A 55,637-nucleotide genomic window follows, 5' to 3' on the forward strand; every position below is an offset into this window, starting at 1 on the left:
GACCACACCGCGGCCGGCGTCGGCCGCCTTGGTGGCAGCGAGCACCTGCAGGGCGGTGGGGCTGGCGAACACGGCGCCGGAGACGGCCACGTCCAGCATGCCGGTGCCCACGAAGCCGGAGTGCAGGGGCTCGTGGCCGGCGCCTCCGCCGGAGACCAGGCCCACCTTGTCGCGGGCCTTCTGCTTGCGGGTCACGTAGCGGTGCTCGGCGTTCAGCTCCAGCAGGGTGGGGTGGGTGAGGACGAGACCTTCGAGGGCCTCGGCCACCAGGTCGTCGGGGTCGTTCACGATGCTGCGTCGCATGGGGTTCCTTCCGGCGCGAGTGCGGTCCCTGCCGAGGCTACGCCCGGAACCGGGACCCTGGCTGGGCGATCCCGGCTTCCGATGGGTCCCCAGCACTGTCCCGGTGCTGGTCACCGCCCTATCCTGGGCGCATGACGACGACAGCGCCGATGACGGCACGAGGCAGGATCGAGAGCGCCCGGCATCGGGTGCGGATGCTCCTGGTGCTGGTCGCCGCCGTGCTGATGTTCTCCCTGGTGGGCGCCCCGTACGCGCGGGCCTGCGACTGCAAGGTGCTCAGCTTCGAGGAAGCGGTGGAGCAGGCCGATCTGATCGCCGAGATCACCATCCGCGCGGGGGAAGGAACGGACCAGAGCACCGAGCCGGTCGTCTACCGCGCTGCCGTCGAGCGGGTGTGGAAGGGCGAGGAGACCCGCGAGATCCAGTTCTCGACGTCCGCGCATGTCGCCTCGTGCGGGCTGGGAGCGATCCCGATCGGGGAGACGCTGCTGGTGTGGGCCTCCGGCTCCGACGGCAGCTACAGCTCCACCTGGTGCGCTCTCCCCTCCGACGCCGAGGACGACGTGCGTGCCCAGCTCACCCGGGAGATCGGCGAGCCCGCCGACCTCACCGACATCCCTCTGGAGCCGATCGAGGAGCCGATGAGCCCGGTCGTCACTGTCGGCCTCGTGCTCGGGGGCCTGGCGGCGCTCGGGATCGGGCTGACCGTGCTGGCGGCGATCGTGGTGGTCACGGTGGTGCTGCTGCGTCGGCCGCGGGGCGGGCCGGGGGCAGGTCACGGGCACGGTCAGTAGGCCCGCTCGGGCTCACTCCGGGATGCGGTCCCAGTCCACGAATCCGTCGAGGTTCCCGATCTGCTGGTTGGGTGATCCCGCCTGCGGCGTCGGGTCCAGTTGCCACTTCTCACCGTCCCAGATGAGCTTGATGCGGGTGTAGCTCAGCTCGGGGCGTTCCTCGGTCTCGGGCATGTGGGTGGCGATGTCCACCACGGCCTGGTCATCGGTGTAGATGACGTTACGGAAACCGGCGATGACCATGCCCGGGACCGGGACCGGGACCGGGACCGGATCCTCCTGCTCGTGCGCGAGGACGTCGTCGCGCTTCTCCCCCTCGGGGATCCACTGCTCCGCGTAGCCGGGCACGTTGCCCTGTGCCGCGAACACGTAGTGCGCGGCGAGCACCGCCCCTTCGGCGGAGTGCTCGTAGCCGGTCCACAGCGCGCCGTCCTGCTGCTGCGGGCCGTGCTCGGTGGAGACGGGGACCTCCAGGCCCACCACGTCCTCCCAGCCCTCGATCGTCGGGGCCTCGTCCAGCAGGGCCGCGGGATCCTGCCCCGGGGTCTCCTCCGGAGCCGAGGTCACCCAGGGATCGGTGGGCTCCTCGCTCGGTTCGTCCGTGGCCTCCTCACTGGCCGGGGCAGCCTCGGCGCTGGTGGTGGCCTCAGGATCTGCGGGCTGGGTCTGTTCGTCGGTGCCGGTGCAGCCGGCGATGCCGAGGGTGAGCGCGATGCCCGCCGCGACAAAGGCGGAACGGGTGCGGATGGAGGCGCGTCCGAGCGGCCGCATGAGGTCCTTCCGTAGGGTGCACGTACCCTCAGGTTATGAGATCTGAGCAGGTCAGCACCATCCGGGTGGTCGGTGCGATCATCCGGCGCGGGCAGAGCGTGTTCGCTGCCCGGCGCAATGCGGACCGCAGCGCGGGCGGTCTGTGGGAGTTCCCCGGCGGCAAGATCGAACCCGGCGAGACCCCCGAGCAGGCCCTGGTGCGCGAGGTGCATGAGGAGCTCGGCGTCCAGATCGAGGTGGGCGCGCTGGCCGGCCGCAGCCAGGTCCCCGTCGGGGACGTGATCGTGGACCTGGCCTGCTACGAGACAGTGCTCCTCGGGCCGGAGCCGGAGCGCAGCACCGACCACGACGAGCTGGCCTGGGTGCCGCTGGCCGAGCTGGGGAGCCTGGAGTGGGCGCCGGGAGATGTGCCGATCATCGCCCGGATGGGCTGAGCCGGGAGGCGACGCCTACTTCTTCTTCACCGGGGCCTTCTTCTTCGCGGCGGCCCGGGGCTTGCGCTCCAGTTCCTTCGCCACGTCCTCGGCGTAGACGAACTGGTCACGGGGCGGGCGCTCGTAGCGGGTGTCCCGCTCGGCGGGGCGCTTGGGGATCTCGATGCGCTGCGGCTCCACGTAGTTCCAAGGGATGCGCTGGAGGATGTCGTGGATGACGTTGATGCGTGAGCGCTTCTTGTCCTCGCTCTCGATGGTCACCCAGCGGGCGCCGGGCAGGTCGGTCGCGGCGAACATGGCGTCCTTGGCGCGGGAGTAGTCCTCCCAGCGGGTGATGGACTCGACGTCCATCGGCGACAGCTTCCAGCGGCGCATCGGATCCTCCGCGCGGGAGCGGAAGCGGGCCTCCTGCTCCTCGTCGGAGACGGAGAACCAGTACTTGATCAGCCGGATCCCGTCCTCCACCAGCATCCGCTCGAAGTCCGGGGCCTGCCGCAGGAACCGGTGGTACTCCTGCTCGGTGCAGAACCCCATCACCCGCTCCACCCCGGCGCGGTTGTACCAGGAGCGGTCCATGATCACGATCTCGCCGGCCGCCGGCAGGTGCTGGATGTAGCGCTGGAAGTACCACTGGGTCTTCTCACGCTCCGTGGGCGCCGGAAGTGCCACCACCCGGGTGTGACGGGGGTTGAGGTACTGGGTGATCCGTTTGATCGCCGAGCCCTTCCCTGCCGCGTCGCGGCCCTCGAAGATCAGGATGATCCGCTCCCCGGTCTCGATGACCCACTGCTGCATGGCCACCAGCTCCGACTGGAGGCGCTGGAGCTCCTTCTCGTAGGCGGCCTTGTCGAGCTTCGGGGGCGTCTCGGGGCTGGCGAGGTGATCTGTCTTCGACATGCACAGATAGTACGGATCGGGCAGGGCGTCCGTCCGGCAGATCGGGGAATCGTGACCCTCACGTGCCTTCACTGCCCGGCGGGGTGGTCCCGCTGGTCCGGTCCCCGTAGCGCGAACCGACCGACCGATCGGTGCCTGTGGGGCGCTGGCCTGACTGGAGGCCTGGTCTAGTGTCGGCCTATGAACGCGCCCTCTCCCCTGCTCGGCCTGTCCACTCCCGACGGCTCCGGTCGGTCCGTCCTGGTCACCGGGGCCACCGGCTATGTGGGTGGGAGGCTGATCCCCGAACTGCTGGCCGCCGGCTTCGAGGTCCGGGCGGGTGCTCGCAAGCCCGAGGCGCTCCGTAACCGCCCGTGGGCCGACCAGGTGGACCTGGTGCGCTGCGATCTCAGCGAGCCCGACGAGGTGCGCGCCGCGATGGACGGCGTCCACACGGTGCTGTACCTGGTGCACTCCATGGGCAGCGGCGGGGACTTCGTCGAGCGCGAGCAGGGCATCGCCGACGTCGTCGCCGTGGCTGCGGAGCAGGCCGGGGTGCAGCAGCTGGTGTACCTCTCCGGGCTCCACCCCGACCGGCCCGTCGACGAGCTCTCGGACCACATGCGCTCCCGCGAACTGGTCGCGCGTCGTCTGGACGCCTGCTCCGTGCCCACCCTCACCTTCGAGGCAGGAGTGGTGATCGGCACCGGATCGATCTCCTTCGAGATGATCCGGCACCTGTCCGAACGGCTCCCCGTGATGCCCGGCCCGAAGTGGCTGGCCAACCGGGTGGAGCCGATCGCGATCCGCGACGTCCTCTACTACCTCCTGCACGCGTGCGCGCTCGAGGAGCCGGTGCAGGCACGAGCGCAGATCGGCTGCGGGCGCGCCCAGACCTTCGCTTCCATGCTCACCGACTTCGCCGCCGAGGCCGGGCTCGGCAGGCGCCGGGTGGTGCCCCTGCCCCTTCCGGCGCAGAAGCTGTCCGGGGTCTGGATCGGGCTGGTGACCCCGATCCCTATGGGCATCGCCATTCAGCTGGCCGCCTCGCTGGCGGAGGACGCGGTCACCGATGACCATGAGGTGGCGCGGCTGATCCCGGACCCGCCCGGTGGTCTCACCTCGTACCGGTCAGCGGTGCGCCAGGCGCTCGCCCGACAGGCCGAAGGGCCACTGGAGGTGACGTGGGACGCGGACCTGACGGCCTCGGCCGAACCCGCCGACCCGATCCCCGCTGACCCGGACTGGGCAGGGCAGACGGTCTACACGGACACGCGGGAGAAGACCTCGACGCTGTCCCCCGCCACGGTGTGGTCCGTGATCGAATCGATCGGCGGCCAGAACGGCTGGTACTCCACACCAGGCCTGTGGAGGATCCGCGGCTGGATGGACAAGCTCTTGGGCGGGCCGGGCCTGACCCGCGGTCGCCGCGATCCGCGCACCCTACGCGTGGGTGATCCGGTGGACTGGTGGCGCGTGGAGTCCATGGAGCGCGGGCGCAGCCTCACACTCCGCGCCGAGATGCGGGCCGGTGGACGGGCCTGGCTGCAGCTGGGGGTGGAGGGTACCCCCGAGGGGTGCGTCTACCGCCAGCGGGCGGTGTTCATGCCCTCGGGCATCGTGGGCCGCGCGTACTGGACGGCGATCCTCCCCTTCCACGCCGTGGTGTTCCCGTCGATGGCCTCGAACATCCTGGAAGAAGCCGAGCGACGGGTTGACGGCGCCACCGTGGCGGACTGATATCACGGCTCGCCCGAACGGGCTGGCCCAGCGGGCTGACCGGGGTCAGCTCCACCAGTTCTGGCTGATCGAGGTGGAGACGAAGCTGACCGCCACGTAGACGACGGTGATGACCCAGGTCAGGACCTTGTGCTTGTCGTAGCCCTCCAGCGGTCGCTGCTCGCTGTCCTCCCCGCCGGTGGTCAGCAGGAGCAGCAGGTCGACCAGGTACCAGATGCCCAGGCCGCCCAGGGTGAACAGCTTGGCGATGTCGAGCCCGGTGAAGCCGCGGTAGAAGCGGTCCACCCCGAGGGTGCCCAGGAACAGGGCCAGCGCCCAGGAGACGACGTAGCTCTTGTCGGAGGCGCCGTGGGCGCTGCCGCCCGGGGCGGTGCTCGCGGTGGACGGTGCAGGCCCTGCATGGTTCGTCGTGTGCAGATCGGTCATCGCTGGACCTCCTTGCTCGTCGTGCGACGGCCGGGCGGGCAGTCGCCTGCTCGCAGGCTCCCTACTCCCCGATCTGCTGCACCACCGCGGTCTCGGACCCGGAGGGCTGGGCCTCCGGGGTGGGCTCGCCGAGGCCGAGCATCGCGGTCGCCGCACCGACGACGATCAGCGCGAAGGTGGCCACGCCGCCGCAGCCGCAGCAGCCGGGCAGGATGATCGGGAACGGGATGAAGCCGCGCCGGCGGGGGCGCTGGGGGTACTGGGTCATCGGGGGCCTTCCTGCGGTGGGCGGTGCGCCGGTGGGCGCCACAGTCGGGCCCAGTATCCCGCCCCGGGGCGGGCCCGTCGGCCCCGGGAGTGCAGCACAGTGCACTGCAGGGGACGGGTTCGCCGAAAGCCCTCCCGCACCCCTCCCCCACCTGGCACGATGCGAGCATGCCGCAGCTGATCCCGCCCCAGCCCGCTTTCGCATCCGATGCCGAACGAGTGGTCTGGGAGGTTCTCGCGGGCGCGCTGCCGGACGATGCGACGCTGATCGCCGGACAGCGCATCACCGATGAGGCGCACGAGGTGGAGATGGACCTGCTGCTGCTGTGGCCCGGCATCGGCACCGCGGTGATCGAGGTGAAGGGCGGGCGCGTGAGCGTCACGGACGGCACCTGGTACCAGGCCGATAGCACGGCCCGACGGCCACTGCGCACCTCTCCGATCGAGCAGGCGCAGCGCGCCCGGCACGTGCTGCTGCGGCACGTGAACGAGCGCAGCTCCCGGCCGCTGGGTCGCAGCGTCCACATGGTGGCCCTGCCGTGGACCGAGCTGCCATCGGACTGGGATGTGCCGGATGCGCCCCGTGCGCTGCTGCTGGACGGGACGGACCTGCGGGACGACGGTGCCCGGGCCGTGGAGCGGATCATCACTGCGCTGCGCACCCACGGTGGCAACCACCTGCCGCCACTGGAGCCGTTCCAGCGCGACCACGCGGTGAAGACCCTGCGCCGCACCCACGAGGCGATCGAGAACCATCAGCTGCTCTCGCGCGAGATCGAGGACGCAGGCAACCAGCTCACCCGGGAGCAGGAGCGGATGCTCGCCCTGCTGCGCTTCCAGCGTCGTGCGCAGGTGGTGGGCGGGGCCGGCTCCGGCAAGACCCATCTGGCGCTGATGAAGGCCCGCGCCCTCACCCAGGAGGGGAAGCACACCGCCCTGCTGTGCTACTCGCGGGGCCTGGCCCGGCACTTCCAGCTGCTGACCGCCACCTGGCCGGCGCGGGATCGCCCGGCGTACGTGGGGCTGTTCCACGACCTGCCCGTCAGCTGGGGTGCACCCCCGGAGGGTGAGTACGAGGGCGAGGTCGCGCAGTACTACGAGGAGTTCCTGCCCGCCCAGCTGCGGGAGCTGGCCGCCACCCGCCCGGCGGACGACCTGTTCGACGCGATCGTGGTGGACGAGGCGCAGGACTTCGCCGACCTGTGGTGGGAGGGCCTGCGGCCCTGCTTGGTGGACCCCGACGACTCCGGCGCCTCGGTGCTGTTCGTGTTCACCGACGAGCACCAATCGGTGTTCGACCGCGACGGCCGCGCACCCATCACCCTGAGCCCCTTCCCGCTGGACGACAACCTGCGCAACACCCGCACCATCGCCCGCACCTTCGCACCGCTCACCCCGGTGGAGCAGAACGCCCGGATGGACGAAGGGGTGCCGGTGCGGTTCGTCCCCTGCGCCACCGAGGACGCGGTCACCATGGCCGACGACCAGGTGGAGGCCCTGATGGACGAGGGCTGGGACCCCGGTGACATCGCGCTGCTGACCACGGGCCGACGCCACCCCGAGCAGCGCGAGCGCATCGACCACTTCGGGTACGACGGGTACTGGGACGAGTTCTTCGCCGCGGAGGACGTGTTCTACGGGCACGTACTGAACTTCAAGGGTCTGGAGCGCCGGGCGGTGGTGCTGTCGGTCAACGGCTTCCAGCACTGGGACCGGTCCCCGCACCTGCTGTATGTGGGGCTGTCCCGGGCCCGGTCGCTGCTGGTGGTCGTCGGCGACCCGGAGCTGATCCGCGATTCGGTGGGCGATGCGGTGGTGGAGCAGGTCACAGGGTCCGCGCAGCGATAGTCTCGGGAGGGTCACCCGCTGCGAGAGGACCGTGCGATGTCCCTGCTCACCCCCGCCATGAACGAGACCCTGGACCGGATCCAGGAGTGGCAGGAGCCCCTGCTGAAGGACCTCCACCAGAATCCCGAGCTGTCGATGATGGAGGAGCGCACCTGCGGGATCGTCACCGAGCGCCTCACCGACCTCGGCTACGAGGTGCACCAGATCGGCGGCGGCGTGGTGGGCGTGCTGGCCAACGGTGAGGGCCGTGTGGTGCTGCACCGGGCCGACATGGACGCCCTGCCGATCCGTGAGGACTCGGGCCTGGACTACGCCTCCACCGCCACCGGGACGGACCTCGCCGGTGCGCAGCAGCCGGTGATGCACGCCTGCGGGCACGACTTCCACGTCGCCACCGGCCTGGGTGCGGCGGCGGTCCTGGCGGAGAACCGCAAGGACTGGTCGGGTACCGCGGTGATGCTGTTCCAGCCCGGCGAGGAGTTCGGCGACGGCGCCCGCAGGTGTTCGGCAGTGGCTCCCACGGCTCCATGCCCCACCTGGGTGTGGACCCGGTGGTGCTGGCCGCGAAGATCATCGTCAGCATCCAGACCCTGGTCTCCCGCGAGATAGCCCCGGGAGAGTTCGGAGTGGTGACCGTGGGGTCGATGCACGCCGGCAGTTCCGCCAACGTGATCCCGGACAGCGCCACGCTGAAGCTGAACTTCCGTGCCTACAGCGAGGAGGTGCTGCAGCTCCTGGTCGAGGGGATGGAGCGGATCGTCCGGGCCGAGTGCGAAGCCGCGCAGTCCCCCCGCGAGCCGCACTTCGAGACCATCGCCGAGTACCCCGTCACCGACAACGACCCGGCCGCCACCGCGGCGGTGCGCTCGGCCCTGGTCGATCACTTCGGTGAGGACCGGGTGGAGGAGATGGACCCGGCCACCGCCTCAGAGGACTTCTCGATCATCCCGGACGCGTTCGGGGTCCCCTACTGCTACTGGGGCTTCGGCGGCTACGCGGAGGGCAGCGAGGTGCTCCCCAACCACAGCCCGAAGTGGGCCCCGGACCTGCAGCCCACCCTGCGCACCGGCACCGAGGCCGCTGCGGCCGCGATCCTGGGCTGCTGGCCAGCGGGATCTGATCCGGGAGTTCGGGGCCCGGCAGTCCGTGCGCCGGGCCCGCCCACGGGCATACATCTGCTGCCGCGAAGGTCACGAAGCGGTCACGGAGTCCTGCCGCACCCTGTTGACAGATATCGGATAACCGCTAGGTTGGGTGCATGTCATCGCCGACATTGTCGAGCACTGCAGCCATCGGTCGCGCCGGGACGCGCGGCCGCAAGGAGCTGCTGGGCACACAGGTCGAGAACCGGATCCGCGCCTACATCGCGGAACGCGGCCTGATCGAGGGGGACGACCTGCCCTCGGAGGGCCAGATCGCCACCGACCTCGGAGTCTCCAAGAGCACCGTGCGGGAGTCGGTACGACGCCTGGAAGCACTGGGGCACATCCGGGTGGTGCACGGCGTGGGCCTGCGCGTGGGGAAGTTCAGCATCCGCCCCGTGGTGCGGGCACTCCCCTACGACCTGCTGGACCGCACCCGAGGCCTGACCGACATCCTCGAGGTGCGCACCGTGATCGAGGAGAACTTCCTGGTGCGCTCCGCCGCGCATATGACCGAGGCCCACCTCGCGGCGCTCGAGAGCATCGTGGCGCAGATGGAGGCCACCAGCAGCGGCGGTGAGGTGGACCCGCACCTGGATGCCGCCTTCCACCGTGCGCTGTACGAGCCCATCGACAACCGCCTGGTAATGGACCTGATCAGCACCTTCTGGGAGCTGTTCGACTCCGCTCGCCACGCCGTCGAGTTCACCAGCAACTTCCGCGCCGTCCAGGAGCACCGCGAGATCGTCGAGGCGCTCCGCGAGGGCGACGAGCAGCGCATCCGCACCGCAATACGCGACCACTTCCGCCAACTCGAGGACGAGCTGGCCCGCTTCACCCTCGAGCACCCCCGGCCCGACCTCCTCCACCCAGCCGAGCACCGCACCGACGAACCGAACCAGGAGCAGTCATGAGCCTCACCGGGATCTTCCCCGCCCTCATCACGCCGTACGACGCCGACGGCGCGGTCTCACCGACGATCAACCGGCGCCTGGTGGCCACGCTGAACGCCGAGGGGGCCGACGGCTACTTCGTCTCCGGCAGCTCCGCGGAGTGCTACCTGCTGGACACCCGCGAGCGCATGGAGATCCTCGAGGCCACCGTCGAGGCCGCCGAGGGCCGACCGGTGATCTTCCACGTGGCCGCCACCGACCACCGCTCCACCCTGGAGCACGCCCGCCGCGCCACCGATGCCGGCGCGAGCGCCGTGTGCGCCAACATCCCCACCTTCTTCACCTACTCCGACCAGTCCCTGGCCGCGTACTACCGGGACATCCGCGAGCACACCGAGCTGCCCCTGCTGGCCTACTACATCCCCTCCCAGACCGGCCGCCTGCTCACCGCCGACTTCTTCCTGGACCTCGCCGCCGACAACACCCTGCAGGGCATGAAGTACACCAGCAGTGACCTGGGGATCCTCTCCCGCATCCGCGCCGCCCGGCCGGACTCCTTCACGATCCTCGCCGGTTCCGACGACACCCTGCTGGGCTCTCTGGCCCATGGCGCGAACGGCGGCATCGGCTCCAGCTACAACCTGATCTGCGGGGTGTACGCGGGCATCTACCGTGCCTTCGGCGCCGGTGACCTGGAGGAGGCGCGCCGCCTGCAGTCCGTCTCCATCGCGGTGCTGGAGGAGATGGGCGGCTGGGAGTTCATCTCGTTCCTGAAGTCCGTGCTGCGCTCCCGAGGCCTGGACACCGGCCAGGCCCGCACCCCCATGAGCCCGATCCCCACCGAGCTCGACGACCAGCTGGCCGGGAAGCTCGCGGCCAAGACCCAGCTCGAGCCGTACCTGATCAGTCCCGTCTGACCCCTCTCGCTCCCGACCCCGCCCTTCCGACCCCATCGACCGCCCTCCCGCCATCCCCGACCCGCCATCCCCGACCCCACCGTCGTTCCCGCCGTACTCAACGAGGAGATCACCATGAACACCATCGCCCGCCGTCGTCTGCTCCAACTCGCAGGCCTCTCCGGCCTGACCGCCGCTGCTGCCGCCTGCACCCCCGATGAGGACTCCGGTTCCGGCTCTGGCGGAGGCGGCTCCGACGGGGGCGGCTCCGGTGCCGGCCTCGAGTTCATCTGGCCCGGCACCTCGGATCCCGAGACCGCCGTGGCCAACGACCTCAAGACCGCCATGTCCGAGCAGGGCATCACCATCGAGTACAACTTCCTGTCCTGGAACGACATGCAGCAGCAGCTGTCGGTGCGCATCCAGGCCAACGACGCCCCCGACCTCACCATGACCCAGGACGTCACCGACTGGGTGGCGATGGGTGCGCTGGCCTCGCTGGACGAGCGCACGGCCGAGGTGGACACCTCCCTGTTCCGCCCCGGCACCCTGGAGTACTCCACCGTGGACGGCTCCCTGTACGCCCTGCCGTACTCGGCGCAGTCCTGGACCCTGGTGGTTAACCGGGAACTGGCCGAGGCCGCCGGCATCGACCCCGAGGGCATCGCCACCTATGAGGACATGCAGGCGGCCGCCACCGAGCTCACCGGGGACGGGAAGTACGGCTTCTGCATCCCGATGCAGAACCCCCGCTTCGCGTTCCGCACCTTCATGACCGCCGCCTACGCCAACGGCTTCAACCCCGGTGACTACGCCGAGCCGGAGACCGAGAAGTGGATCCAGACCCTGGAGCACCTGCTGGCCTTCAACGACCTGCGGCCCGACGCCGACAAGGCCTGGGCCTACCCGGAGATGTTCCGCTCCTTCGCCAACGGGGAGACGGCCATGATCGCGGCCGGTTCGTTCTTCACCGCCAACGTGTACGAGCTGAACCCCGAGATCGTGGGCAACTCCGTGCAGATCCCCTACCCGCAGGGCCCCTCCGGCAGTGACAAGTCGGTGCCGATCTCCAACGCCGGGTTCGCCCTGTTCGAGGGCTCGGAGAACCAGGACGCCGGGTGGACGGTGATGGAGGAGCTGCTCAAGCCCGAGTGGCAGGCGCGCCTGACGGCGGTGGCCCACGCCCCCGCCACCACCGACATCACCATCGACGACCTGCGGCCGTGGATCGAGCAGTACTACCCCGATGCCGTCGAGGGCCACGTGGCGCACTGCGAGGCGCAGATGAGCATCGCGGACGAGCGCGGCACCGAGCTGCAGAAGATCCCCGGCCAGCCGGCCATCGAACCGGAGTTCCAGATCATCTTCAACGAGTTCATCGCCGGGTCGATCGACGCCGCCGGGGCCGTGGAGAAGATGAGCGAGCGCTTCGCCTCCGTCGCGGGTTGAGCCATGGCGGCCCCGACCCTGGACAAGGCTGACCCGCGCCCTCCCCGCCAGCGCACGGGGAAGGTGCGGCTGCGCAGCTGGTACGACAAGACCGGCTTCTGGCTGCTGCTCCTGCTGCCGGTGCTGATCACGCTCGCGGTGTTCCAGTTCTACCCGCTGCTGGAGACGCTGCGCATGGGCTGGACCAACGAGGGTGCTCGCACCGTGGACCCCGGCTTCGTGGGCGCCCAGAACTTCGAGCGGCTGCTCACCGAGGACCCCCACTTCTGGGGCATCGTGCGCAACAGCTTCATCTGGGTGTTCACCTCGGTGATCCTGCAGCTGGTGATCGGCACCCTCGCCGCCCTGGTGCTGAACTCGAGGATCAGGCTGCGCTCGGTGTGGCGCGGGCTGCTGATGGTGCCGTGGGTGACGCCCACCGTGGTGGTGGGCGTGATCTGGCGGTGGATCTTCGAGGGATCCAACTCGGGCCTGGCGAACTTCTTCCTGACCAGGCTGGGGGTGTTCGACCAGCCCACCGTGTTCCTGGCCTCGGACTTCTGGGTGTGGCCGGTGCTGCTGTTCGCCTCCACCTGGAAGGGCGTGCCGTTCGTGACGCTGCTGGTGCTGGCCGCACTGCAGGGCGTCCCGAAGGACCTGCACGAGTCCGCGGCGGTGGACGGTGCCGGGCCGGTCAAGCGGTTCTTCCACGTCACGATCCCGTCGATCCGCGGCACCCTGTTCACCACCGGGATGATCTCCCTGGTGACCACCTGGTTCAAGTTCGAGCTGATCTGGGCACTGACCAACGGTGGCCCCGGCTTCGCCACCTCCATCCTGCCCACCTACGTGTACACCTGGGCGTTCAACCGCCTGGAGTACGGGATGGCGGGCGCGGTGGCCACGCTGGCGCTGGTGATCATCTTCGTGGTCGCCGCGATGTACGCCCTGCTGTTCCGCGAGAAGGAGTCCTGAGATGACCACGTCCCAGGTCACCGGTGAGGTGATCACCCCGCGCAAGCAGAAGGTGCGGCCACTGGAGGTGCTGGGCCGGTACACGGCCCTGTTCGTGCTGATGGCGTTCCTGCTGCTGCCGGCGGCATGGATGGCGTTCTCCTCACTGAAGCCCAACTCGATGCTGTTCGGCGCCACCCCCGACTTCTCACTAGAGGGGGTGAGCCTGGACAACTACCGCTGGGCGCTGCGCCCCGACGGCATGGACATGGGCCAGCTGCTGATCAACACCTTTTCCACCAACCTGATGTCGGCCCTGCTCACCACCGCATTCTGCGCGGTCGCCGGGTACGGGCTGGCCCGCTACAAGGGCGGACTGGCCCGGGCGCTGGTGGCGTTCCTGGTGATCTCCCAGATGATCCAGGGCCCGATGATCATGGTGCCCTGGTACCAGATCGCCGCCACCCTGGACCTGATCAACACCCGCGAGGTGCTGGTGCTGATCTACCAGACCCTCACCATCCCCGCCGCGATCTGGCTGATGGCCGGGTTCTACCGGGCGATCCCGGTGGAGCTGGAGGAGGCCGCCGCGATGGACGGCTGCTCGAAGCTGGGCACCTTCTGGCGGATCATCCTGCCGCTGTCCCTGCCGGGGCTGGCGGCGATCTCCCTGTACGCCTTCATCCTGGGCTGGAACGACTACCAGTACGCGCTGATCCTCACCAGCTCCGAGTACTCCAAGACCCTGCAGATCGGCATCGCGCAGGTGATGAACTCTATCGGCGCCACCAACTGGGGCGGCATCCTCGCCGCGGGCACCATCGCGGTGATCCCCGCGGTGATCCTGTTCTCCCTGGTGCAGAAGACCCTCATCTCCGGCCTGACAGCGGGGTCGGTGAAGGGCTGATGTCCTCCCGAGTCCGGCTGGAGGAGATGGCCTCCCGCACCCGTGCTCTGCTGGAGGCGGTGCCGGAAGGCGCAGCTCCCTATGTCGCGGTCGACGGGGATGTGGCCGCCGGTGCCGTGCGAGGCTCCCGCACTCCCCCGTGGACCCTGGGGTTCTGGCTGGGGCAGCTGCACCTGACCGAGGCCGTGCTACCGGATCCGGCAGTGCGGCATCGGCTGGATGCAGAGCAGGAGCAGCTATGCTCCCTGGTGCTCGACCGTGGCCCCGAGTTCGACCACGACCTGGGCTTCCTGATGATCCTGGGGCCGCTGGCAGACGAACAGGCAGGTCGCGGGCAGGGAGAGCCCTTCGGGGCCAGCAGCCGGTACCGTCGGCCGCTCCAGACGGCCTGCGAGGCACTCGCCGGGCGCTACAACGAGCGCGGCCATTTCCTGCGGGCCCACGGCTGGGAGGGCTCCGGCGGTGAGCACATCGACCAGCCGGGCGACAACGACGGACCCGCCGGCAGGTTCATCGCCGACACCTGGATGAACCTGCCGCTGCTTCTGTGGGGAGCGCGCGCGTTCGACCGGCCCGCCTGGGCACAGGTGGCGCTGGGCCATGCGCGCACGGCGCGGGAACTGCTCACCGGGGCCGATGGCTGGGTGCTGCACGGGTTCGAGATCGACCCCGCTACCGGCGAGCGCCGCGGGCCCTCCACCATTCAGGGCGCCTCCCCCACCAGCCCCTGGTCACGCGCCCAGGCGTGGACGGTGTACGGGATGGAGCTGTCGGCACGGATGCTCGGGGCCGATGGGCACCTTCCCCGCGGCGGGGCCGAGCTGTGGCGGGCGGAGGCGGCTCAGCTCGCGGCGCAGTTCCTCGCGCACTCCCTTCCCTCCGGGGTAGCGCCGTGGGACTTCTCGATGCCGCAGGGAGATCGCACGGTGCCGGACACGTCGGCTTCGGCGATCGTGCTGGCGGCCCTCGAGGGCTGGGCCGCCGTGGGGTCGGGTGCAGCGACGGCCGCAGAAGGCATGACGGACCGGGCTGCGTCGCTCGATGCCGCTCTGCGGCCGTGGTCCTCTCCGGGGCGTGCCGGGACGGGCCTGCTGGGCGGTGGGTGCTACTACTTCCCGGCCGGCCGGGGCATCGACGAGCCCTGCGCGTGGGGCGACTACTTCTGGATGGAAGCGGCTGCGCGCCGCTGCGGCCTGACGGTGCCGTACGACCTCTGACCGGGCGCACGAGACCGAGAGGGCAGGGACGCAAGAGCCCGCGGACCGGGGCACGCGGCCGCGAGCTGCGTCCCCTGGTGATGCGTGGGTCCCCCGACCACCGCATCGACCACGCTCGCGACCTCGTACCGGTCCTTCCTGCTGCAACAGGGCTCTCCCGCACCCGGTATCGGTAATCTACGCGGCCCTCCGCTGCCGTGCGATGGGTTGAACTGCACGGGGAGTTCTCCCCATGGCGACCCCTGCGCGGGCATATCGCCGTCGGTACCAGGTACCGGCCCGGGGTGATCTGTGACGCTCCGTGTCATCGCGATGTTCCCGACCATGCCGAGCAGTGCCATACTGCCCATAGTTTCCCTTTGCATAGCCGAAAGCACTGATGATGACGACGAGCGATGCTCTCCCGGTCGAGGCCGCGGTCTCGCTGGACGACCGCACCGCCCGGACCCCCCTCTGGCGCGCGTTCCTGCGGCCCGTCCCGGCGGCCGCTGCCGTGGTCGTCGCGGTGAGCCTGCTCGCTGCGGTGTTCGCCCCGCAGCTCAGCGCCCTGTCCGGCAACGACCCGTTCACCTACCACCCCGAGGCCCTCGGCCCCGACACCGCTCCGCTGGGCGCATTCGGCGGTGTCAGCACCGATCACTGGTTCGGGGTGGAGCCCGGCACCGGCCGCGACCTGTTCTCCCTGGTGGTCCACGGCGCCCGGGTGTCCCTGCTGGTGGGCATCGCCTCCACCTTGCTGGCCACCGTCATCGGCGTGGTCCTCGGGATCGTGGCCGGCGCCGTCGGCGGGTTCGTCGAGAAGCTCGTGGAGGTGGCCACAGACGTCACCCTGGGCTTCCCCTTCCTGATCTTCGCGATCGCCCTCAGCGCCCTGTTCCCGCTCCAGGCCCCCCGCGCCCTTCTGCTCACCCTGGTCATCGGCATGTTCGGCTGGCCGGGCATCGCCCGCGTGGTCGCCGCCGAGACCCGGGTGATCGTGCGTCAGCCGTACGTGGTGGCCTCCCGCGTGATGGGGGCACGCCTGGCCCACGTGCTGCGGCACCAGGTGCTGCCCAACGTCGCCTCCACCGTGATCGTCTACTCCTGCATCTCCCTGCCCGGCCGCATCAGCGCCGAAGCCACCCTGTCGTTCCTCGGCGTCGGCGTGCTGCCGCCCACCCCCTCCTGGGGCCGGTCGATCGGTGACGCCATCAGCTGGCTGCTGGTGGACCCCGCCTTCCTGCTGTTCCCCGCAGCGGCCCTGTTCCTGGTGACCTTCTCCTTCAACATCTTGGGCGACACCCTGCGCGACGCCCTCGACCCCCGGGGGGCACAGCGATGATCCCCGCCCTGCAGCGTGTGGCCCGCAGCGTGTTGGTGCTGCTGGTGGTCATGACACTCACCTTCGCGATCTTCTACCTCGCCCCCATCGACCCTGCCCTGCAGATGTGCGGCAAGCCCTGCTCCCCGGAGGACCTCGAGGCCGCCCGCGGCTTCATGGGCTTCGACCAGCCGTGGTTCGTCCAGCTGGGCACCTTCCTGGTGGCGATCTTCACCGGGCGCACCTTCGGCTCGGCCGAGGTGGCCGTCCAGTGCGCCGCCCCCTGCCTGGGGTACTCCTTCCAGCTGCACCAGTCGGTGACCGAGCTGATCGTGGACCGCTTCCCGGTCACGTTCTCGATCGCCCTGGGTGCCGTCGCGCTGCAGGCACTGTTCGGGATCGCCGCCGGGGCGCTGGCCGCCCGCCGCCAGGGAGGCATCCTGGACCGCACCGTGACCGGGGTGTCCGTGGTCGCGGCCTCCGCCCCCGCCTTTGTGGTGGGCCTGCTGGCGGTGGTGGTGTTCGCCCTGCAGCTGGACCTGCTGCCCAGCGGCGGCTACGAGCCCTTCACCGAGAGCCCCCTGCAGTGGGCCCGCCACCTGGTTCTGCCCTGGATCACCCTGGCCTTCCTCAACGGCGCCGTGTACGCACGCCTGGTGCGCTCCTCGATGATCGAGCAACTGGGCCTGGACTACGCGCGCACCGCACGGGCCGCCGGCCTGCCCGAACGGCGCATCGACCGGTACGCGCTGCGGAACCTCGCACTGCCCCTGACCACCCTGATCGCCCTGGACATCGGGGCACTGCTGGGCGGCTCCGTCATCACCGAGCGGATCTTCGGCCTGCCGGGCCTGGGCGCGCTGCTGCTGGACGCGACCTCCACCGCCGACCTGCCGGTGATCGTGGGCACCACCCTGGTGGGCTCCCTGCTGATCGTCCTGGCGAACCTCTGCGCGGACCTCGCCCGCCCCCTGCTGGACCGGCGCCTCGCCGCCACCGGCAGGCGCACCTCCGCCCTGTCGGACCCGACCGATCCCACCGACCCCGACAGCCTGGCCGACCCCGTCGACCCCACCGAAGCCTCGAGCCCCGTCGACCCCACCGAAGCCTCGAGCCCCGTCGATCCCACGCATCGGACCACCCCGTCCGATCCGAAAGCCCCCACCCCTCAGGAGACATCCTCATGACCTCGTCGCCCCGCCCCGGTTCGTCCTTCTCCCGCTCTCGCTTCACCCGCCGGAACATGCTGCTGGCCACCCCTGTCGTGCTGGGCACCGGGGCCCTCGCCGCCTGCTCCAGCGGCGGCTCCGAGGGCTCCGGCAGCTCCGGTTCCGACGGCGGCGTAGCCACCGGCGGCGGAGCCACCGGCGGCACCCTGACCATCTACACCACCGGTGAGGAGATGAGCTTCGACCCGGCCACCAGCCAGAGCCTCGCGATCACCTCCCTGGGCCTGACCGCACGCCGGCTCACCGCCTGGAAGACCTCCCCGGACGCCCCCACCGAGCTGATCCCCGACCTCGCCACCGACACCGGCACCCCCTCCGAGGACGGGAAGACCTGGACCTTCACCCTGCAGGAGGGACTGAAGTTCGAGGACGGCACCCCCATCACCGCCGCGGCCGTGAAATACGGACTGGAGCGGTCCTTCGCCCCCGAGCTCACCGGTGGCCTCTCCTACCACAAGGTGCTGCTGGAGGGCGGCGAGGACTACGCGGGGCCGTTCTCCGGTGAGCACCTGGACTCCATCGAGGCCGTCGACGACCTCACCCTGGTGCTGCACCTGAACCGCCCCTACGGCGACTTCGGATGGGTGGCCTCCAACCCCGCCTTCGCCCCGGTCCCGGAGGACTCCGGCCAGCCGGAGACCTACGCCACCCAGCCCGTCACCAGCGGCCCCTACCGCGTGGAGTCCTACTCCCCCGGCGCCCAGGCCGTGCTGGTGCGCAACGAGCACTGGGACGCAGGCACCGACCAGGCCCGCGCCGGCGGACCCGACACCATCGAGTTCGCGCTGGCCCAGGATGCGAGCGTGGTGGCGCAGTCGATCATCGCCGACCGCTCCGACGCTCAGGACTCGTTCCTGGCCAGCTTCGTGCCCACCGCCCAGCTGGTCCAGGCCCGCAACGACCCGAAGGTGGGCGATCGCCTGGTCACCTCCGGTCCGGGTGCCCTGGAGTACCTGGTGCTGAACACCGAATCGGAGGCCCTGAAGGACGTCAACATCCGCAAGGCGCTGCAGTACGCCGTGGACAAGGAGGCGTACCGCACCGCGAAGGGCGGGGAGATCTCCGGTGACTTCGCCACCACCCTGATCACCCCGGGCATCGCCGGGCGCGAGGAGTACAACCTGTACGCCGAGGCCCCCTCCGGTGACGCCGAGGAGGCGAAGCGCCTGCTGGCCGAGGCCGGGGCACAGGACCTGTCGCTGCGCCTGGTCATCAGGGACGACCAGACCGCGGCCGCCGAGTCGATCCAGCAGGCCCTCACCCGGGTCGGGATCAGCGTGACCATCCAGCCGTTGGATGCGAACGCCTACCAGTCCGAGGTGACCGCGGGCGACGGCAGCGCCTACGACATGGTGCTCAGCTCCTGGCAGCCCGACATGCCCTCCCCCAACGCCAACCTCACCCCGCTGTTCGAGTCCACCCAGATCGGCAACGGCAACTACAACCTGGCGCGGTATGCGAACGAGGAGGTGGACGCGGCACTGCTGGAGGCCTCCTCCACCCTCGACGCCGACGAGGCCGGTGCCAAGTGGGCGGCTGTGGACAAGAGGATCATGGAGGACTCCCCCGTGGTGCCGCTGATCTACTCGAAGAACTCCTTCATCCACGGCTCGGGGGTGGAGAACTTCGTGATCGGTCAGTTCCCCGCCTACCCGAATTACCTCACCACCACCCTGAAGGCATGAGCGACAGCACCCACACGACCGACGTCGGCCCCGCGCAGGACCCCGGCCCCACGCAGGACCCGGACCTGCTGGCCCTGCGGGACCTCCGGGTCAGCATCGCCGGCAGGCCGATCCTGAAGGGCCTGGACCTCACGGTGCGCGCCGGTCGGATCACCGCCCTGGTGGGCGAGTCCGGCTCCGGGAAGTCGATGACGGCGCTGGCCACCATCGGCCTCGCACCCGGCAGTGCGCAGGTGACCGGCAGCGCCCGCCTGCGGGGCGAGGAGCTGCTGGGCAGGTCGCCCCAGCAGATGCGCCGCACCCGCGCCGGGGGCATCGGGATGATCTTCCAGGAGCCGGGGCAGTCGCTGTCACCGGTGATGAAGGTCAGCGCCGTCTTCCGCGACGTGCTCGGGGTGCGCGAGGACATCCGCTCCCGCGCACGGGCCTCTGAGCGCACCCGGGAGCTGCTGGCCTCGGTGGGCCTGCCGGACCCGGACCGCACCGCCTCCTCGTACCCGCACGAGCTCTCCGGCGGTGAGCTGCAGCGGGTGGTGATCGCGCTCGCGCTCAGCGGGGACCCGGCGCTGCTGATCGCCGACGAGCCCACCACCGCGCTCGACGTCACGGTGCAGCGCGGGGTGCTGGACCTGCTCACCCGCATCGTGCGCGAGCGCGGCATCGGGATCCTGCTGATCACGCACGACATGGGCGTGGTGGGCGAGATCGCCGACGACGTGGTGGTGCTGGAGGGCGGCGAGGTGCGCGAGACCGGCACCCTCCAGCAGGTACTCAGCGCTCCCACCGCCCCGTACACGCAGGCGCTGCTGTCGGCCGTGCCTCGACTGTCGCACAGCCTCGAGCGGGCGGCAGTGCGGTCGGACGCCGAGCAGGAGGGCGGTGCCGCCACGCAGGGCGACAGCGACCCATCCCGCGGGGCCGCAGCATCGGAGCCCCCGGTGGTGCGCGTCGAGGGCCTGTCGGTCCGGTACCACCGCCGCGGTGGGTCCCACCTGGCGCTGGACGACGTGGGCTTCGAGATCGATCGCGGGCAGATCCACGGCCTGGTGGGCGAGTCGGGCTCGGGCAAGTCCACCTGGGGGAAGGCCCTGGTGGGGCTGGTGCCGGCCGAGGCACGCGTTCTCGAACTGGACGGGACGGACTCCCGCAGCCTCTCCCCCGCGGCGCGCCGGGCGGTGTATGCGCGGGCCGGCCTGGTGTTCCAGGACCCGGCCTCGTCGCTGAACCCGCGCCGCACCGTGGGGTGGAGCATCGGCGAGCCCCTGCACCTGGCCGGCGGGGTGGCGCGCGCCGACGTGGACCGACGGGTGCGGCACGCCCTGGAGCAGGTGCGTCTGCCCGCGTCCTACGCGCAGCGGCTGCCCCATGAGCTCTCCGGCGGGCAGCGGCAGCGGGTCTCGATCGCCCGCGCGCTGATCCTGCAGCCCTCCCTGCTGATCGCCGACGAACCCACCAGCGCCCTGGACGTCACCGTGCAGGCGCACGTGATCGAGGTGTTGCGCGAGGCCATTGAGGAGGCGCGCTTCGCCTGCGTGTTCATCAGCCACGATCTCGCGGTGGTGGGTTCGCTCGCTGATCACGTGACGGTGCTGCGCCGCGGCCGGGCCGTGGAGCAGGGCACCGTGCAGCAGGTGCTGGGCAGCCCCCGGCACGAGTACACCCGGGCGCTGCTGGAGAGCGTGCCGGATCCGGCCCGCCGACTGCGCGAGAGCGGTCGAGCCGCCGCCTGAGGTCCAGCCGCTCGAGGCCCGGCCTCTCAGGCTCGCCCCCGCAGGTTCGCCGGGTCGAGCTCGCCAGATCAGGCTCGCCCCCGCAGGTTCGCCGGGTCGAGCTCGCCAGATCAGGCTCGCCCCCCTCAGGTTCGCCGGGTCAGGCTCGCCCACTGAGGGACGCGGACTCGCGCCCCCGGGTCACTTCACGCCCAAGCCGCACGCGGCCAGGAACTCACGGGTGGCGATCGCATTGGGCAGCGGCAGGGCCGGATCGCAGGGGTACAAGTCCTGCTCGCAGATCACGTACAGCTCTTTGTCCATCGCCGCCAGGCGCTGCACCAGCTGCCGCATGTCCGGCAGACCCGCGGGGGGACGCACCGAGGCGCCCTTGGCGACGGCTTCGCCGAAGGGCCAGTCCTTCTCGTGCGCCTCCCGGGTGATGTCCGGGTCGAAGGCCTTGATGTGCACGTAGCCGATCCGCTCCGGGTACTCGTCGATCATGCCGACGGGGTCCCCACCGCCGTACACGATGTGCCCGGTGTCCAGGCAGAAGCTCACCAGCTCGGGGTCCGTCGCCTCGAACACCCGGGCGATCTCCTCCGGGGTCTCGATGTGGCTGTCCCCGTGGGGGTGCAGCACCATCGTCAGCCCGTAGTCCTCCCTCATGATCCGGCCCAGCTCGTTGGCATTGGTGACATACCGCTGCCAGGCCTCCCCGGTGAGCTCCCGATCGTCGGTGAACTCCCAGGTCTTCTCGTCGCGATACATCGGCGGCAAGTGCACCATGTACTCCGCGCCCACGGCAGCGTGGGTCTCGGCGATCGCGCGGAAGGTGCGCTCGGTCTCCGGCCAGGCCTCCTCCTTGTGCAGGATGCCCCACCCGGTGCCGGCCACCACCCGGAAGCCGTGCTCGTCCATCACGGACTGCAGCTCACGCGCGTCCTTCGGGAAGTAGCCCCACGGCCCCGTCTCCATCACCGAGAAGCCCGCCTGGGCCATCTCCCCCAGGGCGGTGCGCCAGGGGATCTGCTTCTCGTCCTCCGGGAACCACACGCCCCACTGGTCCGGGCACACCCCGATGGTGAGCTTGTCGTAGGGCGCCTCGGGGTTGCGGGCCTTGGACGGCGGGTTGGGGATCGTGGCAGGGTCGGGGGTCGTCATGACGGGCTCCTTCGCAGGTCGTGGACGGGGCGTGGGTGCGAGACCCGGGTCAGTCGTGGGTCGGGAAGCTCATCGAGCTCTCCAGGTGCTCGTCCTGGTGGGGCCAGCGGGTGGTGATGGCCTTCTGGCGGGTGTAGAACCGCACCGCCTCGGGGCCGTGCGCGTGGTACTCGCCGAACAGGGAGTCCTTCCAGCCGCCGAAGGAGTAGTAGCCCACGGGGGTGGGGATCGGCACGTTGATGCCGATCATGCCCACCTGGACCTCCTCCTGGTAGCGGCGGGCGTAGTGCCCGGAGCCGGTGAAGATCGCGGTGCCGTTGCCGAAGGGCGAGGAGTTGACCAGCTCGAGGGCCTCGTCGAAGTTGTCCACCCGCATCACCACCAGCATCGGGCCGAACACCTCCTGGGTGTAGGTGTCGTGGTCACGCGGCACGTCTGTGAGAACCACGGGGCCCACGAAGTTGCCGTTCTCGTGGCCCTCGACGACCAGGCCGCGGCCGTCCACCACCACGGTGGCACCGGCCTGCTCGGCCTCGTCGGTCATGCGGATCACGCGCTCGCGGGCGTCGGGGGTGATTACCGGCGGCAGGTCGGTCTTCTCGTCGGAGCCGGGGCCCACCACCAGCTTCTCGGCCTCGGCCTTGATGGCCTCGAGGAACTTCTCGTGCACATCGCCCACGGTAACGGCGACGGGGACGGCCATGCAGCGCTCACCGGCAGAGCCGAAGGCACCGGAGGCGATCTGCCCGGCGGCGAACTCGACGTTCGCATCCGGCATCACCACGGCGTGGTTGTTCGCACCGCCCAGGGCCTGGACCCGCTTGCCGGTGGCGGCGGCGGTGTCGTGCACGTGCTTGGCGATCGGGGTGGAGCCCACGAAGGACACCGCGGAGATCCCCTCATGGGCGCACAGGGCGTCGACGACCTCCTTGCCGCCCTGGACCACCTGGAACACGCCGTCGGGCAGGCCGGCCTCCTGGTACAGGCGGGCCACGATGCTGGAGGCGGAGGGGTCGCGCTCCGAGGGCTTCAGCATGAACGCGTTGCCGGTGGCGATGGCGATGGGGTGCATCCAGAACGGCACCATGGCCGGGAAGTTAAACGGGGTGATCCCGGCGACCACACCGAGGGGCTGGCGCATGGTGTGGGCGTCCACGCCGGTGGAGACGTTCTCGGAGAACTCGCCCTTGAGGTCCTGGGTGATGGAGGTGGCGAACTCGAGGGTCTCCAGGCCACGGGCGATCTCACCCTTCGCGTCGGCGATGGTCTTGCCGTGCTCGCGGGTGATCACCTCGGCGATCTCCTCGGTGTGCTCGACCATCAGCTGCCGCATGCGGTACAGGATCTGGGTGCGCTTGGACAGGGAGGAGAGGCCCCAGTCCTTCTGGGCCTCGCGGGCGGTCTGGACGGCGCGGTCCACGGTGGCGGTATCGCCCAGGTGCAGGGTTCCCACCTGCTGGCCGGTGGCGGGGTCGAAGATCTCCTGGGTGGTGCCGGATCCGTCGGCCTCCTGGCCTGCGATCCAGTTCTTCACGTCGTACATGGTCTCGGTTCTCCTCGTTGGGTGGTGGATCGTGGGGCCGCCCCGATCGAGACTTCGATTGTGGGGGGTATTCGTCCCCATTCCCCTCAAAATCGACGTCTCGGTGTGGGGCGAGCTGGTGGGGCGGGCTGGTGGGGCGGGCTGGATGCGGGCGGGGCGGTGCGGGCGGGCTATCGGAGTGGGTCAGAGGTAGTGGCGCTGGGGCTCAAGGGCCTGCTCGTACTCGGTGCGGGCCTGCCGGGTGCTCTCCAGGGTGGAGACTGCGGCCACCGGCACGTCCCACCAGCTGTTGCCGGGCGGGTTCGGGCCGTACAGGTCGGTGTTGACCACGATGGCGGTGGCCTGGTCGCGGGTCTCGGCGCGGCGGTAGGCCTCGCGGAAGGCGGCGGTGTCGCTGACCTCCTCCACCTCGATCCCGTAGGAGCGGATGTTGGCGGGGATGTCGAAGGGCAGCTTCTCGCCGTCCAGCAGGCCGCTGTCCTGGTTGCGCATGCGGTACTTGGTGCCGAAGCGCTGGGAGCCGCGGGACTCGGACAGGGCCCCGATGGAGGACCAGCCGTGGTTCTGCAGGATCACCAGGATCACCTTCATCCGCTCGGCGACGATGGTGGCGATCTCCTGCGGGGCCATCTGGAAGGTGCCGTCGCCGATGATCGCGACCACCTCGCTGTCCGGGCGGGCCATCTTCGCGCCCAGGGAGGCGGGCAGCTCGTAGCCCATGCACGAGTAGCCGTACTCCAGGTGGTACTGGATCGGGGAGCGGGCCTTCCACAGGGCCTGCAGGTCACCGGGCATGGACCCGGCGGCGTTGATCAGGATGTCCTCATCACCCATCAGGTCGTTCAGGGCCCCGAAGATCTCGGTCTGGGCCGGCAGCTCCTGGTCGTGCGGCTCGAAGCAGTGCTTGACGAGCTCCTCCCACTCGGCGCGCAGCTGCCGGGCGCGCTCGCCGTGCTCAGCCGGCGCCGTCCAGCCCTCGAGTGCTGCGGCCAGGGCCTCGAGGCCTGCGCGGGCGTCGGTGACCACCATGGTGGCGGAGTGCTTGGCGGCGTCGAAGGCCTTGACGTTGAGGTTCACGAACCGCACCCCGGGGTTGCGGAAGGCGGTGTGGGAGGCGGTGGTGAAGTCGGTGTAGCGGGTGCCCACGCCGATCACCACGTCGGCCCCTGCGGCCAGCTCGTTGGCGGCGTTGTTGCCGGTGGCGCCCACGCCGCCGATGCACAGCGGGTGGTCGGCGCTGAGCGCGCCCTTGCCGGCCTGGGTGTCCAGCACCGGGATGCCGGTGGCGTCGGTGAAGGAGGCCAGGGCCTCGCTGGCCTCGGAGTAGATGGCGCCGCCGCCGGCGATCAGCACCGGCTTCTTGGCGGAGCGGATCACCTCTGCGGCGCGGTCCAGGGCGGCGGGCTCGGGGACCGGGCGGGCCACGTGCCAGGTGCGCTCGCGGAAGAACTCCAGAGGCCAGTCGAAGGCCTCGGCCTGCACGTCCTGCGGGAGGGAGAGGGTGACGGCGCCGGTCTCGGCAGGGTCGGTGAGCACTCGCATGGCCTGCAGGGCCGCGGGGATCAGCTGCTCGGGGCGGGAGATGCGGTCGAAGTAGCGGGAGACGGGCCGGAAGGCGTCGTTGACGGACACATCGCCGCCGGTCTCGTCCTCCAGCTGCTGCAGCACGGGGTCCACGGTGCGGGTGGCGAAGATGTCGCTGGGCAGCAGCAGCACCGGGATGCGGTCCACGGTCGCGAGGGCCGCACCGGTGACCATGTTGGTGGAGCCGGGGCCGATGGAGGCGGTGCAGGCGAAGGTCTGCATCCGGTTCTTGGTGCGCGCGTAGGCGACGGCGGTGTGCACCATGTTCTGCTCGTTGCGTGCCTGGTAGAACGGCATCTGGCCCTCGCCCTCGGCGGGGTCGATGGCGTTCTCCAGCAGGGCCTGGCCCAGGCCCGCCACGTTGCCGTGGCCGAAGATGCCGAAGGTGCCGGGGATGAAGCGCTCACGGATGCCGTCGCGCTCGGCGTACTGGGCGGCGAGGAAACGCACCAGGGCCTGGCCGACGGTCAATCGCACGGTGCCCTGCGACGGGTCCTGATGGGTGACGCTCATGCTGCCTCCGGGGGTGGGCCGCCTCGTGGGGCAGGGCGGCGTCGAGGGTGGCCCGTCGCGGGACCGGCCGGGCACGGTATCGGCTCGGCACGGGATCGGCCCGACAGGAATTCGTGTTCCCCCAGCATGCCGAGGATGACACGCGCCTGTCAACGCTATGTCCGTACAAGTAGTGCCCCACCGGCCGGCCGGACGGCCGACGGGGCAGGAAAGATTGCACTTCCGACCCAGCCCCCTGCGTGCTAGCGTGACCGCACCGACATCGGCCGCGTAAATTTGTACGGACAATCATGCCCGGCGGGAAGGCCCAGGAACCATGCCCACGAAGAACGCTGAACCCACGCACGGCTCGATGCCCACCGGCGACATCGACATCATCACCTTCGGCCGCAGCGGCGTGGACCTCTACCCCCTGGAGATCGACAAGGGCCTGGAGGACATCACCAGCTTCGGCAAGTTCTTGGGCGGTAGCCCCACCAACGTGGCCGTCGCTGCCGCGAGGCTGGGCCACCACCCCGCGGTGATCACCGGCGTGGGCGATGATCCCTTCGGCCGCTACGTGGTCCAGGAGATGGAGCGCCTGGGCGTCTCGGGCCGGTACGTGGTCACCGACCACGAGCTGGCCACCCCCATCACGCTGTGCGAGATCTTCCCGCCGGACAACTTCCCGCTGTACTTCTACCGCCGTCCCAGCGCCCCTGACCTGCAGGTGCGCCCCGAGCACCTGGATCTCGCGGCGATCAAGGCCGTACCGCTGTTCTGGTTCTCCGGCACGGGACTGTCCGAGGAGCCCAGCCGATCGGCGCACTTCGCGGCGCTGGAGGCCCGGGGCCGCACCACGCACACCGTGTTCGACCTGGACTACCGCCCCATGTTCTGGTCCTCCCCCGAGGACGCCCGCGCCCAGTACCGCGAGGCGCTGCAGTACGCCACCGTGGCCGTGGGCAACAAGGAGGAGTGCGAGGTGGCCGTCGGCGAGACGGACCCCGAGCGCGCCGCCGATGCCCTGCTGGAGGCCGGGGTGCAGATCGCGATCGTCAAGCAGGGCCCCAAGGGTGTGCTCGGCAAGACGCGGGATGATCACGTGGTGGTGGCGCCGAACCTGATCCAGGTGATCAACGGCCTGGGCGCCGGCGACAGCTTCGGCGGGTCCCTGTGCCACGGGCTGCTCTCCGGGCAGGACCTGGAGACCGTCCTGACCCGCTGCAATGCCGCCGGCGCGATCGTCACCAGTCGCCTGGAGTGCTCCACCGCCATGCCCACCTCCGAGGAGATCGACCTGCTGCTCGCAGGCGGTGACCCCAACCACGGGCGCACTGTGGACGAGATGCTGGACGCGCTGCGCAATCGCGGCGTGGTGGTCAGCGAGGAGCCCGCCGACGGCCCGGCCGGGCAGGACGCCTGATGAGCGGCTTCGTCTCCACCTACGGGGACATCACCCGGGTGCGGGTGGAGGACCCGGGGCGGTTCGCGCGCCTGGCCGCCGTTCGCAGGCGCCGCACCGTGGCCGACGTGATGGCCGGCGCCGCGCCCAGCTCCAGCGGCACCATGATGATCATCGCCGCCGACCATCCCGCACGCGGCGCCCTCGGGGCAGGCCCCCGACCGGGTGCGATGGCGAGCCGCACCGAGATGCTGGACCGGATGCGCGAGGCGCTCGCCGTGCCCGGGGTGGACGGCGTGCTGGGCACGGCCGATGTGCTGGAGGACCTGCTGCTCCTCGGTGCACTGGAGGACAAGATCGTGTTCGCCTCCATGAACCGCGGGGGCCTGCAGGGCTCCTCCTGGGAGCTCGACGACGGCTTCACCGCCTACGACGCGCCTGCGATCGCTGCGGCCGGTTTCGACGGCGGAAAGATGCTCACCCGCATCGACCTTGGCGACGACCGCACCGCCCGCACCCTCGAGGCCAGTGCCCGCGCCGTGACCGACCTGGCCCGCCACGAGCTGATCGCGATGGTGGAGCCGTTCATCAGCTCCCGTCCCGGCGGCCCCGGCACGCCGGTGGTCAACGACCTCTCCCCCGAGGCCGTGATCCGCTCCATCCACATCGCCCAGGGTCTGGGGGCCACCAGCGCCTACACCTGGCTGAAGCTGCCGGCGGTGGCGGAGATGGAGCGCGTCATGGACGCCACCACCCTGCCCACCGTGATCCTGGGCGGCGACCCCGTGGGCAAGGACCCCGACGCGGTGCGCGCCTCCTGGCAGGCCGCACTGGCCAGGCCCAACGTGCGGGGCCTGGTCGTCGGCCGCACCCTGCTGTACCCGCACCACGACGACGTGACCGCGGCGGTCAGTGCCGCCGTCGAGATGATCCGCTGAGGAGCATCCCATGAGCGACCTGCACCTTCCGGCCGGCTCCACGGCCGACGGCCCCTTCGACACCGTGGTGGACCCCGGAGCCCGTGAGGGCTGGGTCCACACCGGCATCCGGGTGCTGGCCCTGGAGGCCGGTGGCGAGGAGACCTGGGAGGCCGACGGCGTGGAGGTGATGGTGGTGCCGCTGAGCGGCGCCTGCACCGTAGCCGTCGAGGGCGCAGCGGCCGACGGAGCCGGGGCCGAGGGCGCGGCGACCGACGACACCGCGATCGAGGGCGCGGGCGAGTACGAGCTGCGCGGCAGGGCCGACGTGTTCGCGGGCCCCACCGACGTGCTGTACACCCCCGTCGGCTCCCGCCTGCGGATCGCCAGCGCCGACGGCGGACGGTTCGCGCTGGCCACCGCGGTGGCGTCGGCCGCACACCCCGTCGCCCTGATCCGCGCGAAGGACGTGCCGGTGGAGGCCCGCGGCGGCGGGACCATGAGCCGTCAGGTGCGCAACTTCGGCACCGTGGGCTCCTTCGACGCCTGCGACTCGCTGATCGCCTGCGAGGTGATCACCCCGGGCGGCAACTGGTCCAGCTACCCCGCCCACAAGCACGACGAGCACGTCAAGGACCCGGAGCACCCCGAATCGGAACTGGAGGAGATCTACTACTACGAGATCGCCCCCTCCCCCACCGGCACCCCCGGTTTCGGCTTCCACCAGACCACCTCCAGTGGCGAGGGCAAGGAGATCGACATCCTTGCCGAGGTGCGTGCCGGTGACGTGGTGCTGGTGCCGTTCGGCTGGCACGGGCCGTGCGCCGCGGCCCCCGGGCACGACATGTACTACCTGAACGTCATGGCCGGCCCCGGTAAGGAACGGGCCTGGGACATCACCGACCACCCCGACCAGACCTGGGTGCGAGGCACCTGGTGAGAGAGGCACCCATGGAGACCATCGAGCAGTACCTCCCCCGCGAGGTGCGGGTGGGCGTGATCGGCGTGGGCCTGATGGGCGCCGACCACGTGGCCCGCCTGGCCTCGCGCATCAAGGGCGCCCGCGTCAGCGTGGTCACCGACTACCTGCGCGAGAAGGCCCAGGAGATGGCCGACGGCGTGCCCGGCTGCCGCGTGGTGAACACCGCCGAGGAACTGATCGCCGCCGAGGACGTGGACGCCGTGCTGATCGCCAGCCCCGGGACGTTCCACAGGGACCAGGCCATCGCCTGCATCGAGGCCCGCAAGCCGGTGCTGTGCGAGAAGCCGCTGGCGATGAACCCGGAGGACGCCTACGCCGTGGTCCAGGCCGAGGCAGAAGCGCAGAAGGCCACCGGGCGCAGGTTCGTCTCGGTCGGCTTCATGCGCCGCTTCGACGCGGAGTACGCCGAGCTGAAGGACGCGATCGACTCCGGTGAACTGGGGCAGGTCAGCGTGATCAACTGCAAGCACCGCAACGCCACCACCCACCCCGGGTTCGTGGACTCGATGATGGTGTACGACTCCGCCGTGCACGAGATCGACGCGATCCACTACTTCCTGGACGAGGCGATCACCGAGGTGCAGGCGGTGCTGCCCCTGCCCGGGCCGCGCGCCGCCGAGGGCCAGCACGATCCGATGCTGCTGCTGCTGCGCACCTCCTCCGGCAGGATCGTCACCGACGAGCTGTACGTGAACACCGACTCCGGCTACGAGGTGCGCACCGAGGTGCTGGGCTCGGCGGGCATCGCCACCATCGGCATGGGCATCACGCGCGTGACCACTCAGATGGCCGGCGGCACCTGGGGCGGCACCGTGCCGTTCGACTACCGACCGCGCTTCGCAGCGGCCTACGACGCCGAGGTACAGGCCTGGATCGCCGCGGTGCTGGACGGCTCCAACATCGCCCTGCGCTCGGCGACTGCCTGGGACGGGTACCTTGCGGCCGCGACTTGCGAGGCGGCCGAGCAGGCGCTGACGACGCCCGGCTTCGTGCCGGTCACGGCCCGGCCCCGGCCCTGAGAGGAGCACCATGAGATGAGCGCCGTGCTGGACCTTCCCATCGACCGTGCGTCCTCCACCCCGCTGTACCTGCAGCTCGCCGGTGGGATCGAGGCGGCGGTGCGGGACGGGGTGCTCACCCCCGGTTCCCGTCTGGAGAACGAGGTGTCCCTGGCCCAGCGCCTGGGCCTGTCCCGACCCACCGTGCGCCAGGGCATCCAGGAGCTGGTGGACAGGGGCATGCTGGTGCGCAAGCGCGGCGTGGGCACCCAGGTGGTGGACTCCCCCGTCAGCCGCCAGGTGGCGCTGACCTCCCTGTACGACGACCTGGCGCGGGCGGGGAAGCAGCCGCGCACCGAGGTGCTGGAGTACCGGGTGGGTCGCCCCTCCCCCGAGGCCGCCGGACGGCTGCTGCTGGAGCCCGGGGAACTGGTGCTGGAACTGGTGCGACTGCGGTACTCCGGTGAGGAGCCCCTCGCCGTCATGCGCAACACCCTGCCGGAGCGCCTGGCCCCCACCCGGGAGCAGCTGAAGGACCAGGGCCTGTACGCGTGCCTGCGGGAGCGGGGCGTGCGCCTGGCCGTCGCCCACGAGCGCATCGGCGCCACGGTGGCCGACGCCGAGCACGCCGAGATGCTCCGTGAGAAGCCCGGGGCCGCGCTGCTGACCATGGAGCGCAAGCTGTTCGGCAACGACGGCACCGTGATCGAGTACGGCCACCACGTGTACCGCGCCTCCCGCTACAGCTTCGAGGTGACGCTGGTCGAGTAGGGCCCTGTTCCCGACCACCGTCCCACCGCGCCCAGGTCCGCGGCGGATACTGGTGGCGATGCCCTCCGACACCCCGCCCGACCCCCAGCCCGCGGGCGGGGCCTCGCCTGCCGCCCAGGCCTCGCCCGCTGCCCGACCGTCGATCCCGCGCGAGATCATCGTGCTGGTCATCGCGGCGTTCGTGATCGCGATCGGCTTCGGGATCATCGCCCCGGTGCTACCGGCCTACGCCCGCAGCTTCGACGTGGGCGTCACCGCCGCCAGCACCGTCGTCTCCGCCTTCGCGTTCATGCGCCTGGTGTTCGCCCCCACCGGCGGCCGCCTCATCACCCGCTTCGGCGAGCGGCGGATGTACGTGGCGGGCCTGGTGATCGTGGCGCTGTCCACCGGGGCCGCGGCCTTCGCACAGAGCTACCTGCAGCTGCTGGTGATGCGGGGCCTGGGCGGCATCGGCTCCACCCTGTTCACCGTCTCCGCGATGGCGCTGCTGGTGCGGCTCACCCCGCCCGGCGCGCGAGGCCGCGCCTCCTCCCTGTACGGCTCGGCGTTCCTATTCGGCGGGATCCTGGGCCCCGCCCTCGGTTCGCTGCTGGCCGAGTGGGGATACCGGGCGCCGTTCCTGGTGTACGCCGTGGCGCTGCTGATCGCCGCCGCCGTGGTGGCCGTGTTCCTGGCCAGGGCCGACCTGCGCCCCGCCCGCACCGGGCCTGAGGCCCCGCCGCTGCGGGTGCGGGAGGCGTGGGCCGACTCCGCGTTCCGCGCGGTGATCGTGGGGGCGTTCGCCAACGGCTGGGCCAACTTCGGTGCCCGCATGTCCCTGGTGCCGCTGTTCATCGGCTCCATCGCCCACCTCACCGATGCCGTCACCGGCATCGTGATGACCGTGTTCGCCGCCGCCAACGCCGCCTCGCTGCTGGTGGCCGGCCGCCTGGTGGACTCCTGGGGCCGGCGCCCCCTGCTGCTGGGAGGCCTGGTGCTGTGTGCGCTGGGCACCGGGGTGATGGGCCTGGTCCCCACCACCTGGTGGATGTGCGCGACGTCGGTGGTGGCGGGCCTGGGGGCCGGGATGCTGGCCCCGGCCCAGCAGGTGGTGGTGGCCGACGTGGTGGGATCGAACCGCTCCGGCGGCTCCACCCTGGCCGCGTTCCAGATGGCCCAGGACCTCGGCGCGATCCTGGGGCCGGTGGTGACGGGCCTGGTGGCGGCATGGCTCGGGTTCGGGTGGGCGTTCGCCCTGACCGGGGCGATCCTCGCCGTCGGGGCCGTCGCATGGCTGGGCGGGCGGGAGACCCGCGGGGACGCGGTGGACGAGGCGGCCGGGGTGGGGCCGACCAGGCATGGCGGGGGTTCGAGCGCTCCGGGGCCGTCGACCGCCTGACGCGCCCCGCCATCGCCGCCCCGCCTGTGAATCGGGTGGCCTGCCTGCGGTTACGATGCGCGGATGAGACCGTTCCTGCTGCTGGCCACCCGCTTCGAGGACGAGGCCGCCGACGCCGAGTACGAGGCGTTCCGTCGTTTCGCCGGGCTGCGCGAGGAGCAGCTGGTGCGGGTGCGCCTCGAGGCCGCGCCCCTGGAGGAGATCGACCTGGCCGAGTACTCCGGGGTGATCGTGGGCGGCAGCCCCTACAACACCTCGGACCCGGAGGACTCCAAGAGCCCCACCCAGCACCGCGTCGAGCAGGACCTGAAGCGGGTGCTGGACCAGGTGATCGAGCACGACGCGCCGTTCCTGGGCGCCTGCTACGGCGTGGGCACCCTCGGCGTGCACCAGGGCGCGATCGTGGACCGCACCCACGGCGAGCCCGTCGGCGCCGTCACCGTGCGCCTGACCGAGGAGGGCACGCGCGATCCGCTGGTGCAGGCCGCGGGCCTGCCCGAGGAGTTCACCGCCTTCGTCGGCCACAAGGAGGGCATCCGCTCCCTGCCCGAACACGCCGTGTGCCTGGCGGGCTCGGCCACGGCCCCGGTACAGATGTTCCGTGTAGGAACCCGGCAGTACGCCACCCAGTTCCATCCGGAGCTGGACGTGCCCGGCCTGGTGCAGCGGATCCGGATCTACAAGGACGCCGGCTACTTCTCGCCCGACGAGATGGGCACCCTGATCGAGCAGGTGTCGCTGGTGGAGGCGGGCGCCCCGGCCGGGGTGCTGCGCGGCTTCGTGGAACTGTTCGCGCGATGAGCGGGGGAACCGAGATGGCAGGCAGGTTCCATGGCCGACGCGTGCTGGTGGTGGGCGGCGCCCACGGCATCGGCGCGGCCTGCGCGGCCCGCTTCGCCCGTGACGGGGCCCAGGTAGCGGTCGCGGATCTCGACGTCGAGGCCGCGCGCGCCACCGTCGAGAAGCTGGAGGGAAGCGACGCCGGCCAGCACGTCGCGGTGCAGATGGACATGACCGACCGCTCCTCCGTGGACGCGGCCGTGGCCGAGGTGGTGGAGCACCTGGGCGGGCTGGACGTGCTGGCCAATGTGGCTGGCGGCGACGACACCGGCTATCCGCCTTTCGAGGACCTCGATGACGAGACCTGGGCACGGATGCTGGACTGGAACCTGCTGGGCGCGGTGCGCACCATCCGCGCCGCCCTCCCCCATCTGCGCGCCAGCGATCATGGGGCGGTGGTGAGTGTGTCCTCGGTGAACGCACTGATGGCCTTCGGCGGCCCGCCCTACTCCGCGGCAAAGCTCGGCCTGCTCGCGGTGACGAAGAACCTGGCCACCGAGTTCGCGGCCGACGGCATCCGCGTGAACGCCGTGGCCCCCGGGACCGTGCGCACCCGCGTGTGGGGCGAGGACGGCAAGGACTCGGAGCAGATGCGGCACATGTATCCGCTGGGCCGGGTGGGCGAACCGGAGGACATCGCTGCGGCCGTCGCCTTCCTGGCCTCGGACGACGCTTCCTGGATCACCGGCCACACCCTGCCGGTGGACGGCGGTGTGCTGCTGCGCGGGCCCGGGCCGGGCACGCTGGGGTAGGCGCGGGGCGCCGGCGCCGCTGATTTGGGCGTGGTCGATCATGCTGCTGGTCTGGCACGCGGGTTGTCCACATTTCTAGCCCGGGGTGGCTCTGCCCGTGATGTCTAGTTAGTGTGCAAGGGTTCGACCTCCCCTCCGGAAGGCTCCCCATGCATCGTCGGATCCTGGCTCCAGTAGCTGCAGCAACGCTCGCGCTCGGCCTCGTGGCCTGCACCGACACGGGCGGCAGCGGTACCGTGACGACCCCGCCACCCAGCATCAACATCGGTGGCGGCAGCGATGACGGTGGGGCCGAGCCCAGCGACGGCGGTGGCGATACGAGTGATGGTGGGGGTGACTCCACGGTCGCAGCACCCGACATCCCCGCCCCGGATCCGGCCGACTACCCCGGCATGGACCAGAACACCCCCGAGGGTGCTGAGCAGGCGTTCAAGTACTACATCGCGATGATGACTTGGGGGTACCAGACTGGTGAGTACTCGCAGTTCTCAGAACTACATTCGGATTCATGCGAGACTTGCTTGCTGAACGAAGAGAATATTCGCGAGTTCGCTAAGGTCAAAAGGTACTGGGGTCCGACAATAATTGAACCCCTTGGCGCCATCACTGAGGATTCCCCCAACTATGACATTGAAGTAGGGTACATTTTCAGCCTCAGCGAACACACGGAACCGTCGTCCAATGACAATGGAAACGATGTCGAGCCAGAAAAGGAGTACAGCGCAATCGCAGGGATGAACTGGGTAAACGATCGCTGGATCGTCGACTCAATGGACTTTGAGGTCGGCGGTGGGGGGGAGTGACTCGCTGGCCGATCAGAAGCCAGATGCGTAGGCTCCTTAAGTACTTAGCTCTTCCAGTCATTTGCATTTTGACAATTTTCGCAGCAGGTCCAGCAATCGCCGGTTTTGAGGGTCGCGCGGAGCCAGGGGAGTACGAGATTTCCCACGAGACACTGCGCCGTGTTACAGAAGGTGCGCTGATTGATGGATCCAATCGGGGAGTAGCTGGTGGCCAACGCACGAGTTCGACTCCAGGCGACGTTATCGACCGTTGGATCACCCGGAATCGCAAGACGACGGAGTGGGGTGGGAACAACTGCTCCGGTGTAGCGGGTGGTCCGCAGAACTGCATCGCCTCGACCGCCGCGTGCACGACGGGCACGAACTACTCCATCGACGCCGGCGGTGTCGCAGTCCCCCGCGCGACTGCTAGTTCCCGCACTCGTGCGGAGGGTGAGGTGACGATGGAGTCGGTGACGATCGATACCGCCACCGGCACCGAGACCACCAACGGCTACTCCTGCATCACTCCCGGCACGCCGAACGCCGTCACCCCGGAGGGTGAACCGGTCGTCATCACCGTGTCCCGGAGTGACTTCGCTGAGCTCCCGGTTCAGCCTCTGGGTGCGCATGCGGGGCCGGATGAGGGGTGGCTGCCGGTGAACATGGTCAACGTCCTGTACGCCGACCCCGCCACCCAGACCCTGGAGACCGAGCTGCTGGGCGTACCCGTGCAGGTGCGGGCAATCCCGATCGAATACCACTGGGACCTCGGAGACGGCAACACCATCACCACCAAGAAGCCCGGCAAGCCCTACCCCTCCGAGCAGGTCACCGCGACCTACACCCAGGAGGGCTGGTACGACATCACCCTGACCACCACCTTCGCCGGACAGTTCTCCGTCGATGGCGGCCAATGGCAGGACATCGACGGCACCATCGAGATCGCCTCCGACCCCGTCCCCCTGTTCTCCAAGTCCCTCGAATCCAGACTCGTCAATCCCGACATCCCCATCGACGAAGAGAACGATCCCTGGATCCCCGCCCGCACACCCGACACCGAAGGCCCCCGCGACCCCGAAGCCACCCACCGCGAACTCTGAACAGAAAAGGACTCTCCCGGCACGCCGTGACGCATTTCGTCAGTGCATACCGGGAGAGTCACTTTTTCAGGCAGCTCGCTTCACGCCTTTGCGCAGGATCACCGCGCGCAATCAGAGCGCCTTCACTGCGGCGGCGTTGCCCTCCTCGTTCTCCAGGGACACGGCCAGCACCAGCGTGGCGCCATCGGCCACCTCGCCGGTCACCGGCACCGTGATCTCGCGACTGCCGGAACGGATATCGGTCGCGTCGATCGAACCGACGATCGCCTCACCGTCCCACAGGTAGGCACGCAGAGTGCCTCCCTGACGTGCCCGGACCGTCGCCCGCACCCTGCTGCCACGCAGCGTGGCCGACTGGATGCGCAGCGCGCGGGCCCCGAGCGAGGGGTATCCGCCCAGACCCACTCCGTCCTTCGCGGACTGGATGATCGACTGCGGTGACTCCACCGACCGTGCCCCGGTGTCCGGGATGATCGGATCCACCGGTGCCGACGGTGCGTCGTCCAGCTCCGGCAGCTCCAGCACACCCCAACGGTACGGATCGGCCTGCACACCAGGGAAGGTGGACCAGCCGATGCGGGACTGCCCGGTCTTGTCCTGGGTGTCGGAGTCGTACACCACCACGTCGAAACCGATCCCGCGGGGGTCGATCCCATCGGGCAGCTCCGCGAACGGGATGGTGACCTCGATGGTGTACCCGTCGTACGGCTCCCGCACGTGCGAGGCCACCGACACGCTCGGGGCGGTGGTCTCGATCGGCCCCTGGTGCCCGTCGTGGTCGCGCCCCGCGGCGGGACCGGCGAACGACCCGTCGGCCGCGAGGGTCTGCGGCAGCACACCGAGGATGAATGTGGTGGCGGTGTGGTCTGAGTCGCCACGCGGATCGATCATGATCTCGATCGAATCGGTGCGAAAGCGCTGCTTGTTGTCCTCCACCGGCAGCACCGCACCGAGCACGTCGTCCACCACGTGCACGAACACGTGCAGGGCCTCGTCGTCGTAGGTGACCCAGGTGGAGCCCGATGCGTCGGCCGGCTCCACGGGCTGGCCCTCCCACAGGGTGCCGATGTCGATCGGATCGCCCGGGTACTCGTCGGTGCCGCGCTGCGCATCGACCACCACGCCCTCGGAGGGGGAGGCGACCAGGCGGGGCACCAGGTGCAGGCCCTGCTCGCGGGTGGCGGTGACACCGCCGCTGGTGGCGCGCACGTCCAGCGGGTACACCCCGCCGTTCGACGCCCGGTTCGCGGTGGGCAGGGAGGCGTCGGTGTTCTCGATCGTCACCGTGAGCGTCTTCTCCTGACCTGCCGGGATGGCGTCGACAGCAAGGGTGCGTGGGGTGATGGTGATGCCGGGCGGGGAGTCGATCTCCACCTGCGCAGAGCTCGCGGTCGCGGAGTTGTTCCGCACCACCAGCTCGAACTCCTCGGCGAGCCCGGAGCCCAGCGAGCGACGGGTGGGCACCAGGGCGTCCAGGCGCTGCATCCCGAGCTGTTCGGTCCAGTCCAGGAACTGGGCGATCTCCGGGCGGTCGGCGATGCCGGCCTCGACGGGGCCTGCCACCCGCAGTGGCAGCACATTGTGGCCGCTGCCCTTGTTGGTGTGCAGGATGGCGCGCAGCAGCACGGCCTCACCTGTGGGAGCATCCGCGGGCGGGGTGAGGGTGAAGGTGGCGGTCGAGGAGCGCTTGGCCGGGATGGTTCCGATGGAGCCGTTGCCCCTGACGCTCCAGCCGTCGGGCACCTCCAGCTCCACGCGGGCCTTGGGCAGGGCCGACTTCACGGAGCGGGCGGTGACCTCCACGGTGAACGATTCCCCGGGCAGCACGGCGAAGCGGTCGCTGCTGACCTCGAGGCGGGTGCCCAGCGGCAGGCCGCCCTTGATCGGCAGCGTCGCCCCACGCAGGGCGGCCTCGTCACCACTGGTGGGATCGGCCAGCGGGGTGCGGGAGTCGATCAGGGTGAACCAGGCGGTGCGGATCTGCTCCGGGTCCGTGGGCGAGGGCGGGATCGCAGTCCAGCCCTGGGTGGCGTACGTGTGGATCGACTCGTCCAGCAGTTCGCTCCAGCGCTTGCCGTGCTCGCGGCTCTCGGTGCCGTTCCAGGCGCCGAACACCACGTCGCTGGGCACGTCCGGCTTGTAGCCCTGCTCCACGGCATCGGGCCCGTTCGCGCCCTGGCCGTTGGAACCGGAGCGCAGGATCCGGGAGGGCGTGAAGGGTGCCAGGCCCTCGTCGAAGTGCTCGGGGAACACGTCCTCGCGTCCGGCCATCAGGTACGCCTCCACGGCATACATCGCGGCCTGCTGGTGGTTGCCGTGGTTGCCCTCCACGGCCGAGGGGTTCATGGTCACGATGACCTCGGGCCGGGTGGCGCGGATGACCCGGATGATGCGGCTGAGCACGGCGCGGTCGCCCCACACCTGCCGCGACAGGGGCGCGGAGAGGGTGTAGTAGAAGTCCACGGCGTCGAGGTTGAACACATGCTCGATGCCAGCGATGCCCACGGCGGTGCGCTCCTCCGCCTCGCGGATCATGCCCAGCGCCGGTCCTTCCTCCAGGCCCACGGCGTTGCCGCCGCCCTCACCGCGGGTGATGGTGATGACCCCGGCCTGCTGGTCGTGGAACTCGTTCCACTGGCCGAAGGCGGCCAGTGCCCAGGCCTCGTCATCGGGGTGGGCGCCGATGTAGAGGATGTCGAGGTCGACGGTGCCGTCGGCGAGCGCCTGCTCGGCGGGGGTGAGGGCGATGTTGGCGAAGGTGGTGGCGCCGGTGGCCAGGGTGAGCGCGGCGCCTCCGCGCAGCAGGCTGCGGCGGCTGGGCCGGAAGCCGTGGCGCGTATCGGTGGCGGTGGGGTGGGCGGTGCTGGGCTGAGAGTTCATCGGGTCCTCCTCGACCTGTTCTCCTGCGTTCGAGCGTGCTTCCACCGCGTCGCGTGCACGGGTGTGCGAGGGCGGGGCGGTGACGTCTTTCTCGGTCTGCGTGCTCCTCCTTCCGGGGAGGTGTGGTTCCAACCGGGCGACCGTTGGCCCGTATCGGCCCGGAGCGTCGGGTGCCCCGGTCAGTGCTGCCCGGCGTCGGAGCCGAGGGCGAAGGTGCCCTGGGCGCGGCGCCGGCCCAGCACCTGGTGGGTGGGGACCACATCGTCCAGGAAGCAGTAGCCGTCGCGGGTGAACGCGGCGCGCAGGTCCCCGCCATCGGCGGCGGCGCTGAGTGAGCGCCACCAGTCGGTGATGTCGCCCCAGCCGGGGGCGGCGAGCGACCCACCGAACTGCTGCACGGCCAGCGCCGAGCACAGGGAGGCGAACTTCAGTCGCTCCACCAGCGGCCATTCGGCCAGGGTGCCCAGCACCAGGGCAGCGGCGAACACGTCGCCCGCGCCGGTGGTGTCCATGGCGGTCACGGGGACGGCCGGGCAGAAGGCCTCCTCACCGGTGGAGCCATCGATCGCGTAGGAGCCGGCCTCGCCGTCGGTCACCACCGCCAGCGGCACCAGTTCGGCGAGCGCCCGCACGGCCCGGTCGGGGCTGTCGGTGCGGGTGTAGGCCATGGCCTCCACGGCATTGGGGGTGAAGGCGTGGCAGTGCACCAGGGGTGCCAGGTCGCTGCGGTCCCAGCGGCCGGTCTCGTCGAAGCCGATGTCGGCGAACACCTTGGATCCGCCCTGGGCCAGGCCCGCCCACCAGCTGGTCTCCCCGGCCAGGTCCACCACGGCCGCGCGGGCCTTGGGGGCCTTCGCGATCAGTGCCGAGAGGGGTTCGGGCAGGTCGTGGCCGTGGGTGACCATGGCGCGGTCGCCGTGGGCGGCGATGGAGACGGTCAACGGGGAGTGGAAGTCGTCGAAGCGGCGGGAGGCGCTAAGGTCGATGCCTTCCTCGTCGGCCATGGTGTGCCACATCCAGTCGGCGTAGGCGTCGTCCCCGAAGCCGGCCACCAGGCCGGTGCGCAGGCCCAGGCGGGCGGCGGCGGTGGCGAGGTTGGCGATGCCGCCGGGGCTGGAGCCCATGCCCTTGCTCCACAGCTCCTCGCCGGGGTTCGGCAGGCGGTCCAGGCCTGTGAACACGATGTCGAAGAACACGGTGCCCGACAGCAGCACGTCCAGGGGCGGGTCCTGGGGTGTGCGCTTCTCGGCCAGGGGGTCCCAGTCGCCGCAGGGGGCCGACGGGGTGGGCTCGGTGCGCTCGGGCTCGTCGCCGACGGGGCTCGGCTCACTGCCGACCGGGCCCGGCTCGCTGCGGGCGGGCTCAGCGCCGGTCGGGCCCGGTTCGTCGAGCTCGGGATCGGTGAGGTCGGGACGGTCGGGTTCGAGCTGGGTCATGACTTGTTGGCTCCTTCGAGCATGCCGCGGATGAAGTGCCGCTGGAGGAACAGGAACAGGATCACCATCGGCAGCGCCACGATCACGGCGCCGGCCGACAGCAGGGCGATCTCGGAGGTGTACTGGCCCTGGAAGTTGGACAGGCCCAGCGGGGCGGTGCGGCGCTGACCGCTGGGGGTCATCACCAGGGCGATCAGGAACTCGTTCCAGGTCCACATGAACACCAGCACCGTCAGGGTGGTCAGGGCAGGGATCGATGCCGGCACCAGCACCCGGGTCAGGGCCTTCACGGGGCCGGCGCCGTCCAGGGCGGCGGCCTCCAGCAGGCTCTCGGGCATGGAGCGGAACTGGGCGCGCAGCCAGAAGGTGCCGAAGGCGACGGACTGGGCGATCTGCGGCAGGGCGATGGCGAGGTAGGTGTCCGTCAGGCCCAGGCTGCGCAGGTCGAAGAACAGGGGGATCACGGTGGCCTCGGCCGGGATCATGAGCCCCAGAAGGAACAGGTAGAACAGCACCGTGGAGCCGCGGAAGGTCATGGTGCCGAAGGCGTAGCCGGCCAGCACCGACAGCACCAGGGCGCAGCTGACCACGATCGCGGCCACGATCAGGGAGTTCAGCAACGATTCGCCGAAACCGCCGATCTCCCAGGCCTCCACGAAGTTGCCCAGGTGGATGCCGGGGTCGGCGCCGATCTTCGGGGACACGGCGGTGGTGAGGATGGTGAGGATCGGCAGTAGGGCGAACAGGGCGAACAGCGCAAGGACCACGTAGTTCATGGTCGTCTCGGCCTTGGAGACCCTCATGACTCACGCTCCCCGATGCGGGTGACCACCAGGTTGATGGCGAACACCAGGGCGGTCAGCACGATGGCGACGGCGCTGCCCGAGCCCACCTCGCGCAGCTGGAAGGCACGGTCGTACACCTCGTAGCTGGGCACGGTGGTGGCGTTGCCGGGGCCGCCGGAGGTGGTCATATACACCAGGTCGAAGGTCTTCAGCGCCGCGATGATGGTCAGCACCAGGGCCACCACGATCTCCCCGCGCACCGAGGGCAGGGTGATCGCGAAGAACTCCTGGAAGGGACCGGCGCCGTCCAGGCGGGCCGCCTCGAACTGCTCATCGGGGATGCGGCTCATGCCGGCCAGCAGCAGCAGCATCACCAGTCCCATCTGCAGCCAGGTGCCGATGAAGCCCACCGCCGGCAGGGCCGCGCCCGGGTCGCCCAGCCAGCCGCGGGCCAGGGAGTCCAGTCCCAGCGACCGCAGGGCCTGGTTCAACGGGCCGCTGGGGGCGTAGATGTGGCGCCATGCCACGGCCACCACCACCAGGGCGATCACCTGGGGCAGGAAGATCACGGTGCGGAAGAAGCCCATGCCGCGCACCTGCCCGCGGCGCAGGATCGCCGCCAGCACCAGCCCCACGATCAGCGGCAGCACGGCGTAGAAGAAGATCAGCACCAGGGCGTTGACGATGGCGGCCCGGAAGTCCGGGTCCGAGGCCAGGTCGATGTAGTTGTCCAGGCCCACGAAGGTGGAGGCCCCGAAGCCGGACCACTCGTACAGGGAGAACTGGGCGGCCCGGATCAGCGGGTACAGGGAGAACGCCCCGTACACCAGGAACGCCGGCAGGATGAACAGGTACGGGGTCCAGCGCCCGCGCACCACGGCCGACGGGGGCCCGCCGGCACGCGTAGTGCGTCGGCCCCTGCCGCCGGGCCCGCCGGCATCACCTGGCCCGTCGGGCCCGGAGGCGTCGGAACCTTCCCGGGCGGCCCGGGCACCAGCGATGGCGGTCATGTCAGCCCTCGGAGGTGAAGTCGCCGTAGTCGGTCTGGAGCTGCTCGGCGGCGGCGGCCGGCTCGGCCTGGCCCCCGATGACCTGCTGCAGGGTGGAGCCGGCGGTGTCGGCGAACGACGGGGTGGCGTAGTCCAGGTACGGCAGCAGCACACCCTCGGTGGAGACCGCGTCGAAGGCCTCGTAGATGTCCTTGTTGACGCCGCTGTCCGGGGCCAGCTCCGCGGTGCGGTTCACGGGCATGCCGCCGTTCTCGGCGATCAGCTCCATCGCCGTGTCGCTGGTGATGTAGTCGATGAACGCGGCGGCCGCATCGGCGTTCGCTGCGTTGGCGGGGATGGCGAAGGGCAGGCCGGTGCCGCCGGTGGTGGCCACCTTGCCGTCGGCGCCGGGGGGCGGGGCCATGAAGCGGAGGTCCTCCCCCATCACGCCCTCCATGTCCGGGCCCAGCCAGGAGCCGCCGATCAGCAGCACGCCGGAGCCCTCGGTGAACTCGGGCCAGGCGGTGTCGTAGGCGAGGCCGTTCGGGGAATCGCCCAGCGCCCCGCCGGTGCCCCATTCGGCGAGCTTGGTGAGGGCCTCGACGTTGGCGTCGCTGGTCCACTCGGCGCCCGCGTTGCCCATGCCAAGGGTGATGATCTCCTCGCTGGGGACGAAGTTGGCCTGCAGGGGGCCGAACACGTGCAGGGCCGGCCACTGCTCGAGGTTGCCCAGCTTGATGGGCAGCTCGTCGGCGTCCAGGGCCGTCTGCACCAGGGCGAACAGCTCGTCCCAGGTGGTGGGGGGCTCCACGCCCAGCTGCTCGAGCTTGGAGGCGGAGTAGTAGATGCCGCACACCTCGCCGGTCTGCGGCAGGCCCCACAGGGACCCCTCACCGAAGGTGACGCCGTCCGGGGAGTACATCATCTTGCCGAGCACGGACTCGCTGAAGCGGTCGGTCCAGCCGTAGGCCTCGGCGTAGCCGGTGAGGTCGGTGAGCTGCCCGGCCTCCACGAAGGTGCCCATGTCGCCGCGGGCGTTGTTGACCTGGAGCACGTCGGGCACGTCATTGCCCGACAGGGCCAGGCCCGTCTGCTGCTGGAGGTCGTCGAAGGACTGCGAGACCCGCTCGATGGTGATGTTGGGGTACTCGTCCTGGAAGCTCTCGATGAGGGCCTCGATGGCGTCGTTCTGGGCGCCGCGCACCTCCTGGTCCCACATCAGCAGGGTGAGGTCGCCCATCGCCGCGGGATCGGTCTCGATATCGCCGGCCGACGGGCCGGAGCCACCCCCGTCGCTGCCGTTGCCGGTGCCGCCGCCCTGGTCGGAGCCGGGGGCGCAGGCGGCCAGCAGGCCGATCCCACTGATGCCGCCGAGGGCGGCGCTGGTGTTGAGGAAGGTGCGGCGGCGCATGGTGTCCTCCTGGACGGTGAGACAGCGGCTGGACTCTGGGACAGCGGCGGTGCTGCCTGGGTCGGTCGTACAGACGTTCAGCTGTGTCGTCGGGGTTGTGACGTGGACGACCATCGTCGCACAATCTGCACAGACCTGCACCCTTGTGCGCGACTTTGCGCGATGCTGCGCGGAATTGCGCGCGCGGTGCTAGCCTGCGGTCATGCTGGTCGAGGAGCGTCACGCAGGCATCCTGACCGCCGTGCGCCGTCAGGGATCCGCCACGGTGGGCCAGCTCAGCGCCCAACTGGAGGTCTCCGAGGCCACCATCCGCCGTGACCTGGTCCAGCTCGCCGAGGACGGCCTGCTGCGGCGCGTGCGCGGCGGCGCCTGCACCCTGCGCGGCAGCGTGCGCCCCGAACCCGATGCCCGCCCCTTCGAGCACGTGGCCGCCAGCGCCCCGGAGTCCAAGCGCCTGATCGCCGAGCGCGCCGTGGGGCTGATCGGCGAGGGCGAGGTGATCGCCCTGGACATCGGCACCACCGTGGCCGCCATGTGCCCGCTGCTGCGCAGCCGCTCCCTCACCGTGGTCACCGCCTCCCTCGCGGTAGTGCGGGCCCTGGCCGACGCCCCCGGAATCGACATCCTGGTCCTCGGCGGGCTGCTGCGCCCCAACTACCAGTCGATGGTGGGCACCCTGACCGAATCGGCCCTGCGGCAGGTGCGCGTGGATGCCGCGTTCCTGGGCACCTCCGGCGTGCGGGCCGACGGCACCGTGCTGGACTCCACCCCCAGCGAGGTGCCCGTCAAGCGCGGGCTGCTGGAGGTGAGCGCCCGCGCCTATCTGCTGGCCGACCACGAGAAGTTCCCCGGCTCCGGCTTCCTGGAGGTGGCGCCGCTGTCCCGGTTCACCGGGCTGGTCACCGACCGGGCCGTCAGCACCGATCAACTCTCACTGCCTGACGACGAGGATCTGGAGGTCCTGCTGCCATGAAGCTCACCATCCTGGGCGGGGGCGGATTCCGCGTGCCCCTGGTGTACGAAGCGGTCGCCACCGGCGCCACCGGTCTCACCGTGGACGAGGTGGCCCTGTACGACATCGACGCAGAGCGCCTGGCCACCATTACCGCCGTGATCGAGGGGCTGGGTGAGGAGTTGCAGGCCAGTGGTCGCGTGGGCGGGCGCGCGGCCGGCGGCGAGGGTGACGGCGATGGCGGGTTTGGCGGCGCCGGCGAGCTGCCGAAGCTCACGGTCACCACCGACCTGCGCGAAGCCGTGGCCGGCGCCGACTTCGTGTTCAGCGCCGTACGGGTGGGCGGCGCCGAGGCCCGCACCATCGACGAGCGGGTGGCGCTGAACCTGGGCCTGCTGGGCCAGGAGACCATCGGCCCCGGGGGCCTCGCCTACGCGCTGCGCACCATCCCTGTGGCGCTCGAGATCGCCCGCGCCGTGGCCGAGGGGGCCCCGGGGGCGTGGGTCATCAACTTCACCAACCCCGCCGGGATCGTCACCCAGGCGATGCGCACCGTGCTGGGCGACCGCGTGGTGGGGATCTGCGACACCCCCATCGGGCTGGTGCGCCGCGTGGGCCGCCTGCTGGACGTGGACCTGGTGGCCGGTAACAAGGGGGCCGACGGGCAGGCCGCGCAGGTCGACTACGTGGGGCTGAACCACCTGGGCTGGTTGCGCTCCGTGGTGGTGGACGGCGAGGACCGCCTGCCGGGGCTGCTGGCCGACGACGCCGCGCTCGAGGAGATCGAGGAGGCGCGGCTGATCGGCAAGGACTGGGTGCGGGCCGACGGCGCCCTGCCCAACGAGTACCTGTACTACTACCTGCACACCTCCGCCGCGATCGACCGGATCACCGCGGCGGCCACCACCCGCGGGGAGTTCCTGGCCAAGCAGCAGGGGGACTTCTACGCCGCGGGGGTCGAGGCGGCCGGGGCGGAGCGGGACAGCGAGGCGTGCTGTTCCTCGCCGTTGGACCTGTGGCGCGAGACCCTGCACCAGCGCGAGGCGACGTACATGGCCGAGTCCCGTGACGAGGAGCGTCGCGAGGAGGACGTGGCCGGCGGCGGCTACCAGGAGGTGGCGCTGCGCCTGATGACCGCGATCGCCACCGGGCGGCCCGAGCGGATGATCCTGGACGTGGGCAACATCGGTGCCGGCCGCGAGGACGCTCCCGCCTCCGAGCGGATCGTGCCGGAGCTGCCGGCCGAGACGGTGCTGGAGGTGCTGTGCGTGGTGGACGGCGACGGGGTGCACCCGCTGCCGGTGGCACCCGTGGAGCTGGGCCGACTGGGCATGATGGCCGCACTGCGCTCCTCGGAGCGGCTGATCATGGAGGCCGCCGTGACCGGGTCCCGCGATGCCGCCTGGCGCGGCTTCGCGACGCACCCGCTGGTGAGTTCGCCGGAGCTGGGGCGTCTGCTGCTGGAGGGATACGAGGCGGGGCACCCGCAGATCGCGGAGCTGTTCGCGCGAGGTTGAGCGGGGCTGAGATGGACTGAGTTGGGCTGGGGCTGGGGCTGGGGCTGGGTCGCGAAACACCGGTTCGGGGGTTGCGAACGTCCGGGCAGAGGTACCGCGAACGTCCGGTCTGGACGCCGCGAATGTCCGGCGCGAGGCTCGCGAACGTCCGGCCAGGGTGTCGCGAACGTCCGGCAAGACCTGTCGCGAAACGCCGGTCACGACTAGTCTGGATTCATGACATCGCTGATCACGCGGAATCTTCTTCCTCAGGCGGAGGATCTCCTCGCGCACTTCCCTGCTGTCGTGATCCAGGGGGCCCGCCAGGTCGGGAAGAGCACGTTGGCGTCGATGGTCGCCGGGTCCCGCCCGCATGTGGTGGTGAGCTTCGACGATGACGATGTGCGGGAATCGGCCCGGTTGGATCCGCGCGCCTTCGTGCGGCAGGCCGGCGAGGGGCTCCTGGTGATCGACGAGGTGCAGCGCGAACCGTCGGTGCTGCTGGCGATCAAGTCGGCGATCGATGCGGACCGCCGTCCCGGCCGGTTCCTGATCACCGGATCCTCCGACCTGCTGCGCCTGTCGCGGTCGCCTGACTCCTTGGCCGGTCGCGCTGTCACTCTTGATCTGTCCGGTCTCAGCCAGGGGGAGCTCACCGGTCGGAAGGAGGACTTCGCCCACTGGGTCCGCACGGCGAACGGGGCCCTCACCGGGGCTGGGCACGGATGGTCGCGGGAGCAGTACCTCCAGGCGATCCTTCACGGCGGTTACCCGGAGATCCAGCGCCTCCCGGCCAGGCTCCACGGCACCTGGTTCGACAGCTATCTGGACCGGGTGATCACCCGTGACGTCGCGGACGTCTCCCGGGGCCTGTCGAGCGATCGGCTGGCTGCTGTGCTGCGCATGGTGGCTGCGAACCAGGGCGGGGAGCTGGTGCAGGCGCGTCTGTCCGACGAGTTGTCGATCCCACGGTCATCGGTCTCGGGATACCTGAACGCCCTGTCGACGATGTACCTCACGCACGACCTGCCGTCCTGGCGGGCGAACCTCACCAAGAGGGAAGTAGGCAGGCACAAGGTGGCGGTGGCCGACTCCGGTCTGGCCACGCGACTGTCGAAGCTGCGAGCCGCGCAGCTGTCGCAGCTCACGTCCGCTCCACTGCTGGGTGCGCAGCTCGAGGCTTTCGTGGTCGCCCAGCTGATGGCGCAGAGAGGCTGGTCGGCCGAGGAGTTCGAGCTGTTCCACTTCCGTGATCGCGACGGCCTGGAGGTGGACGTGGTGATCGAGTTCGCCGATGGCCGCGTGTTCCTGATCAAGGTGAAGGCTTCCTCGACGTTCCGCGCCGAGCACTCCCGCGGGATCCGGGCATTGGCGCAGAGGCTGGGCGATCGCTTCCTCGGCGGTGCCGTCCTCGGGCTCACCGAGGAGCCACGCCAGCTCACGGATCGGGTGTGGGGCCTGCCGATCTCCGCGCTGTGGGAGCACCCCTAGGCATCGGACCGCCCGGGGGCCCACGTATGCCGGCTGACGGTGCATGACCCTCACGCCCCGCTCCACTGCCAGGAGAACGGGGGTTAACCCCCAGGACGGTTTCGGGTTCTGGTCGTAGCCTGGACATGGCCGAGCACGCCACCCGCTATCCGTCGGGCCTCGGCCAGGAAGGGGAACGTCCGCCCATGCAGCGCAGGCCACCGGTCTCGTCGCGGCTCAGCCATCAGATCAGGCAGGGCCGCCGGATCCCCCCTGCCCACGCACCCGGCCCCCTGGAGGGGAAGGTGTTCCCTCCCACCGGTCGCGGGGTCGCGATGCCTCGCCGTCGCGGCAAGTGGCTCACCCGGGACGTCCCGATCTTCTTCGGCGGCATCGTCTCCCTCGGCACGTTCCTCCTGTTCGGCTTCGGCAGCCTGGTCGGTGGCACCGGCCTGATCGGCCCCGCTCTGGGCGCAGTCGCCGTCGGAGCCGCCGTGGCCGGGGGCAGTGCCTACCTGCTGCGCAACCGTCGCCCGGCTCAGCAGCCCTTGCGCGCGGTGAGCGCGGCGGTGCCGGAGGGCACCCGCGCCCTGCTCGAGGGCGCCGTCAGCAACGCCGTGAATCAGCGTCGTCGGATCGCGGAGCTGAACCGCCGCTCCACGCCCCATGCGGCACGCCCCGTGCTGGCTCGGGCCGATGCGCTGCTGGTGCGGATCGATGCACTGATGCGCACCGAGGTGGTGCAGTCACGCCGCCCGTACGACGAGGACGTGATGCTGCTGGAGGGCATGAGCGCCAGGTACGTGCCGGAGCTGCTGGGTGCAGTGGAGGACAACCTGGGCTTCCTGTCCTCGTCCGCCCCCGGGTCCCAGGACCAGGCACTGCAGAACCTGCAGGTGATCGACGAGCAGCTGGCCGCCCTCAACGACGGCGTGGACCGCATCGAGAGCGAGGTCGTCGGCGGCGCCGCCCGCTCACTCGACGTGCAGCGGGAGTTCCTGCGGGCACGGCTCGGGACGAAGCAGCCCTTCTGACCCTCACGCCGCAGCAGCGCCGACGCTCTCGCGCCGACGCCGCTGCGTGCACGGATGACCTTCCTTCTGAGGCGGTCAGTGCCGCTCAGTGATCAGAACCCGGGGTTGGCCGGGTCTGCGCCGATGCGGCCGTCGGGGTTGTCCAGGCCGTTGATCTGCTCGATCTCATCAGCGGTGAGCTCCAGGTCCACCGAGGCGAAGTTCGAGACGATCCGCTTGGGGGTGACGGACTTGGGGATCACCACGTTGCCGACGGCCAGGTGCCAGGCGATGATCACCTGACCGGGGTCGGCGTCGTGGGCCTCGGCGATCTCGGTGATGACCTCGTTCTTGAGGATGTCGCCACCCTGGCCCAGGGGGCTCCACGCCTCGGTGAGGATGTCGTGCTTTGCGTGGTAGGCGCGCAGCTCGCCCTGCTGGAACTCGGGGTGCAGCTCGATCTGGTGCATCACCGGCACCACGCCGGTCTCGTCGATGATCTCCTCGAGCTGGGCGATCGGGAAGTTGGAGACGCCGATCGACTTGGCCTTCCTCTCCTTCTGCAGCTCGATGAGGGCCTTCCAGGACTCGAGGTACTTGCCGCGCTGGGGGCTGGCCCAGTGGATCAGGTACAGGTCCACGTAGTCCATGTCGAGCTTCTCGAGCGAGGTCTCCAGCGCCTTCTTGGCAGAGTCGAAGCCCTGGTCGCCGTTGGCGAGCTTGGTGGTGATGAACAATTCCTCGCGGGGCACGCCAGCCGCCTTCACGGCACGGCCCACGCCGCCCTCGTTCTGGTAGCCGGCGGCGGTGTCGATGTGGCGGTAGCCGGCCTCGATGGCCTGCTTGACCACGTCGGCCGCGACGTCGTCCTCGACCTGCCACACGCCGTAGCCGAGCTGAGGGACGGAGTTGCCGTCGTGGAAGGACAGGGTGGGAACAGTGCTGATCATGCGAAGCCTCCTGAGTGGTGGTCCGGTGGTTCCAGCGTAGAACGGGTGGAGCGCGAGTTCGCAGTCGGCGTCCAGGTGGTCGGCCAGCGGAGCTACTACCGGAGTCCCGGTGAAGGGGGTGGGCGCTCCGTAAGCTCAGGGAGTACTGGACCGAGCTCTGCCAGAGCTGGATCGGCCAGTGGTGAGATGAGGAGGTCAATGATGGCCGTGCAGATCCCCGAGAAGTTCCAGCAGTTCCGTGCGCTCGTCCTGGACCCTACGAACGAAGAGAAGCTCGTTGGCTACCTCAAGGAGTACTCCGCAGGCGGGTCATACACCGGTGCGTACTTCAACGAGCTAACGACCACGACAAGTTCAGATCCGAACCGTATCGATATCGCCGACGTTGCGTCATTGTCTCTGTTGTCCGTCACCCTCAAGCCTGAGGCAGTGGGGCATCTGATCGGGAACGTCGAGGTGAGCGAAAAGTTGGAGCGGCATCTCAGCGCACAACCTGACCGCGACCTGGCCACACTAACGCCGGTTGAGGCGGAGGCCCTTGAAGCCGGGAACCTGAACGACGTCTGGAATCTGATCCAACAGGCCAACGGTGTCGGACGGACCCGCACCTCGAAGCTCCTCGCTCGCAAGCGTCCCCGACTAATCCCAATCTGGGACAGCGTGATCGCCGAGGTTCTCGACCTACCGACCAGCAAGGACATGTGGAAGATCTTCCATGCGGCCTTAACCCAGGAGGGCGAACAGACCTTAGATGACCGGCTCGGTGAGCTGGCTTTGAAAGCGGGCGTTGCGGAACGGTACTCACGACTGCGCGTGCTCGACATCCTGGCGTGGATGTACGGCAAGAATAAGGGCCTGGCAAGCAAGGTATATATGGAGTTGGCGCCCGACCCCGAAGAGAAAGATCGTTGAACGATCCTGAGTTCTCGCCCTCGCCCCTTAACTCCGGCCACGCGGGCCTCTACGCCTGCAGCCCTACGTAGGATCACCAGAGTTACTACACAGCGAAGGAGCACTCGGGTGAGCGAACGGATCTTGGTCGTGGGTGCCATCATCGAGCGCGACGGGACCGTTTTCGCTGCTCGGCGCAATCCCGAGCGCAGCGCGGGTGGCTTATGGGAGTTCCCGGGCGGCAAGGTCGAAGCCGACGAGACGCCCGAGCAGGCACTTACCCGCGAACTCAGGGAAGAGCTTGGGGTCGACGTGTCCATCGGCGAGCTCGTGGACACCAGCCTCAGCAACGTTGCCGGCTTAACGATTGAACTGGGCTGCTACCTCACCGAGCTTCGAGGATCTGACCCGGTCTCAAGCACCGACCACGATGCACTCACATGGGTGCCACTCGATCAGCTGGAGGAACTCGACTGGGCACCGGGGGATGTCCCGATCATCAAACGCCTCCCCCGCCTCCTTGAGGGTGCCAGCCGCGGGCAGGTGAATATTCGCCTCGCTGGGGTCCGCTGATCGAGGGTTCGGGTGCCACGTCGCTGCCGTAGCGGTGGCGTCGTTCGGGACCACCAGTGGTGTCGTTGGGGCCGCTCTGTCTACGCTCCTTCCGCCGTGTGTATAGGGCACGCGGCGGAAGGAGCAATCTGGAATGGTACGGAAGATCAGGGCGAAGCTGGTGCTCCAGCTGCGCGCAGAAGGTCTGTCGGGGCGAGCGATTTCGTCCTCGCAGGGCATGTCCCGCAAGTCCGTGAGGGCGGTGTTCGAGGCCGCTGACGCTGCAGGGATCGGGTGGGGCGATATCGCGGACGTCGCCGATGAGCAGGTGTATGCCCGGTTGTTCCCGGGCCGGGGCGAGCACGAGAGCGTGTTCGCACAGCCGGACTGGGAACAGGTCCATCGAGAGATGGCCAGGGTCGGCGTGACGCTGAAGCTGTTGCACGGCGAGTACTTCGACGCGACCACGGCGGCTGGGGATCCGGCGATGGGGTATGACCGGTTTTGCCGCACCTACCAGCACCACGTCATGGTCACCGGTGCCGCTTCGAGAGTCGGTCACAAGGCCGGCCAGAGCGTGGAGGTCGACTGGTCCGGCCCCACGATGGAGCTGGCCGATCCGGTCACCGGCGAGGTCTCGAAGGTGTTCTTGTTCGTTGCCTGCCTGCCTTTTTCTCGTTACGCGTTCTGCTTCCCGGCGCTGGATATGCGCCAGGAGTCCTGGCTGCGAGCGCACGTAGCGATGTTCGAGGCGCTGGGCGGGACGGTCCCGAGGATCGTTCCGGACAACCTCAAGACCGGTGTGGTGAAGCACCCCCGCGAGGGCGAGATCGTCCTGAACGATGCGTATCGCGAGATGGCAGCGCATTACTCGGCGGCGGTGCTCCCGGGGAGGGTGCGGAAACCGAAAGACAAGGCGAGCGTGGAGAACACCGTCGCGCACGTCGCGACCTGGGTCATCGCCGGGCTGCGGGATCAGCGATTCACGTCCCTGCCCGAACTTGCAGCCGCCATCGGGCAGCGGATGGAGGCCTATAACGCGGAGCCGTTCCAGAAGCGGCCCGGATCCCGCGCCAGCGTGTTCGACGCGGAGGAGCGGCCGCTGCTGACGCCGCTGCCGGCGGTGCCCTACGAGATCTCGACATGGCACTACGGACGACGAGTGGGCAGGAACGGGCACGTCACGTTCGCGCGGAACTTCTACTCCGCGCCGTTCGCGCACATCGGCGCGAAGGTCGATCTGCGCATCACGGCCCGGACGCTGGAGATCTATCAGGGCAGCCAGCGACTGACCAGTCACCTGCTGCTCCCGGAGACCGCGAGCAATGAGTACCGCACCAACGACGCGGACCTACCTGCGGGCGAGCGTTTCCAGGCCTGGGACGCGCAGAGGGTGCGGGCGTGGGCAGATCGGGTCGGGCCGGCCACGGTGATCGTGATCCAGCGGATCTTCGAGTCCGTGCCGATCGTGGAACAGGGCCTGGATCCCGCGTTGGCGGTGCTACGGCTCTCTCGCCGCTTCTCCGTAGATCGGGTCGAGGCGGCCTGCGCACTCGCGCTGACGGGACGGGTCCGTTCACCGCGCTATGCGCATCTGCACCCGATCTTGGCCACCGGGCAGGACAAGGTCGCCGCCCTGCGTCCACCCCGCGAGGAACCCGCGGAAGACGGCGGATACGTCCGTGGCGCCGACTACTACGCCGGAGGTGTCCGGTGAGCGTGATCGATAACGACACGAAGCGGAAGCTGCGCGAGATGGGCGCGACCGCGCTGCTGGACGCGATCGATGCCCAGGATGAGGCTCACGTGCTGGGGATGTCGTTCCAGGAACGGCTCCAGCTGATCGTGGACGAGGCGCATTCCATCTTCAATCATGGAAAGGTCGAGGGTCTGATCCGCCGGGCGGGGCTGCGTTATCCCGGAGCGGACCTGCGGCGGCTGGATCTGGTCGAGGAACGGGGACTGAACCGGAACGTGATCGCGCAACTGGCAACCTGCTCCTTCATCCAGCGGCAACAGAACGTGGTCTTCCAGGGCTTCACCGGCTCAGGGAAGTCCTACCTCGGCTGCGCGCTGGCGAAGCAGGCCTGCCAGCACCGGCTCCGAGCCCACTACATCCGAATGCCCGACCTCGAAGAGGCCTGGGCCCTGGCAAAGGACAAGCCGCAGGGCCAGACGAAGTTCCTGCGGAAGTACTCCACGTTCTCGCTGCTGGTGATCGACGAGTGGCTGCTGGACCATCCTGACGAGGGAATGCGTTCGATGCTGCTGGAACTGCTCGAGCGCCGCTATGACACCGGCTCGACCGTGTTCTGCACCCAGTACCCGAAGAAGGACTGGCACGCCCGGCTCGGTGGAGCAGTCCACGCCGATGCGATCATGGACCGCATCGTGCACAACACAATCTGGATCGACACCGGCGACAGGAACATGCGAGAACACACCGCACTGCCCCAGTGACCCGATGCCGGCGGGAGCCAGTGGTCCCCACCGCGGCGGCTACTGGCCCCCGTCGGCACGATCGGCGGTCCCCAAGAGCAAGATTCGGTGGCTCCCACGACTACGAATACTCAGCGCCGCTGTACCGGGGAGATCCCGGCTACCGGCCGAAAATGGACCGCGACGGTGACGGAGTGGCCTGCGAGTAGGCCGACTCCGCGACGCCGCCGTTGCCGCCAGGGCCGTGTTCAACCGCTTTCAGGCTCACAACAGGCGTGGGAGGATCCAGGTCCACCCCGAAGCAGAGCAGGCCACCACCTCGTCCCCGGTAGGCGACCAGGACGGAGCACCCGCATGAACGAGCAGCACACCAGCACCTCGAACAGCACCGGCGACGACGACAGTAGCCGGGGCAGCGTGCTGCATCTGCTGCCGAACGCAGCGATCGCGGGCCTCGACGTCACCGGCTCCGGCAAGGTCGGCGAGGCGGGCCGGACTGACGAGGTCGACAGCGCGGGCGGGAAGGGCCGTTCCGCCGTGGAGGCGGTGCTGCGGGCCCTCGCCGCACGTCTGCATGCCTCCGGTGCGGTCACGGACGGCTTCGAGGCCGCGGTACTGGAGCGGGAGCGGACGTACCCGACAGGCCTGCCCACGGTGATCCCCGCGGCGATCCCCCACACCGATCCGGAGCACGTGATCGAACCGGGCATCGCGGTGGCCACCCTGCGCGAACCGGTGGCCTTCGGGGAGATGGGCGGCAGCGGGGAGGCTACGGTCCCTGTGCGCCTGGTGGTAATGCTGGTGCTGCGCGAGGCCCAAGCCCAGCTCGAAGCCCTGCAGCGCCTGATCCAGGCCCTGCAGGACGAAGCCGCCGTGCGCACCGTGCTCGATGCCACCGACGATGCAGACCTGGAGCGTCGCGTCAGGCAGTGGCTGCAGGCCCCTTCCTGACGGGCGCCTCCTGGAGAGCGGCCCGCACCGGCCTCACTTCACCCGCAGCGTCACCACCGCGACCGGCTCGTCGGTGTCACCGGGGGTGATCACCACGGTGTCGCCCTCCACGTGGGCGGCGGCGGGTGCCTTCTCCTGCTCATCGTCGTCGTCGCGGTCGGGCCCGTCGGAGACCGTCCGGGAGTCGTCGGCCCTGTCGGCTTCCTCCTCCTCGCCGGGGTAGACCGCACCGGCCGCGTCGTCGGTGCCGTCACTGGCGCCACCGGCGGCGCCCTTCTCCTCACCGCGCTCGGGCACCTCGGCCAGCTCGCGGATCGCGGCCGACACCTCCGGGCTGAGCCGAACCTCCCCTGCCTCGGGGTCCAGCAGCAGCACGTGCAACTGCTCCTGGCCGGTGCCGTCGACCCCGCGGGTGAAGCGAACGCCCTCCGGTGGAGTACGCACGGCCTCGTGCATCCAGGGTCGGGTCGCGTAGATCGCCTCGCCGTAGCGGTTGATCCACGCCCCCAGCTCCTCCAATGCCACCCGCTGCAGGGGCGGGATGGTGCCGTCGGCCCGCGGCCCGATGTTCAGCAGCAGGTTGCCGTTCTTGGAGACCACATCCACCAGCAGGCGGATCACGTCGCTGCCGCCCATCGCGTGCTCGATCGACTCGTCATGGTTGAAGCCGAAGCTGAGGCCCAGGCCGCGGGTGGCCTCGAACACCTCGTCCTGCACGGAGTCGATGTCCTGGTACTCGCGGGTGGCGACCCCATGCACAGGCACGCCCCAGCGGTCGTTGACCATGCCCTCGGGGACCTTCTCGAGGTATTCGCCGAACAGCTGGACCAGGGAGTCGGGGCCGGGGTACTTGCCGGCGTCGGGCCAGTCGATGTCGTTCCACAGGATGTCCGGGGAGAACTTCTCGATCAGCTCCCGCAGCTGCGCGGCGGCGAAGGCCGCGAACTCGGGGTCGTTGCGGCGCAGGGAGAACAGTTCCTCGTGGGAGGTGATCGGCCCGAAGTCGGTGACGTGCCAGTCCAGGGCGCCGGAGTAGTACAGGCCGAAGCGCAGGCCGGCGGCGCGGGTGGCGTGCTCGAGCTTGGCGATCAGGTCGCGGCCAGGGCCCCGGCGGGCGGCGGTGAAGGAGGTGGTCTCGCTGTCCCACAGGCAGAACCCGTCGTGGTGCTTGGCGGTGGGCACCACGTACTTGGCGCCGGCCTGCACGGCGAGGTTCACCATCGCCTTGGGGCTGGAGCGGATGGGGTCCCAGGTGTCGGCGAAGTCCTCGTAGCTGTGGCCGGGGCCGAACAGCTTCTGGTGCCGCTCCCGGGTGGGGCTGCCCTCGATGCGCACGGTGTTGGCGTACCACTCGGCGTACTGGTGGCGGGCGTAGGCGTTGTCCTCGGTGACGTCGGAGCGGTCGGACACGTCGGCCCAGCCGGGCACGGAGTACAGGCCCCAGTGGATGAAGATGCCCAGCTTCGCGTCGCGGTACCAGTCAGGGACGGTGAGGTCCGGGTAGTCGCTCGCGGGGGCGGCGTCGCGGGGGCCGTGACGGTCATCGAAGCTGATCATCGGGTCTCTCCTGCGAGGTCGGGGGCGCATGACCACCGTATCGGGAGTCGTGGGACCTACCTGGAGGTGCGCCCCAGGTTGGCTGCGGCGCGTACGTAAGCATCCATGTCGTATCGCTCACCGGCGGCGATGGACTCGATCATCATCCCGTGGAGCCCACCGTGCCGCTCGCGATAGACCAGGCGGTATCGGGGCCTGGTGGCGTGTTCGGGATCCGGGTCGAGGTACACCTTCCGGCAATCGGAGAGGTCACCGATAGCGGGAGGATCGAACAGCGGAGCACCTCTCTGCTCCCCACGCGCGAGCGAGAACATCGTCTCGATCGCTGCTTTCTG

General features: G+C 70.0%; 51 protein-coding genes and 1 pseudogene (2 of these 52 cut by a window edge). 36 read left to right on the plus strand and 16 right to left on the minus strand.

All coding sequences use genetic code 11. From position 1 onward, the window contains the following. Positions 1-303, minus strand: partial view of a dihydroxyacetone kinase subunit DhaK gene (locus JOD52_RS15620; RefSeq protein ID WP_204411041.1) — the 5' portion only. It extends 696 nt beyond the left edge of the window; the window shows 303 of its 999 coding nt (coding positions 1-303); it begins with the start codon at positions 301-303; its stop codon lies beyond the left edge, outside the window. Positions 304-434: 131 nt separating this feature from the next. On the opposite strand from JOD52_RS15620, the gene JOD52_RS15625 reads away from it, so the two are divergent. Further along, on the plus strand, positions 435-1,097 hold the full coding sequence (locus JOD52_RS15625; protein ID WP_204411043.1) for a hypothetical protein: 663 nt from the start codon (positions 435-437) through the stop codon (positions 1,095-1,097). A 12-nt stretch (positions 1,098-1,109) separates the two neighbouring features. Here the strand turns inward: JOD52_RS15625 and JOD52_RS15630 are convergent, their stop codons facing one another. Further along, entirely contained in the window at positions 1,110-1,868 is a 759-nt protein-coding gene (locus tag JOD52_RS15630; protein ID WP_204411045.1) for a DUF8175 domain-containg protein, read from the minus strand. Positions 1,869-1,903: 35 nt separating this feature from the next. On the opposite strand from JOD52_RS15630, the gene JOD52_RS15635 reads away from it, so the two are divergent. Next, the gene (locus tag JOD52_RS15635; protein ID WP_204411047.1) at positions 1,904-2,302 is read left to right on the plus strand and encodes a (deoxy)nucleoside triphosphate pyrophosphohydrolase; all 399 of its coding nucleotides are present in this window, start codon (positions 1,904-1,906) and stop codon (positions 2,300-2,302) included. Positions 2,303-2,317: 15 nt separating this feature from the next. Here JOD52_RS15635 and ppk2 read toward each other — a convergent pair whose 3' ends face one another. Then, positions 2,318-3,199, minus strand: a complete 882-nt coding sequence (ppk2, locus tag JOD52_RS15640; RefSeq protein ID WP_204411049.1) for a polyphosphate kinase 2 — start codon at positions 3,197-3,199, stop codon at positions 2,318-2,320. Positions 3,200-3,379: 180 nt separating this feature from the next. On the opposite strand from ppk2, the gene JOD52_RS15645 reads away from it, so the two are divergent. Beyond that, complete coding sequence (locus tag JOD52_RS15645) at positions 3,380-4,918, plus strand: SDR family oxidoreductase (RefSeq protein WP_204411051.1); 1,539 nt, start codon at positions 3,380-3,382, stop codon at positions 4,916-4,918. 45 nt (positions 4,919-4,963) lie between these two features. Here the strand turns inward: JOD52_RS15645 and JOD52_RS15650 are convergent, their stop codons facing one another. Both JOD52_RS15650 and JOD52_RS15655 read right to left on the minus strand, forming a co-directional pair. Then, the gene (locus tag JOD52_RS15650) at positions 4,964-5,344 is read right to left on the minus strand and encodes a TM2 domain-containing protein (RefSeq protein WP_204411053.1); all 381 of its coding nucleotides are present in this window, start codon (positions 5,342-5,344) and stop codon (positions 4,964-4,966) included. A 61-nt stretch (positions 5,345-5,405) separates the two neighbouring features. Further along, positions 5,406-5,612, minus strand: a complete 207-nt coding sequence (locus JOD52_RS15655) for a hypothetical protein (protein ID WP_204411054.1) — start codon at positions 5,610-5,612, stop codon at positions 5,406-5,408. 167 nt (positions 5,613-5,779) lie between these two features. Between JOD52_RS15655 and JOD52_RS15660 the strand changes: the two genes are divergently transcribed. The 13 genes and pseudogenes from JOD52_RS15660 to JOD52_RS15715 all read left to right on the plus strand — a co-directional run bounded on the left by JOD52_RS15660 (position 5,780) and on the right by JOD52_RS15715 (position 20,840). Further along, the gene (locus JOD52_RS15660) at positions 5,780-7,459 is read left to right on the plus strand and encodes a nuclease-related domain-containing DEAD/DEAH box helicase (RefSeq protein WP_204411056.1); all 1,680 of its coding nucleotides are present in this window, start codon (positions 5,780-5,782) and stop codon (positions 7,457-7,459) included. Positions 7,460-7,495: 36 nt separating this feature from the next. Continuing rightward, complete coding sequence (locus JOD52_RS17805; protein ID WP_338124118.1) at positions 7,496-8,068, plus strand: M20/M25/M40 family metallo-hydrolase; 573 nt, start codon at positions 7,496-7,498, stop codon at positions 8,066-8,068. After that, positions 7,987-8,478: pseudogene (locus JOD52_RS17810) on the plus strand (M20/M25/M40 family metallo-hydrolase); the annotation flags it as partial. The gene JOD52_RS17805 and the pseudogene JOD52_RS17810, both read left to right, overlap by 82 nt. Positions 8,479-8,717: 239 nt before the next feature. Beyond that, positions 8,718-9,515, plus strand: a complete 798-nt coding sequence (locus tag JOD52_RS15670) for a FadR/GntR family transcriptional regulator (protein WP_239551933.1) — start codon at positions 8,718-8,720, stop codon at positions 9,513-9,515. After that, on the plus strand, positions 9,512-10,411 hold the full coding sequence (locus tag JOD52_RS15675) for a dihydrodipicolinate synthase family protein (protein ID WP_204411059.1): 900 nt from the start codon (positions 9,512-9,514) through the stop codon (positions 10,409-10,411). Before JOD52_RS15670 ends, JOD52_RS15675 begins: the two co-directional genes overlap by 4 nt. A gap of 114 nt (positions 10,412-10,525) precedes the next feature. Beyond that, a complete protein-coding gene (locus JOD52_RS15680; RefSeq protein WP_204411061.1) occupies positions 10,526-11,839 on the plus strand; it encodes an ABC transporter substrate-binding protein in 1,314 nt (437 codons plus the stop codon). A 3-nt stretch (positions 11,840-11,842) separates the two neighbouring features. After that, positions 11,843-12,793 carry a carbohydrate ABC transporter permease gene (locus JOD52_RS15685; protein ID WP_204411063.1) on the plus strand — a complete coding sequence of 317 codons (951 nt, stop codon included), beginning with the start codon at positions 11,843-11,845 and terminating at the stop codon, positions 12,791-12,793. 1 nt (position 12,794) lies between these two features. After that, positions 12,795-13,679, plus strand: a complete 885-nt coding sequence (locus JOD52_RS15690) for a carbohydrate ABC transporter permease (RefSeq protein WP_017823985.1) — start codon at positions 12,795-12,797, stop codon at positions 13,677-13,679. After that, positions 13,679-14,896, plus strand: coding sequence for a glycoside hydrolase family 88 protein (locus JOD52_RS15695; RefSeq protein ID WP_204411064.1), 1,218 nt, complete (start codon positions 13,679-13,681; stop codon positions 14,894-14,896). Before JOD52_RS15690 ends, JOD52_RS15695 begins: the two co-directional genes overlap by 1 nt. Before the next feature lie 379 nt (positions 14,897-15,275). Further along, the gene (locus JOD52_RS15700) at positions 15,276-16,217 is read left to right on the plus strand and encodes an ABC transporter permease (RefSeq protein ID WP_204411065.1); all 942 of its coding nucleotides are present in this window, start codon (positions 15,276-15,278) and stop codon (positions 16,215-16,217) included. Next, entirely contained in the window at positions 16,214-17,383 is a 1,170-nt protein-coding gene (locus JOD52_RS15705; RefSeq protein WP_239551935.1) for an ABC transporter permease, read from the plus strand. Before JOD52_RS15700 ends, JOD52_RS15705 begins: the two co-directional genes overlap by 4 nt. Beyond that, positions 17,380-19,110, plus strand: coding sequence for an ABC transporter substrate-binding protein (locus JOD52_RS15710; RefSeq protein WP_204411066.1), 1,731 nt, complete (start codon positions 17,380-17,382; stop codon positions 19,108-19,110). The genes JOD52_RS15705 and JOD52_RS15710 overlap by 4 nt, the downstream gene beginning before the upstream one ends. Then, positions 19,107-20,840, plus strand: coding sequence for an ATP-binding cassette domain-containing protein (locus tag JOD52_RS15715; protein ID WP_204411067.1), 1,734 nt, complete (start codon positions 19,107-19,109; stop codon positions 20,838-20,840). The genes JOD52_RS15710 and JOD52_RS15715 overlap by 4 nt, the downstream gene beginning before the upstream one ends. 180 nt (positions 20,841-21,020) lie before the next feature. Here JOD52_RS15715 and JOD52_RS15720 read toward each other — a convergent pair whose 3' ends face one another. The 3 genes from JOD52_RS15720 to iolD form a co-directional block, all read right to left on the minus strand. Continuing rightward, a complete protein-coding gene (locus tag JOD52_RS15720) occupies positions 21,021-21,983 on the minus strand; it encodes a TIM barrel protein (protein ID WP_204411068.1) in 963 nt (320 codons plus the stop codon). Between the two features lie 49 nt (positions 21,984-22,032). After that, a complete protein-coding gene (locus JOD52_RS15725) occupies positions 22,033-23,526 on the minus strand; it encodes a CoA-acylating methylmalonate-semialdehyde dehydrogenase (protein ID WP_204411069.1) in 1,494 nt (497 codons plus the stop codon). 183 nt (positions 23,527-23,709) lie between these two features. Further along, positions 23,710-25,623, minus strand: coding sequence for a 3D-(3,5/4)-trihydroxycyclohexane-1,2-dione acylhydrolase (decyclizing) (gene iolD / locus JOD52_RS15730; RefSeq protein ID WP_204411070.1), 1,914 nt, complete (start codon positions 25,621-25,623; stop codon positions 23,710-23,712). A 316-nt stretch (positions 25,624-25,939) separates the two neighbouring features. On the opposite strand from iolD, the gene iolC reads away from it, so the two are divergent. From iolC to JOD52_RS15780, 10 genes are all read left to right on the plus strand, one after another. After that, complete coding sequence (iolC, locus tag JOD52_RS15735) at positions 25,940-27,028, plus strand: 5-dehydro-2-deoxygluconokinase (RefSeq protein WP_239551936.1); 1,089 nt, start codon at positions 25,940-25,942, stop codon at positions 27,026-27,028. Continuing rightward, positions 27,028-27,945, plus strand: coding sequence for a Cgl0159 family (beta/alpha)8-fold protein (locus JOD52_RS15740; RefSeq protein ID WP_204411072.1), 918 nt, complete (start codon positions 27,028-27,030; stop codon positions 27,943-27,945). The genes iolC and JOD52_RS15740 overlap by 1 nt, the downstream gene beginning before the upstream one ends. 10 nt (positions 27,946-27,955) lie before the next feature. After that, positions 27,956-28,864 carry a 5-deoxy-glucuronate isomerase gene (gene iolB / locus JOD52_RS15745; RefSeq protein WP_204411074.1) on the plus strand — a complete coding sequence of 303 codons (909 nt, stop codon included), beginning with the start codon at positions 27,956-27,958 and terminating at the stop codon, positions 28,862-28,864. 11 nt (positions 28,865-28,875) lie between these two features. Further along, positions 28,876-29,925 carry a Gfo/Idh/MocA family protein gene (locus JOD52_RS15750; protein ID WP_204411076.1) on the plus strand — a complete coding sequence of 350 codons (1,050 nt, stop codon included), beginning with the start codon at positions 28,876-28,878 and terminating at the stop codon, positions 29,923-29,925. Between the two features lie 15 nt (positions 29,926-29,940). Further along, on the plus strand, positions 29,941-30,675 hold the full coding sequence (locus JOD52_RS15755) for a GntR family transcriptional regulator (protein WP_204411078.1): 735 nt from the start codon (positions 29,941-29,943) through the stop codon (positions 30,673-30,675). A 58-nt stretch (positions 30,676-30,733) separates the two neighbouring features. Then, positions 30,734-32,053 (plus strand): MFS transporter, encoded by a 1,320-nt coding sequence (locus tag JOD52_RS15760; protein ID WP_204411080.1) that lies wholly within the window; start codon positions 30,734-30,736, stop codon positions 32,051-32,053. A gap of 63 nt (positions 32,054-32,116) precedes the next feature. Beyond that, positions 32,117-32,854, plus strand: coding sequence for a glutamine amidotransferase (locus JOD52_RS15765; RefSeq protein WP_204411082.1), 738 nt, complete (start codon positions 32,117-32,119; stop codon positions 32,852-32,854). Beyond that, entirely contained in the window at positions 32,851-33,645 is a 795-nt protein-coding gene (locus JOD52_RS15770; protein ID WP_204411084.1) for an SDR family NAD(P)-dependent oxidoreductase, read from the plus strand. Before JOD52_RS15765 ends, JOD52_RS15770 begins: the two co-directional genes overlap by 4 nt. A gap of 149 nt (positions 33,646-33,794) precedes the next feature. Continuing rightward, positions 33,795-34,448 carry a DUF6318 family protein gene (locus tag JOD52_RS15775; RefSeq protein WP_204411086.1) on the plus strand — a complete coding sequence of 218 codons (654 nt, stop codon included), beginning with the start codon at positions 33,795-33,797 and terminating at the stop codon, positions 34,446-34,448. Positions 34,449-34,891: 443 nt separating this feature from the next. Then, positions 34,892-35,530, plus strand: a complete 639-nt coding sequence (locus JOD52_RS15780; RefSeq protein ID WP_204411087.1) for a PKD domain-containing protein — start codon at positions 34,892-34,894, stop codon at positions 35,528-35,530. A gap of 111 nt (positions 35,531-35,641) precedes the next feature. Here the strand turns inward: JOD52_RS15780 and JOD52_RS15785 are convergent, their stop codons facing one another. From JOD52_RS15785 to JOD52_RS15805, 5 genes are all read right to left on the minus strand, one after another. Further along, positions 35,642-38,410 carry a sugar-binding protein gene (locus JOD52_RS15785; RefSeq protein WP_204411089.1) on the minus strand — a complete coding sequence of 923 codons (2,769 nt, stop codon included), beginning with the start codon at positions 38,408-38,410 and terminating at the stop codon, positions 35,642-35,644. Between the two features lie 179 nt (positions 38,411-38,589). Next, positions 38,590-39,846 (minus strand): carbohydrate kinase family protein, encoded by a 1,257-nt coding sequence (locus JOD52_RS15790; protein ID WP_204411091.1) that lies wholly within the window; start codon positions 39,844-39,846, stop codon positions 38,590-38,592. Then, entirely contained in the window at positions 39,843-40,649 is an 807-nt protein-coding gene (locus tag JOD52_RS15795; protein ID WP_204411093.1) for a carbohydrate ABC transporter permease, read from the minus strand. The genes JOD52_RS15790 and JOD52_RS15795 overlap by 4 nt, the downstream gene beginning before the upstream one ends. Further along, positions 40,646-41,641: a carbohydrate ABC transporter permease gene (locus tag JOD52_RS15800; RefSeq protein WP_239551937.1), complete on the minus strand. Its 996-nt coding sequence runs from the start codon at positions 41,639-41,641 to the stop codon at positions 40,646-40,648. The genes JOD52_RS15795 and JOD52_RS15800 overlap by 4 nt, the downstream gene beginning before the upstream one ends. Before the next feature lies 1 nt (position 41,642). Beyond that, the gene (locus tag JOD52_RS15805; RefSeq protein WP_204411095.1) at positions 41,643-43,031 is read right to left on the minus strand and encodes an ABC transporter substrate-binding protein; all 1,389 of its coding nucleotides are present in this window, start codon (positions 43,029-43,031) and stop codon (positions 41,643-41,645) included. A 202-nt stretch (positions 43,032-43,233) separates the two neighbouring features. Here JOD52_RS15805 and JOD52_RS15810 point away from each other — a divergent pair, with 202 nt between their 5' ends. The 4 genes from JOD52_RS15810 (at position 43,234) to JOD52_RS15825 (ending at position 47,983) form a co-directional block, all read left to right on the plus strand. Then, positions 43,234-44,004 (plus strand): DeoR/GlpR family DNA-binding transcription regulator, encoded by a 771-nt coding sequence (locus JOD52_RS15810; protein WP_017823457.1) that lies wholly within the window; start codon positions 43,234-43,236, stop codon positions 44,002-44,004. Beyond that, positions 44,001-45,500, plus strand: a complete 1,500-nt coding sequence (locus tag JOD52_RS15815; RefSeq protein ID WP_204411097.1) for a family 4 glycosyl hydrolase — start codon at positions 44,001-44,003, stop codon at positions 45,498-45,500. Before JOD52_RS15810 ends, JOD52_RS15815 begins: the two co-directional genes overlap by 4 nt. Before the next feature lie 216 nt (positions 45,501-45,716). Continuing rightward, entirely contained in the window at positions 45,717-46,970 is a 1,254-nt protein-coding gene (locus tag JOD52_RS15820) for an ATP-binding protein (protein ID WP_204411099.1), read from the plus strand. 284 nt (positions 46,971-47,254) lie between these two features. Continuing rightward, positions 47,255-47,983 (plus strand): hypothetical protein, encoded by a 729-nt coding sequence (locus JOD52_RS15825; protein WP_204411101.1) that lies wholly within the window; start codon positions 47,255-47,257, stop codon positions 47,981-47,983. 92 nt (positions 47,984-48,075) lie between these two features. Here the strand turns inward: JOD52_RS15825 and JOD52_RS15830 are convergent, their stop codons facing one another. Continuing rightward, positions 48,076-48,912 carry an aldo/keto reductase gene (locus JOD52_RS15830; protein ID WP_204411103.1) on the minus strand — a complete coding sequence of 279 codons (837 nt, stop codon included), beginning with the start codon at positions 48,910-48,912 and terminating at the stop codon, positions 48,076-48,078. Positions 48,913-49,113: 201 nt separating this feature from the next. Between JOD52_RS15830 and JOD52_RS15835 the strand changes: the two genes are divergently transcribed. From JOD52_RS15835 to JOD52_RS15860, 6 genes are all read left to right on the plus strand, one after another. Continuing rightward, positions 49,114-49,824: a DUF6308 family protein gene (locus JOD52_RS15835; RefSeq protein WP_204411105.1), complete on the plus strand. Its 711-nt coding sequence runs from the start codon at positions 49,114-49,116 to the stop codon at positions 49,822-49,824. Between the two features lie 108 nt (positions 49,825-49,932). Then, on the plus strand, positions 49,933-50,376 hold the full coding sequence (locus JOD52_RS15840; RefSeq protein ID WP_338124119.1) for a (deoxy)nucleoside triphosphate pyrophosphohydrolase: 444 nt from the start codon (positions 49,933-49,935) through the stop codon (positions 50,374-50,376). Positions 50,377-50,509: 133 nt separating this feature from the next. Continuing rightward, positions 50,510-52,072, plus strand: coding sequence for an IS21 family transposase (istA, locus tag JOD52_RS15845; protein WP_204408388.1), 1,563 nt, complete (start codon positions 50,510-50,512; stop codon positions 52,070-52,072). Then, on the plus strand, positions 52,069-52,815 hold the full coding sequence (locus JOD52_RS15850) for an ATP-binding protein (protein ID WP_338124028.1): 747 nt from the start codon (positions 52,069-52,071) through the stop codon (positions 52,813-52,815). The genes istA and JOD52_RS15850 overlap by 4 nt, the downstream gene beginning before the upstream one ends. A gap of 20 nt (positions 52,816-52,835) precedes the next feature. Then, on the plus strand, positions 52,836-53,003 hold the full coding sequence (locus JOD52_RS17815; RefSeq protein ID WP_338124120.1) for an excalibur calcium-binding domain-containing protein: 168 nt from the start codon (positions 52,836-52,838) through the stop codon (positions 53,001-53,003). 145 nt (positions 53,004-53,148) lie between these two features. Then, positions 53,149-53,745: a PTS sugar transporter subunit IIA gene (locus JOD52_RS15860; RefSeq protein ID WP_204411107.1), complete on the plus strand. Its 597-nt coding sequence runs from the start codon at positions 53,149-53,151 to the stop codon at positions 53,743-53,745. A 33-nt stretch (positions 53,746-53,778) separates the two neighbouring features. Here JOD52_RS15860 and JOD52_RS15865 read toward each other — a convergent pair whose 3' ends face one another. Next, complete coding sequence (locus JOD52_RS15865; protein WP_204411111.1) at positions 53,779-55,302, minus strand: alpha-L-fucosidase; 1,524 nt, start codon at positions 55,300-55,302, stop codon at positions 53,779-53,781. Between the two features lie 56 nt (positions 55,303-55,358). Further along, positions 55,359-55,637, minus strand: partial view of a hypothetical protein gene (locus tag JOD52_RS15870; RefSeq protein ID WP_204411114.1) — the 3' portion only. Its footprint extends 66 nt past the window's final position; only the last 279 of its 345 coding nucleotides appear in the window; the start codon falls outside the window, past its right edge; it ends in the stop codon at positions 55,359-55,361.

Origin of the sequence: Brachybacterium muris, from assembly GCF_016907455.1 — a bacterium.
Lineage (GTDB): Bacteria > Actinomycetota > Actinomycetes > Actinomycetales > Dermabacteraceae > Brachybacterium > Brachybacterium muris.

Bases quoted from the DNA above. Each gene is read 5' to 3' on its own strand.
- JOD52_RS15625 (WP_204411043.1), top strand. From the start codon at position 435: ATGACGACGACAGCGCCGATGACGGCACGAGGCAGGATCGAGAGCGCC.
- JOD52_RS15630 (WP_204411045.1), bottom strand. From the start codon at position 1,868: ATGCGGCCGCTCGGACGCGCCTCCATCCGCACCCGTTCCGCCTTTGTC.
- JOD52_RS15635 (WP_204411047.1), top strand. From the start codon at position 1,904: ATGAGATCTGAGCAGGTCAGCACCATCCGGGTGGTCGGTGCGATCATC.
- ppk2 (WP_204411049.1), bottom strand. From the start codon at position 3,199: ATGTCGAAGACAGATCACCTCGCCAGCCCCGAGACGCCCCCGAAGCTC.
- JOD52_RS15645 (WP_204411051.1), top strand. From the start codon at position 3,380: ATGAACGCGCCCTCTCCCCTGCTCGGCCTGTCCACTCCCGACGGCTCC.
- JOD52_RS15650 (WP_204411053.1), bottom strand. From the start codon at position 5,344: ATGACCGATCTGCACACGACGAACCATGCAGGGCCTGCACCGTCCACC.
- JOD52_RS15655 (WP_204411054.1), bottom strand. From the start codon at position 5,612: ATGACCCAGTACCCCCAGCGCCCCCGCCGGCGCGGCTTCATCCCGTTC.
- JOD52_RS15660 (WP_204411056.1), top strand. From the start codon at position 5,780: ATGCCGCAGCTGATCCCGCCCCAGCCCGCTTTCGCATCCGATGCCGAA.
- JOD52_RS17805 (WP_338124118.1), top strand. From the start codon at position 7,496: ATGTCCCTGCTCACCCCCGCCATGAACGAGACCCTGGACCGGATCCAG.
- JOD52_RS15670 (WP_239551933.1), top strand. From the start codon at position 8,718: ATGTCATCGCCGACATTGTCGAGCACTGCAGCCATCGGTCGCGCCGGG.
- JOD52_RS15675 (WP_204411059.1), top strand. From the start codon at position 9,512: ATGAGCCTCACCGGGATCTTCCCCGCCCTCATCACGCCGTACGACGCC.
- JOD52_RS15680 (WP_204411061.1), top strand. From the start codon at position 10,526: ATGAACACCATCGCCCGCCGTCGTCTGCTCCAACTCGCAGGCCTCTCC.
- JOD52_RS15685 (WP_204411063.1), top strand. From the start codon at position 11,843: ATGGCGGCCCCGACCCTGGACAAGGCTGACCCGCGCCCTCCCCGCCAG.
- JOD52_RS15690 (WP_017823985.1), top strand. From the start codon at position 12,795: ATGACCACGTCCCAGGTCACCGGTGAGGTGATCACCCCGCGCAAGCAG.
- JOD52_RS15695 (WP_204411064.1), top strand. From the start codon at position 13,679: ATGTCCTCCCGAGTCCGGCTGGAGGAGATGGCCTCCCGCACCCGTGCT.
- JOD52_RS15700 (WP_204411065.1), top strand. From the start codon at position 15,276: ATGATGACGACGAGCGATGCTCTCCCGGTCGAGGCCGCGGTCTCGCTG.
- JOD52_RS15705 (WP_239551935.1), top strand. From the start codon at position 16,214: ATGATCCCCGCCCTGCAGCGTGTGGCCCGCAGCGTGTTGGTGCTGCTG.
- JOD52_RS15710 (WP_204411066.1), top strand. From the start codon at position 17,380: ATGACCTCGTCGCCCCGCCCCGGTTCGTCCTTCTCCCGCTCTCGCTTC.
- JOD52_RS15715 (WP_204411067.1), top strand. From the start codon at position 19,107: ATGAGCGACAGCACCCACACGACCGACGTCGGCCCCGCGCAGGACCCC.
- JOD52_RS15720 (WP_204411068.1), bottom strand. From the start codon at position 21,983: ATGACGACCCCCGACCCTGCCACGATCCCCAACCCGCCGTCCAAGGCC.
- JOD52_RS15725 (WP_204411069.1), bottom strand. From the start codon at position 23,526: ATGTACGACGTGAAGAACTGGATCGCAGGCCAGGAGGCCGACGGATCC.
- iolD (WP_204411070.1), bottom strand. From the start codon at position 25,623: ATGAGCGTCACCCATCAGGACCCGTCGCAGGGCACCGTGCGATTGACC.
- iolC (WP_239551936.1), top strand. From the start codon at position 25,940: ATGCCCACGAAGAACGCTGAACCCACGCACGGCTCGATGCCCACCGGC.
- JOD52_RS15740 (WP_204411072.1), top strand. From the start codon at position 27,028: ATGAGCGGCTTCGTCTCCACCTACGGGGACATCACCCGGGTGCGGGTG.
- iolB (WP_204411074.1), top strand. From the start codon at position 27,956: ATGAGCGACCTGCACCTTCCGGCCGGCTCCACGGCCGACGGCCCCTTC.
- JOD52_RS15750 (WP_204411076.1), top strand. From the start codon at position 28,876: ATGGAGACCATCGAGCAGTACCTCCCCCGCGAGGTGCGGGTGGGCGTG.
- JOD52_RS15755 (WP_204411078.1), top strand. From the start codon at position 29,941: ATGAGCGCCGTGCTGGACCTTCCCATCGACCGTGCGTCCTCCACCCCG.
- JOD52_RS15760 (WP_204411080.1), top strand. From the start codon at position 30,734: ATGCCCTCCGACACCCCGCCCGACCCCCAGCCCGCGGGCGGGGCCTCG.
- JOD52_RS15765 (WP_204411082.1), top strand. From the start codon at position 32,117: ATGAGACCGTTCCTGCTGCTGGCCACCCGCTTCGAGGACGAGGCCGCC.
- JOD52_RS15770 (WP_204411084.1), top strand. From the start codon at position 32,851: ATGAGCGGGGGAACCGAGATGGCAGGCAGGTTCCATGGCCGACGCGTG.
- JOD52_RS15775 (WP_204411086.1), top strand. From the start codon at position 33,795: ATGCATCGTCGGATCCTGGCTCCAGTAGCTGCAGCAACGCTCGCGCTC.
- JOD52_RS15780 (WP_204411087.1), top strand. From the start codon at position 34,892: ATGGAGTCGGTGACGATCGATACCGCCACCGGCACCGAGACCACCAAC.
- JOD52_RS15785 (WP_204411089.1), bottom strand. From the start codon at position 38,410: ATGAACTCTCAGCCCAGCACCGCCCACCCCACCGCCACCGATACGCGC.
- JOD52_RS15790 (WP_204411091.1), bottom strand. From the start codon at position 39,846: ATGACCCAGCTCGAACCCGACCGTCCCGACCTCACCGATCCCGAGCTC.
- JOD52_RS15795 (WP_204411093.1), bottom strand. From the start codon at position 40,649: ATGAGGGTCTCCAAGGCCGAGACGACCATGAACTACGTGGTCCTTGCG.
- JOD52_RS15800 (WP_239551937.1), bottom strand. From the start codon at position 41,641: ATGACCGCCATCGCTGGTGCCCGGGCCGCCCGGGAAGGTTCCGACGCC.
- JOD52_RS15805 (WP_204411095.1), bottom strand. From the start codon at position 43,031: ATGCGCCGCCGCACCTTCCTCAACACCAGCGCCGCCCTCGGCGGCATC.
- JOD52_RS15810 (WP_017823457.1), top strand. From the start codon at position 43,234: ATGCTGGTCGAGGAGCGTCACGCAGGCATCCTGACCGCCGTGCGCCGT.
- JOD52_RS15815 (WP_204411097.1), top strand. From the start codon at position 44,001: ATGAAGCTCACCATCCTGGGCGGGGGCGGATTCCGCGTGCCCCTGGTG.
- JOD52_RS15820 (WP_204411099.1), top strand. From the start codon at position 45,717: ATGACATCGCTGATCACGCGGAATCTTCTTCCTCAGGCGGAGGATCTC.
- JOD52_RS15830 (WP_204411103.1), bottom strand. From the start codon at position 48,912: ATGATCAGCACTGTTCCCACCCTGTCCTTCCACGACGGCAACTCCGTC.
- JOD52_RS15835 (WP_204411105.1), top strand. From the start codon at position 49,114: ATGGCCGTGCAGATCCCCGAGAAGTTCCAGCAGTTCCGTGCGCTCGTC.
- istA (WP_204408388.1), top strand. From the start codon at position 50,510: ATGGTACGGAAGATCAGGGCGAAGCTGGTGCTCCAGCTGCGCGCAGAA.
- JOD52_RS15860 (WP_204411107.1), top strand. From the start codon at position 53,149: ATGAACGAGCAGCACACCAGCACCTCGAACAGCACCGGCGACGACGAC.
- JOD52_RS15865 (WP_204411111.1), bottom strand. From the start codon at position 55,302: ATGATCAGCTTCGATGACCGTCACGGCCCCCGCGACGCCGCCCCCGCG.